This is a genomic window from Rothia sp. P13129 (genome assembly GCF_048512865.1).
Classification (GTDB): domain Bacteria; phylum Actinomycetota; class Actinomycetes; order Actinomycetales; family Micrococcaceae; genus Rothia.
The window spans coordinates 1-57,671 of record NZ_JBLXYA010000005.1 but is presented as its reverse complement, the minus strand read 5'-3'; the positions used below and the strand labels follow the sequence as shown (position 1 = coordinate 57,671).

Below are 57,671 nucleotides of genomic sequence, written 5' to 3'. Positions count from 1 at the left end.
GCTTTGTCAACAAGGTGCTGTGCTATTTTTTCAAATTCTTGGGCATAGCGGGTTTTGATGATTGCTTGTGCGTACACGCCGATCATGATGCTCCTTAGGTATATGGGTGTTTTGGTTCCTTGTGTGTGGGGTATCAACCTATCACCGCTTGAGGCTGATGACGAGGGGTGTATCAGCACGTGGGACATTCCATGATAGCTGTCTGAGGATGTTCTGTCTTTTTGCCCTTGGAGAGAAAAAGTGTTGATTCGTTCACATAGAAAAGATATAAAAGATATATATGGGATAACTGTTTTGAAAGAACGTTAGGGGTAGAAATATGGTTATATACTCTGTCGTATCTAAGGTACAAGTTGCTGCTCTAGATTTTCATAAGAGCAGTTTATGCGACGTTCTTTTCGCAGTTTTTTAGGTCTTCATCGTGCGTACGCGCCTGTTGTGAGTACACGCGCAGTGCTGAGGAAATAGCTGATAGACATGACGCAGCTAGGTGTAGATGGTAACAGCACATGACGATAGCGTGATGACTCAACCACCTGATGAGAAATCTCAATAGTGAGAGTGTATCTGCTGGTACCCACCTTAAATCTTGAGTAATTTTTCGGACACCTGCGTAGTGTTTTATCAGTAAAAGTCCAAGCAAGCGTCATCAGAACATGACGAAGAGGATCTAACGGGCCCTATTGATGGTATTAGGCCAGATATTTAATGATGGAACATTCCAATTTGAGGAGGTGGAGAAGATGAAAATATCGCCAGCACATATTAAAAAAACTACGCTTACATGGGAAGCACCAGACTATACATCCTCGTATCCAGAAGGGTTTATGGATATAGGGGTGGCTGTTATTGCGGTTTTGATGGAATCGGTACAGGAAAAAGGGCGATGTTATACGGGGCTATCATGTCTCATGTTTGTCTCCCGTGAGAACGGTGACCGCGAAATGATTGAGGTTGAGCCGATTACGGATTCTTGTTCTCATTCACTTCTAGAACCGTGCTCTGATGCGCATGTTCGTATGATTGGCCGAGTCATTCTTAAATGTTGGGAACATATTCCTGATTTATATAAGAACAATCTGGTGACGGTAACTGCTCACCCGTACTATGTGAAGCTTCTTTTTCAACAGTTTCCAACCTTGCGTACCATTATGCAGTATCGTCCTATTGATAAATTATTAAACCCTCAAGATCCATATTCTTTGGGGGAGTTGCATATCCGTTTGACCAGTGACGATGATCGAAAAATTGTGGATGAGCATCTTCAATGTGCTACTGAGTTAGCTCATGCAGAAAAAGAGAAAGATCAACAGAAACGTCCGGTAGAAGATTTGCCTGTGTATGAGGTTTTTACGGACTGTTCTTTTCGTTCAACGAATAACAAACAATATTCTCGTGGTGGGCGCATGGGTATTGGTGGTGTCAGTGAGGAAGGGTTTTATTTTCACTTGCACTATGATGCGATAAATATTATGACTGGTGAGCTGTCTGCTATGTTGGCGGCATTTAATATTTTCTATCACCCTGGACGACAGCTCGTTATTCACACTGATTCAGTGGGTGCGTTGACGTTTGTTCTGCGGCTTGCTCATAATCGTTGGTCTTTTGAGAATTGGGTTAACGAGGGTGTTCAAGACGCTTTAGTGGTTGCTGAGATGACAAAACTTACTGAGGCGATTCGTGATCGACGTGTTGTGGTGAGACATATTCCTGGGCATTCTGGTCATCGTTTTCAAGAGTCTTCGGATTCTGTATCAAAAATGCACCGCCATTTTCCGGGGCAGGTGGTTGCTAAGGGGAATGTGAACGCGTTCAATCAGCGGTGTGAGTCAATTATTGTGGCATTGACTGAGTGCGATAGGGCTGTGCGTTTGGAATGTCCTTCATGGGTTCAGATTCGCCCGTCTTTTATTCATGCGCGGAACCGTTTCTGGCGCTAATTGAAGGAAAAGAAAATAAATACCTTTGAGGGAATATTTTTTATCATCTATAAAAACGCTTGTGACTAGGATAAATTACTTTCGTAACAATTGCGTCATAAAAACTCGTCAATTTGACTGCTGAGGATATAGGCTAGTTCTCACAAAGATAACGCACGCCTACACCTCAGGAGAAAACATGGCAGGGTTTACCACACGAGCAATACATGCTGTACATGACCTTGAAAAAAACGCCATAGTTCCTCCTATCTATCTGGCCTCCACCTTCATACAGCCTAGTGACGGAACACCGGGAGAATACGAATATCAGCGCGGCTCAAACCCCACCAGAACCGCCGTAGAAACCACACTGGCACAGCTTGAAAACGCACAATACAGCTATGTCTACTCTTCCGGAATGGGAGCAAGCTCAGCGGCACTAGGACTCGTACGCAACGGCGAAACACTCCTCATGGGAATGCCCAGCTACGGCGGAAATTATCGCTTCGCCACTATAGAGCTTCCCAAACGCGGAGCACACGTCAAATTTATCGCAGACTTCTCCACCCTCTCTGACGCAGACTTCTCAGACAATGTCACCATGGTGTTCCTCGAAACACCTACCAACCCCACCCTCAAAGTCAGCGACATTGCACGCATTAGCGAGATTGCACACCGAAACAACGCCATCGTCGTCGTAGACAACACCTTTCTTACCCCCTACTTGCAACGCCCCCTCGAACTCGGTGCCGATATCACCGTACAATCAGCCACAAAATATCTTGCTGGGCACGCTGACCTCCTCGGTGGAGTCGCCTCGACCAATAACCCTGAGCTAGCTGAAGAACTTCACAAAGCGCAACTCATTCTTGGTGGAATACTTCCACCAACAGACTCATACCGTCTACTCCAAAACGTTAAAACTCTCGGACTACGCCTAGACCGCCAACAAGACAACGCCCAACGCCTGATTCAAGCAATAGAAAAACACCCCGCCGTAGAGCGCGTCCTCTACCCCGGCTCAGCAAGTGCAGAAGAAGCAAGTATTCAATCTCAACAAGCACAAGGTCAAGGCGCAGTGTTCTCCTTCATCCTTGCAGAAGGACACGATATACAAAAATTCATTGAAGCCCTCAATATCTTCAGCTTTGCTGTAAGCCTTGGCGGTATTGAATCTCTTGTATGTCTACCTGCAACAATGACTCAAGGCGCTTACACCCAAGAACACCTTGACATGTTTGGAGTGCACCCACGGCTTATCCGAGTAGCCGTAGGAATCGAAGATTACGAAGACCTGCTCGAAGACTTCACCACAGCACTCAACGCATCCTAAAATTTCTATCCCATATAAAAATCAACAACACCGTGAGGAATACCCCATGAAAACCACCTTGAACAGACGCTCTGCCATTGCCCTGACCGGAGCCCTCAGCCTAGCCGGACTACTCTCCGCATGCTCATCCTCCCAACCGGCACAAAAAACCAACCGTCTGGAACAGATTAAAGAACGAGGCACTATCCGCATCGGTATGGAAGGAACCTACCGCCCCTGGAATTACCACGATGAATCCGGAAACCTCGTCGGCATGGAAAAAGAAATCGGAGACCTCATCGCCCAAGACCTAGGTGTTAAAGCAGAATATGTTGAATCACTCTGGGACTCGCTCATCGCAGGAGTAGATGCAGACCGCTACGACATCGTCATCAACAATGTTTCCCCAACAGAAGAACGACAGAAAAAATACGACTTTTCTACCACCTATGTTCGTTCAGAAGGCAAAGTAGCTGTTCTTGACTCCTCAGAACTACGCAACATCTCTGACATTCCAGGGCATACCGCAGCCTCATCTGAGACCTCAAACTTCCGTACACTCCTAGAAGCTGCCGGAGCGCAAATCGTCACCGTTACCGGCTTTGATGAGGCTATCGAACAAGTCCTCTCCGGACGTGTAGATTGCTGCGGTAATGATGCTGTCACCTTCCAAATCTACAAACAACAGCACCCCGAAGCGCCTATTCGACTTCTTGACGGGCAACTCGGCGGAACCTCAGAAGCTGCAATTCTCATGCCTAAGGACCAGCCAGAACTCAAAAAAGCTATTGACGACTCCTTAGAACGTCACCTGACCAATGGCGACATCAAAGCCATCTACGAAAAATACGTGGGTATAGACCTTACCCCTAAAAACTCATAAATTATGGACCAATTTTTAAATCTCTGGACAGAATCCTTACCTCAACTACTCATCGCAACCATTCAAGTCACCATCCCATTAGCAGTTGTTTCCTTCATTCTTGCACTGCTTATTGGGTTGGTGGCAACCGCCCTAAGAACACATCGCTTCTTCCTTCTCCAATGGATGTCACGAGGATACGTATGGTTCTTTCGAGGGACACCGCTGCTTGTTCAGCTGTTCCTCATCTTCTATGGTCTACCTAAAATAGGAATCACTTTTGACCCGTGGACGGCAGCCATCGTCGCTTTAAGCCTAAATACTGGCGCCTATGTTGCAGAAACATTTAGAGCAGCGGTGGCATCTATTCCACGTGGGCAATTTGAAGCAGCACAAACGCTGAACTTCACACGTCAACAAACATTACGACATGTTGTTATTCCTCAAGCTACACGTATTGCTTTACCGCCATTAGGTAATGACCTCATTGACTTGGTGAAAGGTACTTCACTTGTTTCAACCATCTCTTTGATTGATCTTTTCCAAGCAGGAAAACAAGTAGCGGCGCGAACCTTTGAACCCTTAGCAATGTATGTTGAGGTTGCACTGATATACCTCATTATTTTTACCGCTCTTTCTGCGGTGCAAAGAGTCCTCGAAAAACGTAGTAGCCGGTACATTAGGAGTTCCCATGCTTAGTGTCAAAAACATCTCAAAAAGTTTCGGGGAACAGACCATCCTCAAAAACCTCTCTTTCGATGTGCATGATGGTGAAACTACCGTCATCCTAGGTCCTTCTGGTTCTGGTAAATCAACGTTGCTACGCTGTTTGAATCTTCTTGAAACACCAGAAGAAGGAACGCTAACAATCGGTTCTGATACGGTTAGCCTGAATGAAAACCTTGAGGTAGAAGATATCCGCCGGATTCGTTCACACTCTGCGATGGTCTTTCAACAATTCAACCTTTTTGCTCATTACACGGCACTCAAAAATGTGGCGTTAGCCCCCGTACTCAACGGCACGATGACCGCTGAAAAAGCTGAAGCTCTTGCCTATGAGCTATTGGAAAAAGTGGGGATGAAGCACCGTGCTGACGCTTACCCTGATCATCTCTCGGGAGGTCAACAACAACGTGTAGCTATTGCGCGTGCTTTAGCTGTCAGCCCGGATTATCTACTTTTTGATGAGCCAACAAGTGCCTTAGACCCTGAACTAGAAGCCGAAGTGATTAGAGTCCTGATTGCTTTGGCGCGAGAAAACCGCTCTCTGGTAGTGGTGACGCATAATATGGCGTTTGCACAGAAAGTTGCAGATCGTATTATCTTCTTAGACCAAGGAGAAATAGTGTATGAGGGCGCCCCGTCTGGGTTCTTCAACTCAAGCTCGGAGCGTATCCAAAAGTTCTTAAATATTTATGACACTGCCGACTACCACATCTAAAAGATGTGCCAGCGGGCGGTCATCATGTAACTTTTGATGATAAAAACTCAATAAAACGCAATATCAGCAATGTGCCGTCACGATGGTGCATTGCTGATGTGTATCAGCCAAGATAGGGGTACGTTTTGTGACGGGTTGACCCGTCAGTACTACATCATTTGAGGAGATACCGTGGCTGAACACATCTTTGGTTTTCGCACTCGCGCCCTCCACGCCGGAGCTACCCCTGACGCGATTCACGGGGCACGTGCCGTACCGATTTACCAGACAAGCTCTTTTGTTTTTGATGATGCACAAGATGCCGCCAACCTTTTTTCTCTCCAAAAATACGGCAATATCTATTCACGTCTTGGAAACCCTACTGTTGCTGCTTTAGAAGAACGTATCGCTTCGCTTGAGGGTGGTATTGGCGCTGTTGCAACAGCTTCTGGAATGGCAGCCGAGTTCATTACCTTTGCGGCTCTTTGCCAAAGCGGAGACCATATTGTTGCCTCATCCCAACTATATGGTGGGACGATTACTCAGCTTGATGTCTCTTTACGAAGATTCGGTATTGATACGACTTTTGTGTCAGGCACAGACCCCGAAGATTTTAAGAGGGCGATTCGTCCCGAGACGAAAGCTGTTTATACAGAAATTGTTGCTAATCCTTCTGGAGAAATAGCTGACCTTGAAGGCCTTGCTGATGTTGCACACTCTCATGACATTCCTTTAGTGGTGGATGCAACGTTATCGACGCCGTATCTGATTCGTCCACTAGAACATGGTGCCGATATTGTGATTCACTCAATGACGAAATTTCTTGGTGGCCACGGTACAACTTTGGGCGGTATTGTGGTGGAATCTGGCCGTTTCAATTGGGCTAATGGAAAATTTCCTACAATGACAGAACCCATTCCCTCTTATAACAACATCTCATGGTGGGGCAACTTCGGTGAATATGGATTCTTGACGAAACTACGCTCAGAACAATTACGCGATTTTGGTCCTTCTCTAAGTCCTCAATCAGCATTTAACTTGCTTCAAGGCGTTGAAACTTTAGCTCAGCGGATGGATGCGCACCTTGAGAATACTCAGGGTCTTGTTCAATGGCTTGATGAAGACGCCCGTATTCGCTATATCAATTATGCTGGCCTTCCTGAGCACCCTCATTATGAGAGGGCACAGAAACTTCTGCCTTTAGGGGTTGGGTCTGTGTTTTCCTTTGGTGTTGTTGCAGGCGTTGGAGAATCTGCTCGTGAAGTTGGTGCGCGCTTTATTGAGAATCTTCAGTTAGCTTCACATTTAGCGAATATTGGTGATGCAAAAACTCTTGTATTGCATCCTGCATCAACAACTCATCAGCAGCTCAGCGCGGAGCAACTTGACGCTGCTGGGGTAGGGGAGGATTTGATTCGTATTTCTGTGGGGTTAGAAGATCTTGACGACATTGTATGGGACTTAGATCAGGCGTTGAGCGCCGCAACGGGTAAAGACCATCATGGAGCAAAGATTCTGCAAGCCCAAGAATCATTATCACAGGGTAACTCTGCTCAGGAGGTGCGTTAATGTTGACGAAACGTACATGGCAAGCGCCATCTGCTGTGCAACGTTTAGGGATTCTTCGTCGTAGCCGTAGTATCGCGATTGTTGGTATGAGCGATAAAGTTTCACGCTCATCATATTTTGTGGCAACGTATTTGCAGTCTTCTGCCGATTACCAGCTCTTTTTTGTGAACCCCCTGTTGGCGCAGAAAGGGAAACAGGTGTTAGGGCAGAAAGTGTATGCTACTTTGGCGGATTTGCCTGAAGCTCCTGATATTGTTGATATTTTTCGCCGCCATGAGGATCTTCCTGATGTGGTGCGTGAAGCGATTGCGGTCGGCGCTCAAACCGTGTGGATGCAATTAGGTTTGTGGAATGAAGAAGCCGCCGAGATTGCCCAGCAGGCTGGATTGCATGTGGTGATGGACCGGTGTATCAAAATTGAGCATGCCCGTTTTCATGGGGGTCTGCATCTTGCCGGTTTTAATACTGGTGTGGTCAGTTCACGCCGTCACATAATGGCATAGTTTTCTTGAGATACATAAAAGACTCATGTTCCTTCTTGCGTTGAGGAGCATGAGTCTTTTATGCTTGTTGTTTCTTACGCGATGGAAGATGCTGACATGACCTTCCCCAAAGTACGTCAGCACCTTCCTGCGTAGATGTGAACTACCGATTCTCTTCCCCAAGAAAACCTCTGAGAATAATTCTTATCATGATTCTCATACGTGGTATGTCCACAGATGATTACCGCAAGAAGCGGTCGCAAATATTTAAATATTTGACGTTAGAGATTATACGGTAATTGTTCTCTAGAGTATCTCGACACGATGACGAATATCATTATTAATTGAACTTTAAATCAATGACGTCGCAGGTCAGCTCAAAAATAAAGATTTTTAAAATAGTGAAACTTTTTTGCAGAGTGTTGTCTGAAGTATCTACGATGTATTATCGTGATTTCAGTTTTGACAGCTTTCATGATGAACTCTAAAACTGAAAATTTTTCTTTGGAAACCATTGGTAAAATAAAAAAGTTTTGAGAATCAAAAACGTAACTCTGTGTTTTTCTCAAAAGAATCCTTACCGTAATCAGGGAAAAACCTGAACTAGAAAAACATCACGAGATAAAACTCATCAAGACCATTATCTGAGAGAATAATCTTTCCAGATACCGTATCTGGTAAAAACTAACTGACCACACTACCCTTATATCTAAGGGCCCTATAACCCCATATTTTAGAAAGTCTCCATGTCGATACCACAACATTCTCATGGCTTATCCCGTCGAACCGCACTCCGCTGGGTAGCCGGAGCCACCACAACACTCGGACTCAGCGCAGCCACAACAACAGCCTACGCAGAAGAACAGAACCACACCGCAGAAGAACAACCACAACCCACACTCGTTGAACAGTTCCTCTCACAAGAACAATTCGTCATAGCCCACCGTGGGGCAGGAGACGTCAACCCTGAACACAGCGCCTACGCCTATCAACAAGCCATCCTCAAAGGCGCTCAAGCTGTAGAAATATCAGTGCGTACCACCGCCGATGGAGAACTCGTCTGTATGCACGACAACGCACTACGCCGCACCACCACCGAAAAAACAGGGTACGTCAGCACCAGTACCCTCGCCGAAGTCAAACGCCCCCTCATCGATATGAGAGACTTCCTCGGACCTAACACACCCCTCGTGCACATCACCACCCTCGAAGAAGCCCTCGGTGTCATCCTCGCCACCGAAGCTGGTGGCCCCTACCAATCCGTAGGCGGCTCCGCTGTTCTCTTCATCGAAGCAAAAGACTCTGCCGGACAACCCAAGTTACTAGAACTCCTAACTGCCCGCGGGATGCAAGACCAAGTCGTCATTAAAATGTTTCGCAACGGCAAAGGCGGATTCGACGGCGACAACGGCTTCATTCGGTACGCAAAAGAAGCAGGGTTCACCACATGGTGCTACTTCGACGCACACGATTCTTTCGAAGACATCGCACAATTAGCATCATCAGATAACGTCGACATGCTGGGAGTGCCCTTCTTCGAAACCGTCATCGGACGTACCGAAGACTCCATGAGCGACGAAAAAATATCACAAATTATCAACCTCGGAAAACCCGTTATCGTCTGGGAAACTCACCGTCGTTGGGTACAAGAACATTTTGCGTCCCTAGGTGTTCGCGGATTCATGTCGCCAGACCCCTTCTGGCTCAGCGGAAGAACCACAAGCCCCAACCTTGCCCTAGAACAAGGCCGACGACTACACGGCATGCTACCGGCTGGACAACAAGACGTTGTGAACCTACCCTGCTGGGAAAACGGTGAACTCGTCCATCAACAAGCCTATGATGACTCTATCCTTCTAGGCCCATTAGCTCACCGCACATCCACCGCTGATAGTTACGTCATCAACTTCACAATGCAGTGGAAAGACGCACTCCCCACCACCACCTGGCAATACGGTTATCTTGCCTTCGGGCGAGAAGACGATTCAGCCTTTGGTATCGCCGCAAAATTCGACACCACCAACCCCCGTGGCGGCGGATACGTTCTAGCTATCCGCCCCGGTGCATCTGTCATGGACGAAAACGGCTCGTACCTCTCAGGAGACGTGGTTCAATTACTACGTGTTGACGCTGGATCATCAGACTTGACGCCACTGGTCACGCTACGCCCTCGTAAACCTTTTGTTGCCGGTGAAGATATTCGCGGCAAAATTATCGTCCGACCATCAAACATCATTATTGATGTTGCGGGGGCACGTTCTACACCCATCGCCGACACCTCCTACCGTGGGCCTTATGTTCATTTTGGGCGTTATCAAGATGCCGCACACGGCGGAGCGCTCGCTTTGAGTAACGTCGTCACCTACAAAATTTAGGGATATTGACGGCTAAAACCTCTTACCATCCACAACACCTCAACCCTATGTAGAACCCCGCAGACTAGCTGCGGGGTTCTACACGTATCACCGTTAAAAACAGGTATGTCATTACTTGTGTGATGTTCTTTTGACCTGACTCATCGGAATAACTTCTAAATTCTCGGTAAGAGGATTCCCCGGTGTCCAGCCTTCACCAGCAATCGTGTGAGTCTCAGGTTTTTTACGTCTGAAACGTGGTCGAGGAACAGAAAGTTTGACAGGCTCCGGCAACTGCCAACGCCTCGTGTGCGCAAGAAGACCAAACACTAGACACGAAATAATTGATATTCCCATCCCAATATTAGGAGAAGAAAAAAGTGTCGTACATAGAGCAGTCTCTGCCGCGCCAACAACCGCTACTGTCGCATAGAGAGAATTACCTCCCAAGATAGCTGGAACACGGTTGACCATCATATCTCGCAATACACCACCGCCCACCGCGGTCACCACACCGAGGGCAATAGCCGGAAGCCAATGAAGCCCAATGCCTAAAGATTTAATAGTTCCTGTAGCGGCCCAACAACCCATACCCAGAAAATCCACAACAACTAAAACACGGTTAGCCCAACGACTCCCCAAATCGATACAGTACGCCAACAATGCTGAGATGAGGGCACCAGCCCAATACGCAGAATCAGTCAATGCAACGGGTAACCCAGTATTAAGAAGAACATCACGGATTAGCCCTCCACCCATACCAGAGAGCACCGCTAAGAGGATAAAACCTACAACATCAAAACGGAATGCGCGAGCAACTGCGCCACCGAGCAAACCATTAGCAACAACTGCTGCTACATCGACCACTCTAAAGAGCACGCTTGGATCCCATACCTGCATACGCATGCCTCTTTCTGATGTTTCATATCGATAGAATGACTTCAATAAATACCGATACATGCTACAGCATGTACAGACCACCAGTACAGGTGGTATACGGCGAGAAGGCGACTCACCACGTATGGTAAGCCGCCCTCTTCTATCATCAAAATTATTGAGGATTATTCGCTACTCTTAGCAGAATCTTTGTCATGAGAAGTATGAGAGAAGAAATGATGGAATTTCTCTTTAACCTCTTCATGCTTCTCGTGAGCTTTCTGGCGGAACTCTTCACGCTTCTGCTCGTGAAGTTCTTTCTGAGCTTGTTTCTCAAGCTCTTTACGAGCCTTCTCCGCCTGCAAAATAGAGGCCTGAACTTCAGCAACACTATCTCGCTGAACATCTACCGCGCCAAGACCTTGCAGATATTTATCAAGAAGATCATCTGATTCTTGAGCCAGAAGAACAAGTACTGTTCCATCCACTGCTAGAGAACGAGTGACTTTATCAAATAGTCTTGCTTCCTTAACCGCACCAGTGGAATCAATCATGGAGCCTGCTAATGCTCCAGCACCACCGTAAAGGAGAAGCCCAATTGGGCCACCCCACATACCGATAGCGGCACCAATAATTCCGCCGAAAGCCCAGTTGCTTTGAACAGAAGAATCATAGTTAAAACCGTCTTTGGCTGTAACTTTTCCGTTCTCTACAACAACAACTCCACCCACTAAAACGCGGTACGTTGGGGCATTAGAACGAAGCTCAGATAGCGCCTTATACGCAATAGCATCATCTTCAAAGCGGATAGTAAGGATATTTTCCATGATAGTACCTTTCGTAGATGTCCTACTATGCAAGATTCTAACCATACGAATAATAAGGAAACAATAGTGTGATGTTATTGAGTGAATACGTACCCTAAAATAACCACGAATTTTTTACCCAGTCTTATGAGCACGCCAAAACCTGAGCGATATCCCGCAACACCTCATCATTTTGCAAAGACGACGTATCTCCTAGAGGTTTCCCCTCATACAACTGAGACAACAAACGACGAGTAATCTTCCCTGAACGAGTCTTAGGAATCTCAGCAACCGCCACCACATCTTTAGGCTTTGCAATAGGTCCAATCTCAGAACGAATATGCAACTCCAATACCTCACGTAGCTCAGAAGAAGACCACGCCTTACCCTCATCACTAAGCGTCACAAAAGCTACTGCTTGATGCCCCGTCAACTCATCCTCAATAGGACAAACACCAGCCTCAACCACAGCCTCATGACGCACTAAAGCTGACTCAATTTCAATTGTCGAAAGACGATGACCCGAAATATTAATAACATCATCAATCCTGCCCAGAATATAAATATCCCCGTCCTCATCTTGCTTTGCGCCATCTCCAGCTAAAAACCAGCCACGCTCCCCATAATGTCTCCAATAAGAATCAAGATAACGCTGAGGATTTTTCCACACAGTACGAGCCATCGAAGGGCCCACTTTATCAACCACAATGAACCCTTGAGCCCCCGTCTGAACCGGCTCACCGCGCTCATCAACAACACGCACAGAAACCCCCGGAATAGCACGAGTAGCAGAACCTGGTTTGACAGCTATACCTGGAGTACCCTGCTCAAAAGTTCCCTCAGGCGCAAACTGAGGATCATGCGGGCGAGGAGAACAGATCGTTGAACCCGTCTCAGACTGCCACCACGTATCAATAAAGGAAGCACGACCAGAACCAATATGCTCACGTAACCAATACCAAGCTTGTGGATTAATCGACTCACCCACAGAACCCAAAAGACGAACCGACGAAAAATCATACTTTCCCGACTCTGGGCCATGCGGGAAAGCCCCCATCAACGAACGAATCAACGTTGGTGCCGTGTAATAGTTTGTGACACCATAGCGTTCAATCACTTCAAAATGCCGTTCAAAAGTAGGAGTATCAGGTGTACCTTCAAAAATTACTTGACTCACGCCATTGACCAACGGCCCATATATCTCATAAGTATGAGCTGTCACCCACGCCAAATCGGCTGTGCACCAATGAACAGTATCCGCAACTTTTTGCCGATCATTACAAGTAGCTAACTCATCAGGACGAAGCACACCATCAGCATCAACAACATCAGGCAACAAATCATAAAGTAACGCATGAGAATACGCCGTCTGCGTCAAATACCCGCCCATAGTATGAACAAGACCCTTAGGTCGGCCCGTTGTCCCCGACGTATAAATAATAAATAACGGATCTTCAGCATCATGCAATGAATAATCATGCGTATCTGGAACACCCTCAATCAAATCGTGAAACCAAACATCTCGCCCCAAACACCACGGAACACGCTGTCTTTCCTGCTCGGTAGCTGAGGTACGGTTCACCACCACCACATGCTCAATATTATTCTCAGACGAACACGCCTCATCCGCTATCGACTTGACCGGAACAACCTTACCCCGACGATTCTGACCATCAGTTGTAATTAATACCTTGGCACCAGTATCCTCTACCCGAAACTTCAAAGCCTCCGCCGAAAAACCGCCAAAAACAAGAGAATGAATCGCCCCAATACGCGCACAGGCAAGAGCAAAAATAATAGTTTCAGGAATCACCGGCAAATAAACAACAACACGATCACCCTTAACCACACCCAAACGCTCTAAACCATGTGCCGCCTGAGCCACACGGCGTTGCAACTGAGCATAAGTGATAGCTTCACGATCACCAGGTTCACCCTCAAAGAAAAGCGCAACCTTATCGCCAAAACCTTGCTCTACATGCCTATCCACACAGTTATAGGCAACGTTGAGCTGACCACCCTCAAACCACTTAATCGTTGGAACAGAAAATTCTTGAACACCATCTTCACGAACGTCTACCAAACGAGGAGGAATAAACTCATGCGTTTTATCCTCATCCCATAGCTTCCCCCAACTAAGACGTTCTCGAGCCTGCCTTGCCCAAAAATCAATACGTTCTTGATCCGAAACATCTGCCGGATTCTGCACCTGATTTCGAGGGTCTGAATAAGAAAAAGACGAACAATACGACATAGATACTCCCATCGTTTCTGGCATTAGCACCACCGCATAAGCGAGGTTGCTGCGACGTCTTAGAGCCAGGTCTCTCAGTCGCTCTGGATGGTTTAGACGAGTTCTACCGTAATACCTTCCGTACACATTCATCTAGACGTTACTTTCCATTGCCAGCAGATGAACACATCACGTTGCATAGAGTCATATTCCTTAGCGAACGTCACCCACCGCAATAAACACTGAAGCTCTTGGGTGCCAAGAAGAACTTTTTATAAGCTAAACCCAGCGATCACGAGTTCCAACGTCAAGCTCTGGCTTGTTGGACGGCAACCCTCTTCCCGTAGCGGGGTGCCCCAGATGAAGATCCGGCTCAAAATAATCACAACGGCAAATACGGCGCCTATGCGTCGGGCATATCAACACCGAAAAATATGGTTCTCAATATGCCACGCCTCATAGAGGAGTGCCCTCTCCTCTAAGAACGCAAAGGAAAAACTTATGGCAACTCATACCGCCACGACAGAACAACCCACTACGACACCGTCTTCTTCTAAAAAACGTATCGTTGTCAACGCGTTTGATATGACCACAACAAGCCACCAAAGCTTCGGATTATGGCGTCATCCGCGCTCGCGAGCCGATGAATATAACACCATTAAATATTGGACAGATTTAGCTCAAGTATGCGAAAAAGGGCTTTTTGACGCGGTCTTTATCGCTGATGTGGTGGGCGTATACGACGTATATAAGGATTCTGTTGCACCCGTACTTCGTGATGGTGCACAGGTGCCGGTAGGTGATCCGTTCTTACAGATTTCGGCGATGGCAGCGGTCACGGAACATCTTGGTTTTGGAGTGACAGCTGCCGTGACCTATAACCAGCCTTATACTTTGGCTCGTTCTTATGCAACGTTAGATCATTTAACGGGTGGTCGTGTTGGTTTTAACGTGGTGACTTCTTATCTTCAATCTGCGGCAGAGAATCAGGGGCTTGCCGGTCAGATTGAGCATGATGAACGATACGAAATTGCTGACGAATTTCTCGACGTCTGTTATAAGTTATGGGAAGGCTCTTGGGAAGACGGAGCGGTGCTACGTGACCGTCAGCGCGGAATTTTTGCAGATCCTGAGAAAATTCATCCTATTTTGCATCAAGGCAAGTATTTTCAAGTTCCTGGAATTTCTTTGACCGAGCCGTCTGTTCAGCGTACTCCCGTAATTTTTCAGGCTGGTGCGTCTTCTCGCGGTCAGGCTTTTTCTGGAAAACATGCCGAAGCGATTTTCATTTCTGCTTTACGTCCAGATTTGACCAGGCATGTGACCTCTCGTATCCGTGATGAGGCTGAGCGTTCCGGACGCCGTCGTGATGACGTGAAGATTCTTGCCATGCTTTCGGTGGTAGTTGATGAAACTGACGAGAAGGCACAGCAGAAGTATCAGGATTATGTGAAATATGTGGATATAGAGTCTTCTCAAGGAATTGTTGGTGGCTGGTCTGGTGTTGATCTTTCACTATTTGATGAGGACGAGATTCTTGAGTATGTCAAGACGGAGTCCATCCAATCCTTTTTGACGCCTTTTACTTTGCAGTCTCAGACGAAGAAGTGGACTCGTGCTGATATTGCTCGTCATTGCGCTATTGGTGGTATGGGCGATGTGATTATTGGTTCTGCTCAGACTGTTGCTGATGAGTTGGAACGCTGGATTGATGAGGGTGATTTAGACGGTATTAACCTTGCGTACCATGTTTCGCCTGGTTCTTTTGAGGATTTTGTGGAGTTTGTTGTTCCTGAGCTTCAAAAGCGGGGCCGGTATCGTACGGAGTATGAGGGGCATACATTGCGTGAGAATCTTTTTGGTGTGGGGCATACACGTGTGAATGAGCGTCATCCTGCGGCAGCATATCGTGGCGCTTTTGCTGGTGGTCCTAACGCTGCTGACACTCCTGCCCGTCAGTTTTTGAGCTTGGCTCAGAATCAGGCAGAGCGTTTATAAGAGTTTTTCTTCTGCTCATGATTCGCCGTGTGAGGGTTCTCTTTGGTGTAAGGGGTATATCAGAGAGAACCCTCATCTTTTAAAGGAGCGATGACCAGAGCCTACAGATATTTTCTACGACCTTGATACGGTTGGGGCGGGCAACCCATTCGTCGTATCGGAGGGTTTTGCATTGAGAGATGTATTCTTCAGAGATACTTTCTAACTCTTTAACCATTCCTGTATCAACGATGAAGGTGGATACTTCGAGGTTGAGCGCAAATGAGCGCGGATCCATGTTGGATGAGCCGATGAACGTGAGGTGGTCGTCTACAAACATGTATTTTGAGTGCAATACGGTTGGCCCGGGGTATTGTTTGATGGTGACTCCGGCATGGAGAAGTTTCTCGTAGTAGGAGCGTTGAGCCATGTTGGGTAGGAACTGGTCTCCTTTTTCGCAGACGATGAGGGTGACATCAATTTTTGATAGTGCTGCGTTGGTGAGTGCTTGTAAGAGTGTTTCTTCTGGGACGAAGTAGGGGGAGCAGACGACGATGCGTCGTTCTGCATTGTAAATGAGGTAGTTGATGAGGCGTAGATTGTTTTCCGTTTCGAATCCGGGGCCCGATGGAACAATTTGTGCCAACATTCCGCTGTGCACACGGGGAATAGCTGTTTCGATTTCGTTCAGTGGTAGTTCTCGTGTTTCGGAGTACCAGTCTGAGATGAAGACGGCGTTAAGTTCTTCAACAACGGGTCCTGTGCATGAGAATGTAAGGTCTTGCCAGACGAGTCCTTTTTTGAGGTTGGCAGGTAGATTGTAGGAACGGTCGATAGCGTTTTGTGAGCCGGAGAATGCGATACGACCGTCAACAATGACGATTTTGCGGTGGTTACGCAGGTCTGGTCGTTGCCATTTACCTTGGAATGGTTTCAAGGGCAACATGAGCTGCCAGTTGATTCCGGAGTCATCAAGGAGTTTGCAGAGTTTTTTCCAATTGGGGTATTTTCGAGAGCCCCAATGGTCGATCATGATTTTGACCAGTACTCCGCGTTGGTGTGCTGCAAGAAGCGCATCCCATAGCGGTTTGGTGGTGTTGTCGTAGGCGGCAATATAAAACTCGAAGTGTACGTATCGTTCTGCCCGGTTGATTTCTTCTGTCATCTGTCGGATAGCTTGGTGGTTATCTTTGATGAGTGTGAAAGTGTTGCCACCGACGAGGGGGAGCGCTCCGAGCTTGTAGTTGAGGTTCGCTGCTACTCGTGCTGGTTCAGGGAGTTCTCCATGGGATCCGAGGACGGAACGGGATTCTTCATCAGCATTTTTGGATGCGAGTATCTCTTTCATCATGTCGTTGATGGTGCGTTGTCGGATTCTTCGGTGTCGTGGTAGTCGGGAAGATCCAAAGAGCAAGAAGGCAACAAACCCGATATATGGGACGAGGAATATTGCCATGAGCCAGCCGAGAGCAACCACGGGTTTGCGGTTATAGGGTAGCCAACAGATTGCGATAATACGCAAGGTGATATCGAGGATGAAGAGTGTTAACGCTAACCACGTAGGTAGATGGGCTAGTCCAAAGATGTTAAGAGGGTCCACGAGATTTATTTTATAGAAAGTTTTTCAGAGGAGAAGAGTGTATTTTCTTATATTTCTTCGAGGGTATGTGTGTTGGGTGGATGTATTTGTCGTAATTTGGGTGTTGATATTTTTATTCTGTGTGCTCTAGGACATAATCTAAGAAGAGTGCCTTAGGGCATGTTTAATGTTCTCGTGATATGGAAGATTTGATATGAAAATCCTTGCTCCTACTATTATTCCTTTGGACGCTCAGAAGCTTGGTCTTCAGGCAGAAGATACGCTAGTTTCTTATGACCCTACTGAGCTTTTACCTGCAGAGCACTATGATGCCGATGTCATGATTAGCTGGGGTAATACTAATGAACAGTTGCAAGATGCAGCGAAGAATTTATCTCAGGTGAAGTTGGTTCAGGCTCTTCTTGCTGGGCCTGACCAGGCTCGTGCAGCTGGTTTCCGTGATGAAGCGGTTATCTGTTCTGGTATTGGCTTGCATTCTTTGACCGTTGCTGAGCATGCGCTGGCTTTGACATTAAATTTTGTGCGTTTCTTGCCGTTGCTTTCTGAGGAGCAAGATAATTCTCGTTGGGCGGGGGAGTTAGGTGGTCCTCAGGAGCTTCATCCTGCGGATAAAGTCACAACTCTTTTGGGCGCTCGTGTTTTGATTTGGGGTTTTGGATCTATCGGTCAGAGCACAGCCCGCTTATTTCAGGCCTTTGGTGCTCAGGTGCAGGGTGTGGCGCGTTCTGCTGGTGAACGAGCTGGTTTCCCCGTGATTGCTGTTGATGATATTGAACAGTACTTGCCTCAGACTGATATTTTGGTGATGATTCTTCCGGCTGCTGCTGAGACGGAGAATGCGTTGAACGAACAGCGTTTGGCGTTGTTGCCTTCTCGTGCATTTGTGGTGAATGTTGGTCGCGGTGTCACTGTTGATGAGGATGCGTTGATTGCGGCGTTGGAGAGCGGTGCTATTGCTGGTGCTGCGGTTGATGTGGTGAAGCAAGAGCCTTTGCCTTCGGATTCTCCTCTATGGGGTACGAAGAATTTGGTGATTACTCCTCATTCGGCGGGTGGACGTCCGGTGAATCCTGAGGAGCTGATTGCGCATAATCTTTGTGCTGTGCGTGCTGAGGCTAGTGGCGAAACTGCTGATTATCGTAATAAGATGTAAGGTTTGCTGTATGAAGCCGGTGGGGTGTTTCCTCGCCGGCTTCTGTGTTTTAAGTGTCCACTATGTGTACACCACGCCTGTTTGTATGTTAATTCCATATTATTTTTTGGGCTTGGAGAGGGTGTTAAACGGCACTTAAAAAGAACATAAATCTTTTACGAAGAAAATAACTAATTATTGATGTAACCCATATAAAACCTAGTCAAGTGATATTTATTGGTTTGATTATTTAGGGTTAAAGAGGGTTGCTTGTGTTTGGTAATAAAAATTTTACCTTTATTTAGCTTTTTCTCATCATATGAATAAAGATTCGTTTTAGGGTATCTTCATGTACAACTGGTTAAGTTTTGTTTACAATGAAACTTACATGTGTTTCCAGTCACTTAGGTTGCCTGTCGTTCATCTACGATGAGCTCTGGTAGTCGCACACAACATCTCATATTGAAAAAGGAGAAGGAATGCGCATTTCACGTAGATCCTCCATCATCGGCTTTGCAGCCGTATCCGCTCTTGCACTATCCTCTTGTGCAAGCACCGGAAACAACGCAAGCTCATCTTCCGGGGATAAGGGTTCAAAATCTGTCTCAATGGCAATCGTGAACACCTTCAGCTCCCTCAATAGCAATTCTGCTGACGGTAACGTCGACACCAACGGCATGATTGCTAACATGACCACCTCCGGTTTCTACTCCATCAACAATAAGCTTGAGGTTGTACATAACGACTGGTTCGGAACCTATGAGGAATCCGATAAAGGCGACGGCATGGAAGTTAAGTACACCGTTAAAGACGACATGAAGTGGTCTGACGGTAACGAAATCGGTGAAGGCGACCTCCTCTTGGCATGGGCTGTTCTTTCCGGACACTTCGATGACTCCGAAAAAGACCTCACCTACTTCTCCTATGCTGGCGACACCGCTGGTCTAGGCAATGCTGGTGTTCCCGTTCTTTCTGACAACGGAAAGACCATTACCTTCACCTACCCACAGAAATTTGCTGACTGGGAGGTTGCATACGACATAGTCGCTACCCCCGCTCACGTTGTAGCTAAACTCGCAGGCATGGACGAAGATAAGCTCGTAGAGGTTATCAAGAACGCTAAGCCCGGTGAAGAGAACGCAGACCTACGTAAAATCGCAGACGCATGGAACACCGGCTTCAACACCACCACCATGCCAAGCGAAGACCTCATTGTATGCAACGGCCCATACAAGCTTGACGCTGTTGTCGAAAACCAGTCTGTTACCCTCGTAGCAAACGAAAACTACCAAGGTCCTAAGAAGCCTGCTATCTCCGAAATTACCCTCAAGATTCTTCCCGATGCTGCAGCTCAGATTCAGGCATTGAAGAACGGTGACGTGGACGTTATCACTCCGCAGGCATCTATTGATACTGTCTCTCAGGCTAAGGCTTTGGACAACGCAGAAACTCACGTTGCTCCAGACCTCTCCTACGATCACCTCGACTTGAACTTCCACTCTGATGTCTTCAAAGACGAGAACGTTCGTAAAGCATTCTTGCTCACCATCCCTCGTCAGGACGTTGTTGACAAGCTCATCAAGCCTATGCAGCCAGACGCAGTAGTTCTTAACTCCGAACTATTCGTTGTATCTCAGGGCAAAGCATACGAAGAAGCTGTTAAGCAGAACAACTCCAGCGAATACCCCACTACCGACCCTGAAGCAAACATTGCTAAGGCTAAAGAACTTCTCAACGGTGCAACACCTACCGTGAAGATTCTTTACAACAACAAGAACAGCAACCGCGAAAATACCTTCCAGATGATTAAAGAAGCAGCTGGTAAGGCAGGCTTCAAGGTTGAATCTCTTGGCTCTGAGCAGTGGGCTAGCGAACTTTCTAAGGGCCCAGAAGGCTACTACGACGCTTCTATCTTCGGTTGGGTTTCCCCTGGCGTAGGCCACGAATCCCTCGGACAGATCTTCGCAACCGACGGCGGATCTAACTTCACCGGTTACTCCAACGCAACCGTTGACGAAGACGCTAAGAAAGTGATGAGCACCGTCGATAACGCAGAGATCCAGAAGGTTCTCATCCAAGCTGACGGCGAGCTCTTCAAAGACGGCTACGGCCTACCTCTCTTCCAGAGCCCAAGCCTTGTTGCTTACAACAAGTCCATTTCAGGTATCGATCCTAAACCAGGTCAGTACCCTGCAACCTGGAACATCGTTGACTGGGATATCAAGTAATAAAAGCACAACTATCCCAGGTGCAGCGTTCCTTGTATAGCGCTCAGCACTGAGTGCTATACGCCAACGGCGGCGTGGATGCTCATCTTTTTGGGCATCCACGCCGTGCGTTTAAACTCTCCCCACATTGACTCACCCCTTCAGGAATCATCATGTTGACCTATACCGTGAGGAGACTAATAACAGCGGTCTTTATCCTACTTGCCGCTTCCTTTCTAGTCTTTACACTCACCGCTCTGTCTGGCGATCCTTTGGCAGAGCTACGTACCAGTAACAGCCCTAACAAAGACCTTCTTATCGCTCAGCGTACTGAAGCGCTGAACCTCGATAAGCCAATTCCTGTCCGTTACGTTCTATGGATTACTGGCGTCTCCAAGTGCCTTATCGGACAATGTGACTTCGGAACAAACCTCTCGGGTACGCCCGTTACACAGTTACTCTCAAACGCTATCTACCAAACACTAATTTTGGTTCTTGCTGCCACCGTCCTAGCAATTCTTATCGGTATCAGCCTAGGTATCGTTTCAGCATTACGCCAGTACTCAGGACTTGACTACACCATTACCTTTGCAAGCTTCCTGTTCTTCTCCTTGCCATCTTTCTGGATTGCAGTACTACTCAAAGAAATCCTCGCGATTGGCTTCAACGACTTCCTTGCCGACCCGCAAGTATCTTTGATGAGCAACCTGCTCATCTCTCTCGTTGCCGGACTCTTCTGGTACTCAGCCTCCTACGGAAAACTCAAAACACGTATCAGCCTCGGCGTCTTCGGTGCCGTGCTGACCTTCGGCATCATTTTCTTCGTCTCCGTAACCGACTGGTTCTTGCACCCCGGACTAGGCATTCCATTCCTAGCAGTACTTGGACTACTCTGCGCATACGTTATGACAATTCTTGTCTCCGGCATTAGAAACCGCCGTGCCCTCTATAGCGGTATTGCAGCAGTAGCACTAGGACTTATCGTTTACTTCCCGCTTCAGACACTTCTCAACCAAGCAACATTCTTGATGGTCTTCATCATCGCCGTGTGCTTTACCTTGCTCGGTGTCGGATTCGGCTTTGTCGCTGGCGGATACGACCGCGGACAAAATATGCGAGTAGGCGGACTAACCGCTTTCCTCATGGCACTGTTAATCTTCACAGACCGCTTCATGCAAGCATGGCCGGACTACATCAGTAACTCCCGTATCCGTGGACGCCCCATTCCCACCGCAAATGCGTCAACCGCAAACCTTACCGGTGACTTCTGGATTCTTAACCTTGACACCATGACGCACATCTTGCTTCCGACCGTTGCACTAACGCTCATCTCGTTAGCAAGCTACTCTCGCTACTCTCGTGCATCCATGCTCGAAATCATGAACCAAGACTACATCCGCACAGCACGTGCTAAAGGTGTCTCCGAACGTGGCGTTGTCATGAAGCACGCTTTCCGGAATGCGCTCATTCCTCTAGCAACCATCGTCGCCTTGGACTTCGGCTCTATTATCGGTGGCGCAGCAATTACCGAACGTATCTTCGCATTCAAAGGTATGGGAACACTATTCCTTGACGGTCTTGCTCAAGTCGACCCTAACCCCGTCATGGGCGTATTCATCGTGACCGCAATTATGGCGCTTGTCTTCAACCTCATTGCAGACCTCGTCTACTCAATCCTCGACCCGCGAGTAAGGGTGAAAGCATGACAACTAAAAACGTTGATTTTAATGCTGGTAAAGAACCGACAACCGAAACTGCAGCACTACGCGAAGTTGAGGCAAGCATCGACATCACCCAGCGCGAAACCTTGGGAAAAACTCAGGGACAAATTGTTCGTAAACGCTTCTTCGGTAACACCGGTGCTGTCGTTTCACTCATCATCATTATCGGTATCTTGCTCCTTTCTTGGTCTTCACTTGGAATCGGACCAATCCCCGGATGGTGGAATACCGGATACACCGACATGCACCCTATCGTCAATGGTGCAGCTCCTAGCTCCGAACATTGGTTCGGTCAGGACGCTACCGGCCGCGACCTTTTCGCAATGACGATGCGCGGCATCCAAAACACCTTCCTTGTTGTGATGATTATTAGCATCCTTGCTGGTGTTATCGGTGTAGTGCTTGGCGGACTCGCCGGTTACTATCGTGGTTGGGTTGAAGCCATTATCATGCGCTTTACCGACGTCATCATTATCATTCCGCTTCTGCTCATCAGCGCAGTGCTCGGTAAAATTGCAGGAACCCACTTCAATGGACGAACCGCAATCATCGCCTTAGGCGTGGTTGTCGGCTTCTTCTTCTGGAGCTCTCTTGCCCGTCTTGTCCGTGCAGAGTTTCTGTCCTTACGAGAACGTGAGTTCGTGGATGCTGCACGTCTAGCAGGTGCTTCTGATACTCGTATTATCTTCAAACACATCCTGCCTAACACCGTCGGCGTTATTACCGTAAACATCTCCTTGCTGATGTCCTCAGCAATTCTGACCGAAACCGCTTTGAGCTTCTTGGGCTTCGGCGTTAAAGCACCTGACTGGTCCCTAGGTAGCCTTATCTCCGAGAACCAAACTGCTTTTGCAACCCGCCCATGGCTCTTCTGGTTCCCCGGCTTGTTTATTCTCGCAATTTCTTTGTGCATCAACTTCATCGGCGACGGCCTACGCGATGCCTTTGACCCGCGTCAAAAGAAATTCAACCCACGCAAAGCTAAAGAGCGTGTAGCGCACTCAGCCGAAAACGGTTTGGGTATCGCTGGAGAATCCTTGCAAATGCAATCAGGCGGATTCCAAGGTTCTGGTCCTCTCTCAGACGACGAGACCCGTGAACACGACCAAGAAGTTATCCGTAAAGAAACACGAGATAACTAGACGCCTCGTGGTTAGCTCAGATAAAAACACCTGAGCTAACCACCAACGGCGTGAGAATTGATAATTACAGAGTGAACAGCTGAATAAGCGTGAGACCCCCAAGAACACACATGATGATGATTCCGCGGGTATCACGAACGCTAGAAGCTACAGGTTCTACCTGTTCGAGCGCACCATCTTCGACAAGCTCTTGCCAATACCCACGAATCATACGTGCAGTAGCGCCAGAGAGAGTCGAAGGTAAGTCACTAGGACGAATCGCCCCGTCTTGTTGGGGAGTAATGGCGGGCAATCCTTGTGACTCCGAACGATGAGCTTTGAAAGAATGAGCCATTCCAGAACCACTTACGGCAAAGGAAGAGTAACTTTTTTCAGCGGTGACGAGAGTCAACGCATAGCGTGTAGAAACATCGATAAGGCAAGAGTAGTTAACGCGGTGAGTCACAAAGGGATTAACTACCACAACATCTTCCACATCGATAACCACTTTGGGGTAGTACATCACATACCAGGTAGCATAGACAGCAAAGAACAGAGGCAGGATAGAACGAACTAAAAGGTCTGTTCGTCCAGTCATTGTCCAAGCAGCTAAGATGCTCAACGCACCAAAAATAGCAATAGCTAGATAAACGTACGACATCTTAGAACGAATAACTACCGGTGGTTGGTGCAAATATTGTGAAGCCATACAGGCTATCTTCTCATTCTTATTCAGCTTTCGTTCTGATCTTTTTGATCTGCCGCTTTAGAACACCATAAATTTTTTTTACAGTTGGGATAGTACCAATGACTACACAGCCAGCTACAACACGTCAAGGCAGTGAGCCTGTCCTCGTCGTCCGAGACCTCTCCGTAGACTTCGGTGTCGATAAACAATGGGTTCCTGCTGCCATGAACCTCAACTATGAGGTTCACCCCGGAGAAGTACTCGCCATCGTTGGTGAATCCGGATCCGGTAAATCTGTTTCCTCAATGGGCATGATTGGGCTACTCCCAAAAAATGCCAAAGTCACCGGTTCCGTTAAACTCAATGGTCGTGAACTCATTGGGCTGAGCAACGGTGAACTACTAAGCGTTCGCGGTAACGACATCGCCGTCATCTTCCAAGAACCGATGACCGCGATGAACCCTGTCATGACCGTCGGCGACCAAATCGTCGAAACTCTACGTCTTCACAAGGACATCTCTCCTGCTGAAGCAAAAGCTGAAGCACTCAAAATGCTTGAAATGGTAGAAATGCCAGACCCCGTCAAAGCATTTAACTCTTATCCTCACCAGATGTCTGGTGGTCAGCGTCAACGTGCCATGATTGCGCAATCACTCTCGACCGACCCTAAACTTCTGATTGCAGATGAGCCGACAACTGCTCTTGACGTAACAGTCCAAGCAGAAATTCTTCAGCTCATGCGCAACCTGCAGAAAAAACTTCACTCAGCAATTATCTTGATTACTCACGATATGGGTGTTGTCGCAGACCTCGCTGACCGTGTTGCTGTGATGCGTCGTGGTGTCATCGTTGAGTCAGGCGAAATCCATGAGGTGTTCAATAACCCTCAACATGAATACACTCAGGCACTTTTAGATGCTGTGCTACATCTTGGCGGTAACGAAATCGACGTCAATGAAGCTATCGACGACGCCGCCGAACAGATTCGCCCAGCAACAGAGGTACTCGAAAAAGTCGCTCCTCAACCTACCGGTGAAGTCATCCTCAGCCTTGAGAACGTCTCTTTGGAATACCCAAAACAAGGACGCGTTGGACCGTTCCGTGCAGTTTCTAACGCAAATCTTACCGTTCATGCTGGAGAAGTCGTCGGTCTTGTTGGTGAATCAGGCTCCGGCAAATCTACGATTGGTCGTGCAACCGTTGGATTCTTGGACGTTGCAGAAGGAAAACTTACCGTCAACGGTGAAGATATCACCAAACCAACCCGTGCTCAGCTTGCTAAGGTCCGTCGCGAAGTTGGTATGGTCTTCCAAGATCCTTCATCTTCTTTGAACCCACGTTTGCCCATTGGCGAATCCATCGGTGAACCCATGCAACTGGCAGGTGTTGCTAAAGGCGCTGAATTACAAAAACGTATTGAAGCGCTCCTCGACCGTGTTGAGTTGCCTCGTTCATACCGTAACCGTTACCCACACGAACTTTCTGGAGGTCAGAAACAGCGTGTTGGTATCGCGCGTGCACTCTCCTTGAAACCCAAACTGCTCATCGCAGATGAGCCGACTTCTGCTCTTGACGTTTCAGTTCAGGCACGCGTACTGGAGCTCTTCCAAGAACTTCAAGCAGAAATGGGCTTCGCCTGCCTATTCGTCACTCACGACCTTGCTGTCATTGACGCTCTTGCAGACCGTATTTGCGTTATGCGTCGTGGCGAAATCGTAGAGCAAGGTTCTCGTGAGCAGATTCTTCGTCACCCACGTGAAGCATACACTCAGCGTCTGCTGGCTGCCGTTCCTCTACCAGACCCTGACGCTCAAGCTCAACGTCGAGAGCTTCGTCAGCGTCTCTTAGAAGAAACTGGCGATACTATCTAACATTGCAGTGACACAAACGGGGGTGTGCATCTTTGATACGGTGCGCACCCCCGATTGCGTATTCTTTGAGCCATTACACACAATAGAGACTTAGGATAGTGTCTATGGTTGTGCGTAGTACAGAAAAAATCCTTATCGTTATCGGCTCCGGGTCACGTCATTCTGCTTCAGCGATGCTCGCAGAAAAAATACGTCAAGGCCTCACCACAGAACACGAGCATCATGCTCGCTCACGAGAGTTTCATGAACTATACCTAGGCCAATATGCCATGGACATGGCAGACTTCATCTCAGATGGATTCCCCTCAGATGACCTAGCAGAAGCGCTTGAAAGAGTCCGCTCAGCCTCGGCTATTATCGCTATTACGCCAGTCTTTAACGCCAGCTATTCTGGTCTTTTCAAAATGTTCTGGGATATGACCGAACTCGGTGACATTGCTCGAACCCCAACCATCGTTGCTGCGGTGGGAGGAAGCTGGAAACACTCACTCATGGTTGAGTACAGCCTCATACCGTTATTCAGATACCTTCAAGCTGACCTTGTACCTACCGGAATCTACACAACGAACACTTCGCTCAACCCCTCAGCGGAAGACTCGCACCGCACAAATAGCCGTATTGAACGAGCCACCGCAGAACTCTCTGAAAAACTACGGTTATTGAACTCAACCGCCACCTCATAGAACACGAATAGCACCAAGTTTTAGCTATAGAATCATAGTCACTGCCCCAACAACGCTGTGCGGCAGAGACCATCAACGACGATATATCTCAAGGAGATGAACAAACCTTATGACCATCAATAAAATCGACAGGATTACTGTTCTTGCCACCGGAGGAACCATTGACAAGGTGTATTCCCTCCAAGGCGAACTAGAGATCGGGGACCCTTCCGTCCCACAACTATTAGCGCCGGTACTGACCGACATCGAATTCACTCTTGAATCCGTACTCCGTCTTGACTCACTCGACATGGAAGACTCACATCGTGCAGTACTCGTGAACGCCCTTGAAAAAGTCACGGACGACCATATCATCATTACCCATGGCACCGACACCATGCCAGAGACCGCACGATACATCCACCAATACGCACAACGAGAAAACAAAGTTATTGTCCTATGCGGTGCCATGCAACCAGCTTCTATGCGCAGTTCTGATGCAGGCTTTAACTTCGGTATGGCAGTGGGCGCAATGAATCTACTGAGCCCCGGAGTCTACATCTGCATGAGTGGAAAAGTCTTCTCCGCAGAAGAAGTACACAAAGACCGCTCACGCGGAATCTTCGTCTCTGACCAGTAGAAATCCGGTACCTGAAAACTCATGAGTGCACACTGATACTAGCTGAGATAGTATGAGATAGGCACCATAAAACTCTGTGAAGGGTAAGACAACGATGACAGAAAATAACGGTTATACCCCTCGCACTGAGGGGAACTACCAAACACCTCAGTACACACCACAAGCCTCCCAACCCTATGCTGGGCAACAACCCACCCCATACTCTCAATACATGGGGTATACCGGCGGGCAAGAACGAACAAAACCAGTAGCACCACAAACCATCAAAATTGCGGCATCCGCTATTTACGTTCTGGTGGGGCTCTCTCTCATCTCCAATATCTACACTCTCTTCTTGACCTCAGCAGATACCGGAATTGGTGATGAAACCCTAGAATTTGCTGCCAAGCTCGTCAGCACCGTGTATAGTCTCGCAATGCTAGGTTTCTATATCCTGCTCGCTATTCTCATCACTAAGGGCGCTAACTGGGCGCGAATCGTCATGACGGTACTATCTGGTCTGAGTATTTTCGTATCTCTGGTTGGGCTCTTCTTCGTAAGTCTGATGCAACCATTCCTCTCAGAATTTTCTGACATAACAAGCACCGAACCTTTCGACACCGTCATTCAGGTCTTAGTATTTATTACTTCAATCGTCATTATCGTTGCACTATGGATGCCTAAATCTCATACCTTCTTCGCTGAAACAGCCATCTATAAGCGACAGCAAATGTTTGCTAGATAGCCTCTACAATAGGACAGACATGGATAAGACATGTCTGTCCTCTCTTTTGTCTTATAGGGTAACCTAAAAAGTAGCTAAAAATGCGGGCTCCCCAACTTATGCCTGCAGACAGCGCAACACACATGAACATACTCCTTATCACGCACCACTATGAGCCAGAACTTGGCGCACCTCAGCGTCGCTGGTCAGCCCTTATCCAACGCTGGATGCAAGACGGTCACAGCGTCACTGTGTGTTGCCCACCTCCGCATTATCCCGATAAAACAAGTACTCAAAGCCTCCGCAAAAACAGCAGTAAGGTCTTCCGCCGTGCCAGCGGAAGACACGGTGAAACCCTGATTCGTATGCCGTATCTTCTGCACGGATACCACTCAATACCACGAACCCTAGACCAAATAATTACCGCCGCAGGAACAGTAGGTTATTGTGCCGTGCAACGAGTGCAATACGTATTGCGTAGATGGCGAAACTCAGAAAACAGCATAGACCAACCCTTTGACGTTGTTATTTCGACCGTTCCTGGCATCCCGAGTCTTTTTGCAGGGGTTGTTGTGTCCAAACTATGGGGTGTTGAACATATTGCAGAGATGCGTGATGCTTGGCCAGACATCATTACCGGAGACATCACATCTCAGACCAGAAAACTTCCATGGTACCGTCACCTCATTAAACGCAGTATTCATGCCACCATCACATACTGCCAACGTCAAGCAGACGCTGTTGTCGTCACCACCGAACACTTTAGTGACGTGCTCAAAGAACGTGGAATACACCCAGTATTCGTTGTTCCGAACGGGGCCGAACCTCAAGAATTTGAGCAGGCTCAACCTCTCCAACTAACAGAACGGCACCGTCACGAACTCCGTATTCAATACCTCGGTACCGTGGGACGTAGCCAAGGTCTGAGCGTCGTCCTTGACGCGCTCAAAATACTCGAACACAAAAGACCAGAGCAACGTTTTATCTTACGTATCATCGGAGAAGGCGCCGAAATCCCTGCACTGAAACAACTTGCCACAACAGAAAACCTTAAGGTTCAGTTTATTCCCCCTATACCTCGAGAAGAACTAGGGGAAGCATACGCATGGGCAGATGTGCACCTCGTATCACTTCGTAAAACAAAACCATTCGCATGGACAATACCCTCAAAAATCTTTGAACTACTAGCAACTCGACGACGAATTATCGCCCTTGTCGACGGTAGCGCCGCAAAACTCCTCGAACAAAGCGGCGTTGCCACCGTGATACCACCACAAAACTCCTCAGCTTTAGCAGACGCTCTCGCCGACCTCAACGCACACCCAGAAGACCTTATCGTCGGAGAATCTGGAGTAAAACTTCTCAAAGAACGGTACAGCTACAACACCATGGCAAAGCTCTATCAAAAAGCCTTAGACTTTTGCCAACAACACCGTACCGGCTAAAACACCCCCATGAACCAGAACTCGCATAAGAAAATGACCTTACCGCCCCTACGAGACTTCGCGCGCAATACCTTGATGACCTGCCAAGTTATCGGCAGACACCTCAACGATGACCCCCTACTACTAGGGATTAACATTGCTCGTTTAGCGCCAGCACAACTTTCTGAACGCATCGGCAAACTCTTAACACAACTACCCGGAGCCGGAACACACGCCCTAGGAGCCTACCTCCTCGGAAAAGATTTTCCTGCCGAAGCACAAGAACTACTCACTACACACACCACCTCACGATGGCAAAAAACTCAGCAAAGAATCGCCGCAGAAACTGCCATCCACTACGGACTCATCCACTGGAAAGACCCAAAAATACCGGCAAAAACTCGTGCCCGCAGCGCATGGGATAACGGAGCAATCGATGAAGCTATTAACCTCGCACACACTGCAGGAGCACACTCATACGCTCACCGCCTAGAATCAGAAAAAAACCTGCTAGAGTCCAACTATCAGCTTCCACTAAATGGCAGCACACAACATGTGCCACAACGAACAATGCCCTCAGGCAACGGGCAAAAAATTAACGCACTACACCTCATTACCAACTCCCTGCCAGCAACACAATCTGGGTACACTCTACGCACTCAACGCCTACTCAACGCCCTCATTCATGCTGGAGTGACTATTCATGCGCTCACCCGCACCGGATACCCCGTCATGGTTGGAACATGGAACGCAACACCAACAGTGCATGTAGAGGAAGTGACCTACCAGCGTACGTTGCCCCTCAAACTGGCAAAAACCCACGCCCAGCGACTAACCCAATGGGCAAACTATGCCCGTCAGATTGTTCAACAAGAAAAAATTAACCTCATTCACACCACCACAAACTACCCCAACGCTATCGTTGCAAAAGCCCTCTCCCAAGAACTAAACATTCCGTGGGTCTATGAGGTACGAGGAATGATGGAACAAACGTGGGTCTCCCAAAAGAAAACCCCACAACAGCAAAAAGACGCCGAGCAGAGTCAACGTTTCACAAGCATCCAAGCACGAGAAACACAACTCATGCATGAAGCCCACCATATCGTGACACTCAGCAACGTGATGAAAAACCTCATCATCGAACGCGGTATTCCCGCTGAAAAAATTACCGTTATCCCTAACGCCGTCCGAGAAGAACTCTTTGAACAAAATCTCAGTTCAACACAAGCACGCAAGCTCTTAGGGCTTCCCCCCGAAGGCTTCTGGGTCGGTTCGGTAAGCTCCCTCGTCGACTATGAAGGCTTCGACGTTCTTCTTCGAGCAGTAGCTATTGCACGATCTCAAGGAGAAGACATCCGAGTGCTTCTTGCTGGAAGCGGAGCAGCGCAGCCCTCTCTGCGTTCTCTCGTGAAAGAACTCAACCTTCAAGAACACACCGTATTTCTCGGTAAAATAACACCCGATAAAGCGATGATTGCGCATCAAGGGTTAGACCTCTTCGTTGTTCCTCGAAAAAACACAAGAGTATGCCGTTCTGTCACACCACTCAAACCCATTGAGGCGATGGCGCTCAAACGCCCAGTACTATGTAGCGATATTCCACCGTTAGCAGAGCTTATCAACAACACAGTAACAGCGCCGACAGGTAAACTGTTTTTAGTAGAAAATTGCCAATCTTTGGCAGAAGCCATTATTGACCTCAAGAATAATCCGCCCCTAAGAGCAGAATTAGCACGTCAAGGCAGAGAATTCGCACGGACACGAACATGGAAGAGTAACGCTGAACGAATGACAGAGGTATACCACAAAATAGTAGGGGGTTCTCAACATGAGTAAACAAAAACCCCAATACACGCCGAGTTCACCGTTAAATCCATCCGTAGAAGAATACCGACGTTATATCGAGTCTGGAAAACTCTACCGAGTAGGTGTCCGTAAAAGTCCCATCGTCTACCTACGGCAAACCTGGGAACGTCGCGCCTACATGTGGAAAGACTCCCGCGCTAAAGTCCGAATGCAGAACCGCCAACACCGTCTTGGCTCTTGGTGGCTAGTGATTAAACCCGTCTTTGACGTCATCTTCTTCTGGGTTCTTTTTGGTCTTATCCTCAACACCTCACGCGGTATGCACAACTACAACGCATACATCATCATTGGGGTGCTGATGTTCCAATACTTCTCACGAGCACTCGTGACTAGTTCCACCGTTATGTCACAAAACCGCTCAATGATGAGGGCATTCTCTTTCCCTAGACTGACTGTGCCTATCTCCTTAGCGCTTCGTGAAGCGCTCTCGAGCATACCCGTTATCATCGTCATGATTATCGGTATCGTGCTCATCCCACCACACGTCATCCCGTCATGGACATGGTTACTCTTTATCCCCGCATTCTTACTCAACGTTCTTTTCAACCTTGGTTTGGGGCTCATCATTGCTCGTATCGCTTACGTCATCCCCGATATATCTCAAGTAATTAACGTCCTAACACGTTTCTTATTGTATGGTTCAGCAGTAATCTTCCCCATCGAACGGTTCATTCACCACCCCGTCATAACGCACATTATCCAATCAAACCCCATCTATATTTTCTTAGACCTATACCGCCATATCCTCATGGATCATTCTCTCGGAACCCTATATCACTGGGGATCTCTTGGCGCATGGAGCATCGGATTACTGCTCATTGGTTTCTTCACATTCTGGCATGCAGAGGAGGTGTACGGTCGTGAACTCAACAACTGATCTCAGCGAACTCGTCTTCGGCACAAAAACACCGAACGTACTTGTAAACAATGTCTCTCTAGACTACGTTGTCTCATCAGGTAGAAGCCGTATCACTCAACCTGCCCCTAAAAAGATTGTGCACGCACTGCAACCACTTTCCTTCGTCGCCCATGAAGGAGAGTTCATCGGTATCGTAGGGCGTAACGGCTCTGGAAAAAGCTCCCTCCTACGCCTCATCGCCGGACTAGAAACACCCACCAGCGGTGAAGTATACGCATCTTCTCCGCCCTCGCTCATCGGTGTTCACGGTGTGCTCAACAACGACCTCTCTGGCGAAGAAAATATTGAGCTAGGCTGTCTTGCGATGGGGCTTACCCCTGCCGAACTACCTGATGCAAAAACCCAAATCATGGAATTAGCAGGTATCGGAGAAGCTATTAACCGTCCGATGCGAACCTACTCTTCAGGTATGGCAGCCCGTCTCCGCTTCGCCATCATGTTAGCGAATCGTCCGCGCATCACTCTCATCGACGAGGCCCTCTCAACCGGTGACGCATCTTTTGCAGATCGTTCAGCTCAAGCGATGAAAGAACTCCTAGACCAAGCCGGCACCGTATTCCTCGTCAGCCATGCTGCTCAAACCATCGAAAATATGTGTACTCGCGCAATCTGGCTCGATTTTGGCGAACTCGTCATGGACGGTGACGCTCGAGAAGTAGCCAGAAAGTATCGTTGGTTCGCCCATAACATCGCCCAAGGTGACGAACGTAAAGCAGCCCGACTACTATACGATGCAAAAGAACTAGGACGAGAAGGATACGTCAAGAACTCAGAATAAGAAGAACATTCTTGAGTGACTAAGAGAAGAAAACCATGAAAAAAGTATCTGGCAAATATACCGTGATGGTCGTCTACGGTACCCGCCCCGAAGCAATCAAAGTTGCTCCGGTCATTCACCAGCTCAAAACCTCAGAACATTTTAATGTTCTCGTCGTTTCTACTGGGCAACATCGTCAAATGCTAGAACAAGTTAACACTGTCCTAGGGCTTGAACCAGACTATAGCCTAGATATCATGCAAGAGAACCAAGGTCTTAACGACACCGCTGTCAAAATCCTTGATCAAATCGGTAAACTCTGTGCCCAAGAAAAACCAGACATTCTACTGGTACAAGGAGACACCGGCACCGCCTTATACTCTGCTTTAGCTGCGTTCAACCACCAGATACCAGTCATCCACCTAGAAGCTGGCCTTCGCTCAGGAAATATCACATCACCTTTTCCTGAAGAAGGAAACCGTAAACTGATTAGCCAAATAGCTAGCTTGCACTTAGCACCAACTGAGGGCTCTAAAAATAACCTTCTTGCCGAAAACTTTAAACCTAACGATATTCTTGTAACGGGTAACTCGGTTATCGACGCTTTGCTCTCTCAAGAAGAAGCTCGTCCCGAAGAATTCTCACAAGAGATGCAAGGACTTCTCAACGACACCTCACCTATTGTGCTCATTACTGCTCACCGTCGAGAAAACCTTGGCGAACCGATGGAACGAATCGGGCAAGCCATCGCCTACTTAGCTCAAAAATATCCCGAGCATCGTTTCGTTTTCCCCGCACATATGAACCCTAAAATTCGGGGGAGCCTGCTACCGATATTTGCCGGTATCAAGAATATTATTGTTCTAGACGCTTTACCGTACCAAGAGTTTACGGCTTTACTGCGCGCCTCAACACTCGTACTCACAGACTCCGGCGGTCTACAAGAAGAAGCTCCTAGCATCGGCATTCCTGTACTCGTCCTTCGTGAGAACACTGAACGTCCTGAAGCTATTACTGCGGGCACTGTAAAACTTGTAGGTACACGCACCGACAATATTATTTCTGAAACTGCACGACTCCTAGACGACCCAGAAGCTTATCGGCAGATGTCAGTGGCGGTAAACCCCTACGGCGACGGTGCTGCAAGCAAACGTATTATCCACGCGCTAGAGAAGTTCTTCGGGCTACGCACAGACTGTGAAGAATTCACCATCAACTAATGCCCAGCACCTCGTAATCGCTATCTCCAAAATCCCTTAGTATCAATGACTTCTTTACCGGCAAGAGCACACGCAGGTACTAAAGAGAAAGCCTGATGATCCACTAATAACAGCACAATATTCGCATCCGCTAAAGCATCCTCTAAAGAAGCCAAATGTACTTGAGGATAGTCTCTTAACACAGATGGAAGCTCCGAAATATGGGGTTCGACCACAGTCAAAGAACTATGGGGAAGCTCTTGTGCTAACTGCTGAGCAATCTTTAACGCAGCAGATTCACGTAAATCATCAATATCAGCTTTAAAAGATAGCCCCAGCACCGCGATACGGGCAGAATCTACACGTGCCACAGCTGACTTCACCTGTTCAATAACCCATTGCGGTTTTCTATCGTTCACCTCACGAGCGGTACGAATCAGTGGCGAATTTTTGGGGTCAGAAGAGACAATAAACCATGGGTCTACCGCAATGCAATGACCACCAACACCTGGCCCAGGCTGCAAAATATTCACCCGCGGATGATGGTTAGCTAAATCAATAAGCTCCCAGACATCAACACCTAAGGACTCTGCAATCAGCGATAGCTCATTAGCAAACGCAATATTGACATCACGGAAAGAGTTTTCGGTAAGCTTAGCTAACTCCGCAGTAACATCGTCAGTCTCTAAGAGCTCTCCGGTGCAAAAAGTCCGGTAAAGCTCGCAGGCCTTTTCAATAGCACGAGGAGACTGTCCTCCGATAATACGGTCATTCGTTACTAATTCTTCTAGCGCACGCCCCGGCAAAATTCTTTCAGGACAGTGTGCAAAATATATGACAGGTAACCCCTGAGGATTAGGAGCCCCATCTGCGCATAAATCTGGGCGTAACGACAGAATATATTGCGCCAACTTCTGCGTTGTTTGAGGTGGGGACGTAGACTCTAAAATGATGAGTTCTCCACCGCGTAATAACGGAGCAATCTTTTCACCAGCACTAAAAATATACGAAAGATCGCCTTCCTTCGTCTCAGTACAAGGCGTCGGTACCGCAATCACAAAAGTATCGCTATGCCGAGGCTCTGTACTGGCACGGAAACAACCAGAGTCTAGTACCTGACGGAGTTTCTGCTTTAAACCTGGTTCAACAATAGTGAGCTCACCACTATTGATAGCATCAACAGCTTGTTCGTTAATATCGAAACCATGCACATCTAACCCATGGTTTGCCATAATCACCGCGGTAGGTAGACCAATATACCCCAAGCCGACAAAGGTGACTGAATGGTTAGACATGAGAACTCCCAAGGTGAGCTTGCGGGTTAAAGATCAACAGTGATATTCCAGTAATCGCTTTTTTCTACGGTATCTCCAGAATCTTTGTAAGCAGGAGATGCCATTGACAGATGGGGACGTTCCCATGCGATGTTACGTCGAATAATTTTTGCTGGAGAACCCGCGATAATACAGTTATTAGGAAAAGCCTTATTTACGATGGAACGTGCTCCAACGACGCAACCGTCGCTAATATCAGCACCTCCCATAATGTAGGATTCTATTCCCAGCCATACGTGGTTTTTGATAGTGATATCTTTTGCGGTGTTAATTCTTTGGTTGGTGCGTACATCAAAAATTGGATGTCCATCATCACCTCGTACTTTAACGCTACCAGCAATCATCACGTCGTTACCGATACGTACTGTTGTGCCTTCTACCGCAGAAATTTGTACGGGGGTTGTTGTTGATACGTTATCACCGATGAGGGCAGAAGAATCTTCTCCAATACGAATATTTGCGCTGAAAGGTGCTACTGAACCGTCGTTGGCACCAATTTCGCATCGACCGTTATTTTGGTCGAATTGGATGTTTACGAGACGGACTCGTGCCTTTTCGTGTACGACGAGAGTATTATTCTTGCCTCGAAAAGTGATAGATATTTTGTTATCAAGTGGTTTTTCACCGGAATAGATAATTCGGTTTCCATCTTGATCTGTGTATTCAGATATAGCTTTTAGAACGTGCATGTGTCGTCATTCCTATCGACGGCGCTTGCGGGCGAGTAGATTCCCCTTTTTCTTATGACTCGCAGAACCACGCGTTTTCTTATTTTTTGGGGTGGGGTTTTCTTGGGGTGTTTCAGCTTTTTGTGTGGGGGAGGACTCGACGTCTGGGGAGGATGTCGTATTGGTCTCCTGACGTGTAGCTGATGGTGGCTGTTCGTATGAAACTTTGTGAAGCACGCCAGAAGGCATTGTGTCTACGGGAGTGCTCTCAGGGAGAGTTTCTACAGTACTACTTTGAACGGTAGCCTTTGAAACAGTTTTCTTGGCTTTTTTCTTTGCGGTAGCTTGTGATGTGCTACTTGCTGAAACACTAATCTTGTCGGGCGTTATTGCTCGTCGTCGTGGAAGCACCGTCTTCTGATAAGGTGTCTCTGTCAATAGTGTGCGTTGACGTTGTGCACTACCTAATACATTGAGACGACGTTTTTTAATCCAGTTCGCAAATGGGCGACGATCAATATCAAGGTTCTCTACTGGGCGTACAACAACAACCTGAACCTTAATCCAGTCTGTTTTTACGAGGCTCTTAACAATTTCAGCATCTGCGTGAGCACTATGTAAGACTATTCGTAAACGTTCACAACCGGAAGTGATGACGGTGCGTAATGCAAAGAGCTGAACGAAAGTGAAGTCATCTAAGGACTCTACAACGGTAAGAGATTTCGTTGGAGTGGCCTCTTGGAAAGAAGACTCACGAACATAAGACGCACGGTTAATATCATCAACAATGTGAACCTCTGCAAGTACACCATCATGATTAATAATGTGTGCCCTATATTGGAAACGACCGAGGTTAGCGCCGTTGATAATCGTGTATTGTTCGATGTTTCCTTGTGTATCGATAGATAGTTTAGGAGCACCATTAAAGACAGGCTCTTGTATTTGGTCTTCTGCACGGGTAAGCCGCTCAGGAAATGTTCCTATATAGCGGGTTCCGTCGGTATTGAGACCTACTATCTTATCGAATTTTTCGATAGGGTCATAAGCTGCGTAGAGACGCTGAGCCGGCTTTGTGTACTTTACAAAGTCGTAGGAGTGGCTTGTGAGTAAGACACGAAGTCTTGTTCCTTCGTCATCAGCTTCAATAAACCAGTTTGTTTCAGTGTCTGAGCTAGCGCTTTCTGGAAGGCCAGACTCAATACGTAGCTGAGAGTAAAGGAACTGCTCGTCATGGAAGGTTCGGACATCTTCACATGCGATAGAACGTTCCGTGTTTGCGCCTAAGAACTCACGGATAACATTCAAAATGGATGGTAGCGCGATACGGGCAACTTCTCCATGTTTACCGTTGATACGGTACTTGGTGAGTTTAGGCACTCCTCGCACAAGTTCAATGAGGGAGTGGTTGCTCAGCTCATCCGAGGTGGTATAGAAATAGTGGATAGTGCGTTTTTGCTCAAGATAGGAGCGAAGTAGGTCTTCTGGCTGCTGTAACTTGCCAATATCTGGTGCCTGATCAAGATTTTCACGGAACGTACCATAAAGGTTATACCGGAAGAACGGCTTGTTCATATAGTAAGGCAGGTTCATCTGAGGAACTGCAAGCAAAAGCGTTGCCTGAGGGTATTCTTGAGCGTAGTGGATAGCAATAGAGCCACCTTTAGACGCCCCGAAGAACAGCATCTTGTCATCCTCGATACCGTATTTATCTTTGAAATTATCAAGGATTTTTTTGACCTTGGGGTACAGTGCCCTTCGGCTGCTATCGCACATCATGTATGTTCCTGAAACCATGTAGCGGTCTTGGAAACAAATCATCAGAGTATCGCTGAGATCTTGATCGCTGAGTGCTTTAAGGTAGCTCACCGCATAAGAAACACGGGTTGTAGAAGGACCAAACCCAGGGAACGTAATCAGAATTTTTGAAGGGTTTGTTGTATTTCCACGCAAAGAGTAGAAAACGTTATCGTGCTGCTCGACCCCATATTGTATATCGTATTTGACTTGTTGTTCTGTGGTGAAAGCACCTTCACTAATAGCAAGAGTGAACGGGGCATCAATACTGAGCGAGAAATTAGCAATATCGCGGGAGGTAACGATAATATTTCGGTACTCTAAGGGGAAGCCACGAGCTGGTGGCTCAATCTGATTACCGTAGACGACTTTACCGTTTTGGTAGAGTCTAAACTTTTGGTCTCGATACTCTTCCCAATTTTTGATGGTGAGTTTTGCAAAGTATTTTCCGGCTTCTAAACGTTCGGAACCGAGCCGTTCTAAACGGTCGTGTGCACCCTTTTCAAGGAGCAAATCAGCAATTTTTTCATTGCGTCGAGCATATTTATTGACAACTCGCGCAAAATCTCGGCTCTTCGGTGAGAAGGCTACTTTCTTGATGGCATTACGAGCACGTTTTTTGTTGAACGTTAAAGATACCTTTGTGACAGCATTCTGCGCACAATTTTTAACTTTTTGCGTGGCGGTCTTCTTCTCAACCTGTGCAGAACTACCTTGAGATATAGTTGCAAGTTCTTGAGATTTCTGCGGTTTAGGCTGAGTTTTTGGGGAATCTTGAGTTTCGAACTCAGGTTCTTGAGAGTTCTGAATTTCAGACTCAGGCTCTTGAGGTTGTTGAAGATCTTGTTGAGGAGCCATCTTAAAGTTCCAGCATCCTTTCAATAATTGTTGAGCTAATACGATCTACTGAGACTCCTTCAAAGAACACCGCACGGCGACGTTCATACTCTTCTGAAGGCTGAAGATATGTTTCGTTGAGAATATAGTTCAAAATATCTTCGGAATGTTTGAAGACCGGACCTAAGCCATCTTTCTCATAATCAAGACGTGACTCATAAGGCTGCTCTTCAAAGAAATCATCAAGATCCCACTGATAGTATGCGATAGGAATACCAACAAAAGCGGCGTCAAGAACGACGGAACTATAATCGGTAAAGACCATCTCTGCTGATGCGATAGCCTCGCTATAGCTCAAATCTGAGAGCACAACACGTTCAGAGAATTCAAAGCAATCTGCACGTCGTTCAGTGTTTGGGTGCAACTGAACGAGGAGTTTCTTATCGTGTTTTTCGAGATATTCAAGTAACTTCGGGTTTGTCATAATACCGTTAATTGACTTGAAATAGTCTGACTCGATGAAACTTTCGGTAGTGGCAGTTTGCAAATTAAAACGCCATGTTGGCATGAATAAAAGATGTTCGGGGTCTTTCATGTTCTGAGCTAATGTCTCTAGACGAGGAATGCCAGAATTGAGTGTTTCTACTGCTGCAAGCTTGCTCAGATAATCTGCTTCAATCTTTCCGGTAGCAACAAAAATGTCAAAGTGCTTGGACAAAATCCAGTCGGTCATGTCGTTGAGCTGAATACCGTGCTGTAGGTACACAAACCGTGAATTTTGTAGGGTTTTCCCGCGGTAGCTAATGTTATAAATCTGTGAAGCTACGACAAGATCTGAGATGAGGAATTTCTCATAGAACTCATCACTGAAGAAGGGGATAAGCTTGAATCCTTTTTCTTCGAGACGCTCCCAATCCGGAGACTTTTTATTCAGCGCAAAATATACGTTGTTATATTCTGGATAATTCTTGGTGAAATAATCGTAGAGGTGTTCGGCGTTATCGTCCGCTTGCATGGGGCGGTCATAGAAAATGATGGTCGAGTTAGGACGAATAGGGCGTGAGTAGAAGTCATAAGATCCGGGGCGTTCACGTCCAACACGCAACTCTTTGGAAAGGTAAGAACGCCCAATTTCTACAGTCTGTTCTGGGAACTCGATGGAGTACAAATGATAGTACGATTCATCTCGTTCTTCCTCTGAAGGGAACTCTAAATAAGCGTCTCGTTCAGTGAGCTGTTTGAAGAGGTAGCGAGAGTTATTCGGATCTGCAAACCAGTTGAACATTCCTAGTTCAAAGGGGTTTAACGCCTCTGCGAAACTTGAGAGTTCTTCAAGCCCAAAGAAGCGTATGAGTTCGCGGATATGTCCGATAGATAAGGTGCTCTTCTTGGATCCGCGAAGCCCACGAAGAGAAAGAATGAGTAGCCGCAGAATATAAAGACGTAGTTCTTGGCAGGTAGTAGAAATTAGTGGAACCATTCTGTCAATGGTTTGTTCGGGGACGATTCCGATAGCTACTTTTGTCACAGAAGATACGGAATATCCGGTATCGATGCGTGGTGCTGAATTAATGGACCAGTATAGGCGATAGGTGATGTATAGGCTGGAACGGTCTAAATCGGAGACTATTTCTAATAATTCGGCAAGGCGTTTTGTGTTGTAGGCAATACCAAAGACGTCGGTATCTCGGTTATAGAAATAGTTGTTATCTATTTTGGTGCGTGAGGTGAGCGCCGGCACTTCTCCCATGTAAATTTTTGGTTCGACGAGGTATTCGGTTTTCTCGTCGAGGGTCTCTAACAAGGTTGGCATGTATTCAAGAGAAATACGGTGTGTGTCTTTCATGAACACTATGTATTTGCTGTTGATTCTTGAGCAGAGAGCCTTAATGGTTGCAGTGTTGAGGAGGTCCTCAACAATTTCTATCGAATATCTGTCTTCCCAAAATAGGTGTGCTGAAACAAGCCGTCGATATAGTTCAGATTCTTTATCTAAACCATTGGGAGATTCGACAATAACGGTAAGAAGATTGGCGCCTGCCGGCATGGATACCTCGTAGAAACGTATATGGGGAAATGTTTATGCGTAAACACCAGTCTAAGTGATAAAAAAGGAATATCCTACCTTCCTTACAGTTCTGAAGAATTGATTTTATGAAGGAATTGAAAATTGAGCATAGTTATTAAGAATAGTTCTCAATAAAACTTTGCATGAATGTCTCTCCAAATTATTATGTGGGCCCCGATATAACTGATGTATTGAAAGCAATAACCTTGGAACTTCTCTTAGCCCATCAACAACAGGGCCCTGCTCTTGAGGAACGTTCTTCAACCGACGATGGGGTAGCGCTGCTTCGGTAGGTTCTAGTACTCGAATAACAGGAACACCCGCAAACCAACTGTCTTCAGCAATGGAGGAGCGATCTGTTATGACAGCACAAGAACGAGCAAGAAACTCATGAAATTGATGACCATAACAAGTCTCTACCGGAAAATCGATATGATACTTATTGATGGCAGACTCCATATTTGGATGCACAAAAAATACAGGATGAAGCTCCACACCGCGCTCGTCATAAAATTTTTGTGGCAACCAATCTGCTGTCCAGTGATTAACCCAATCTTGAAGATCTTGCCCACTACCATGAGCACATAAACTGCTATCCCATGTAGGGGAAATCAGCACAATATTCCGGTGAGTTTGCTGCTGAATAAGATGATTTAACCTATCAAAACGAGGCAACCCAGAAGCGATGACTTCAGGAGCGCTAATGGTGTAATGAGAACCTTCTGCCAGCAGAAGCTCATTTTCTTCAATCGTGCTGGTTACCATCAAATCAATACGACGAGGATTAAGCCAACGCCAAATCTGATGTCGAATAACACCATGCTGCAAGAACACTAAACACTGGTGCTGACCTAACTTTTGAATGGCAGATACAACTTGCCCATCGCTAATATCACTTAGAAATAAGAATTGTGCTTGTCGCACATACCGAACATACTCTTCACTTTCTACCGCAACAAGGTGATACCCTAGTTCCTCCAAACGCGCCCAATCAGGGGAAGAAGAACTCAACACAAAGACGTGCTGAACCTGCGGTGCATGATGCTGAGCATATTGGTAGAAAACTTCTGCATTATCTCCAGCGCGATGCGCCCTATCCATATAAAGCCACAACGGTATCTGGGTGGTATCTTCAAGAACAGAACCCTGATGAGTAATAGATTTTCTCAGATGCCAAAACTTCTGACGCAACTTATAAAGAGTTCTACGAAGCGACACCTTCTGAGAATCCGTTTTAGCATCTATAACAGCTGGTGCTGTCTCTTGCTTTTGAGCTAATCGAGGCAACTGCGGTAATCCCCTATAGGGAGATACCTCATAGACTTCATGATGAACTAGCGCTTGAGACACCAAATCAGAAAACCAAAGGATACGTTCTCGTACAAACTCCGTATCGTATAGCGTGTGACTAACCCATGTACTGTGTTCGGAAAAGAGTCGGAATCCATCGGACGTCAAAAATTCTTCCTGTCTCAGACTGCCCACAAAAAAATACGTATATTTGCGACTCTTCTGCCATGGGCGTTGCTGATAACGAATGACATAACCATTAAGTATGTTGCCAGTTTGAACGGACTCAGAACATGCTAACAACATCATTCTTCGGTCTAGGCTTAGCGGTGTTAGAGCATAATTTTCTATGGTTTGAACAGAAAGATAACGAGCGACCTGTCGAATATGCTTAGCACAGCTCTGACGTACTGTCGAGGTAAGCTCTAATGAAGGGTGAAAAACCTCTCTGTCAGCTTGAATATACCAACTTAGCTCATAGATGAGGACGTTCTGAAGCCAAATAGGTAACTGACCTGAGCATTGCTTAATCCACTGGTAATAGGCGTGAATAAACGGAAGATGATACTTCTCAGGCATACTCCAAGCACGAGTGCTGAGAGAACCTGAAGAACCGACCGAATAGAGGTATCGGGCGTGGGAACTAAAACCTACTAGCCCTTGTGCTTGTAGAAGATACCGAACAATAAAATCGGCGTCTTCAGAAAACCTAAGTTCAGGGTTGAACTGCATACTATAATCCCTAAGACCTTGTAGAGGGAAAACAGCGCACACTGCTGAAAGACCAATCATGTGAGGATCGTCTTCTAAAGAAACCAAACAATCACCAGAAGCAAAACGATACCGCAAGGGATGTGTATCCTCTACCTGCTGGTTAAGCACCCTTAACGGGCGAGTATGAATGATAGATGGCGGATGACTACTATAATCGAGAAAATCTTTGATTGCTTCAAAATAGTTACTATCGTATGCATCATCGGCGTCAAGAAAAGTCACCCATTCAGAACGAGCGTGCTCTAACCCAATATTGCGAGCAACACTTACCCCACGACAGGCTGGGCTATAGTCTTCTCCCGTATACAACACTTGGACACGATTTTGCTCTACTCCAAGACGACAAGCAACCTGTGCAGTTTGTTCACCGCCATCAACCACAATCAGTACCTGCCCGACGAGGTCACTGGCTAATGCCGAATCTACTGCACGAGAAAGAGTCTCATGGGCGTGAGAAGCTGGAATGATGACGTCAAAGAGCGGATTACTCACCAAGAAGCACCTTACGCCATAGGTGATTGGACTGAACATAGTCGAACCGTGCAGCATATGATGAGGCTTTATCACTTTGCTCTTGCCATGTTCCAGCTTGAACTGTGTGATAGATGAAAGACGCAATATCTTCAGGCTTCTCAAAGACCCAATGGGCACCAAAAATTTCGGTTACACCGGTACGCTGTAAAAAGAGAGGTACCGCACCCGAAGCCATGCCCTCAGCCGCGGCAAGATGGAACGTCTCACGTTCACTGAGGGACAAAATCCAACCAATTTTCGTAAACCACGATTCAACGTTAGCACCAGAAGGCTCAAAAACAATGTGCTCTCTAAGTAATGGATCATCCCCAATCAGACGATATAGCTGACGATAGCCATCGGCTTCTTGCGGGCTATTTTGCCAAATCCATGACTTATTCCACGGAGACTCCCCTCGAAAATGCAGAATAAAACGAGAATCCCATTCAAGAAGCTGACGTAAAATACGGACGGCAAGATGAGGGCGTTTCAACAATGGGGTGTACCCTAACATTCCAAGATGGAACTCAGCATGAGGATCTTTAACACGGTCAAAAGAATGGTAGCTAATACTGTTATTAATAACAGCAACCTGAGAAGGCAACCATCCTAACTCATTAATAAGAGATTCACGATAAAACTCAGATACTGTAAATACTTTATCTACTGCAGAAAGATTTAACTGCTCTATCCATTCAGAACGACTTTCAAAACCATGGAGACGAACAAAGAGTCGTTGTCCTTGACGTTTATGATGCGAATACCAGACCGCGTTACGTCCTGCCCACTCACACAGAATAGTATCTGCCCATTCTAAAGAATCTGCGCTCCTATCATCAACGGGAGGAGTCTCCGAACTCAACTGCCACTGTTGCCGACGTACTTCCACACCTGGAATACGCTGAAGCATATAGACCGCATCAGAAATAAAACGAAAATCATGACTACTGACTAAAATGCGGTGGTTGCTCTGAGAAGTACGAGTTTCCTTAAGCAACGAACGAATAGTGCGCACATCTGAACATAAACGTACCCGACCAGAAACGCCTGGAACAACATATTCCAAAAGAGAGCGTGACGTCTCGTCTGCAACGAAGAGAAGGTCCGAAACAGAGGCGATAGTCTCTAACTTATCAGTAGCATCATCGAAAAGAGCATTTGCTGTGCCAGGTATATCAGGCAGCGCACACATTAGAGGCACATCAAGAGAAGCATCTTGTGCTGCGTAAAAACACAACGTATACCCAACACAAATAACAGCCTGAGCTTGCTCCTGGATACTATGCTGTCGAATCCACTGCCCAATACCTTGAGTGCTTCCTTCATAACGCTGAATCTTATAAGAAATATGATGCCGTTCTAAAGCTGCGGCAAGATCACGAGACATCTGTGTCATCGTCTTCTGTGCAGAAGTGTTTCCTAAAACAATTAGAATATCCATAGCACACTACACCTCCTGCATAAGATACTGGTCAAGGCGAGATAAAAACCCAGATAAAGGTATCGCATAAGGATCGTTATTGGCCAAAGAATCTAATGAACCAGGGGTTGCTCTACGTAACCGTGACAAAGAACTAGCTAATGTAAAAGAGCGCGCTGGCCGAACATCAAGCTCTGCATTATCAATGAGGATAACGGTAATAAGTTTGCGCTGAGAGAGATTCGTCAACGTAGATATTTCATCAAAAAGATGCTCACTCCCAGGCGATAATGCACAAGCCCATAGGCCTGTTTCAAAGGCACGAGTTTCAATCACAAAAAAACTAGGAGAAAGAGCGTTCAACACCCCATAAGACCACCCTGGAGACAAGCTCACTAACTCTTCAGAAAAGGTTTCTTGTAATTCTCTACTGACAATACCGACAGCAGTAGCACCTTTCCACCACTCAGGAGCATGACGAAGATTCTGTCCAAAAATCATCTGAGTTAAAGAATCAGAATCACGTTTAATGTTTTCTTCGTTGGAACGATGAACTAGACGCCCTAACGGTACATAAGGTACCGGAAAGCCACGTTCTGATTGGTACTCATGCTCGTCAGTATCTTGGAAAGAGCCCCATAACCAAGACGAAAAACTGCGCCGTGTTTTAGGGGCGTTCACTCTTGGCTCCTCTTCTCAGGATGAGGCAAGAACCCTAGTTCTTGAAGCTGACGGATGATTTCCTGATAAACATCCAAAGTGTAATGAAATGGTGCCTTACCCCATTGGTGGAGGGGCTCTGCGCGCACAGGATAATCGCTCAAATCAACCATATGGAACCCTAACGACTCTAAGAAATCATAGTAACGGGCGTATAGGTTATTTGCTTCTTTAGCTGAAGTTCCCATACTTGATGGCGTTGACTCTCCAGAATCAAAATATTCAGCCCAAGGAACTTTAATGACAACGGTCTTGTCGAAAAGGCGGGCATTCTTAAGGCTTTTGACGAAGTAACCGACACAATACTTCCAGAAATTAAAGTGCCGGTCTGTACCAAAAACAAAGAGGAAAGCTTGCGACACATGCTCTGTCAATTCTGAACCTAACAAGTCACTGGAACGCGTCACCGTTGCACCATTATCAAAACGATATGCGCCATGGCGCTCATCAAAAATATCCCAGATGAGCAGGTCAATATTATCCTTATTGCTGGTGATCTCTTGCCAAGCGTTACCTTGCCAATCGCCTTCAACCATGCGTTGTTGAAACTTAGACGAGAACGACACACCAGAAGGGAAAAGCTCACTAGCATCTCGACTCATCGCAATAACAGATTGACGAGCAACATAATTGAGAATCTTATAATCTTGAGCAGGCACCAGTTCAAAGGTATCCCGCGAAACGCAAGAACCATAGATAAAAGTGCGAATCGGTGTACTGTTCAGCGTCTTGTTCCCTAACTTCTATGAAAAACTAGTACAAGCTACATTAGTAGCAGATTGTTATAAAGTGTAGAACCGTCACTAAGAGAAAACCAATGTCGTCCTCTTCCCACCTTATTGAAGCGATTAATTACGTTAGACGAGCTGCCTGGCATTTACGCACTGGCGGGCGCAAACAGCTTCGAGCTTTCACCACCAGACAACACGTTGTTAAAGGTGCTGACGCTCGACCCCATATTACTCGCTCCTCCCCGCTGAAAACACTCTTTTCAGGGAAGAATCAACACCTAAGACTCGACTTTCCAGAGTTTTCCAGTCCTATAGAACGCACTCCCACCTTCAACGAATATCGTGTAGCCGTCATCCTCGATGATTTTTCAGCTGCAGCATGGGGCTACGAATTTAATACCGTTGCGCTAGACCCCAGCACATGGGAAGAACAACTTAACACGGGAATAGATTTACTTTTTGTCGAATCAGCATGGGCAGGTAATAACGGCGCCTGGCAATACCAACTGACCGGAAAAAATGCTCCCTCAACAGCGTTAAAAGACATCATCAACTATTGCAAGGCGCATCATATTCCCACCATCTTTTGGAATAAAGAAGACCCCCCACACTTTGAAGATTTTCTTCCTACCGCACGATTATTTGATTATGTATTCACCTCAGATGAACGGAAAATTCCTGAATATCAAAAACGGCTAGGGCACCGTAACATCTCTGCGCTCGCCTTTGCCGCACAAAAAGCGATCCATAACCCTGCCCGACCTCCACACGGATTCCACGAACGAGATATTGCCTTCGCCGGAATGTATTTTGCTCATAAATACCCAGAACGACGTGAACAAATGGACATGCTCCTCGGCGCAGCACACACTGTTACACCGAGCATGGAACATGGGCTAGAAATTTTCTCACGATTCCTTGGAGACGACCCAAATTATCAATTTCCAGAACCCTTGAACCAGCACGTTGTCGGTTCTCTTCCCTACGCAAAAATGCTAACCGCGTACAAAGCGTACAAAGTCTTTTTAAACGTCAACTCTGTTACTGACTCACCAAGTATGTGCGCTCGTCGAGTCTTTGAAATTACAGCTTCTGGAACGCCCGTACTAACGACTCATTCAGAGGCTATACCGCGCTTCTTTACCGATGAAGAAGTACCTATCGCGACTACCCAAAAACAAGCAGAATATATGCTCAAAGCACTGGTAAACTCACCAGAGCTCAACGACCGTACCGTGCACCTTGCACAACGAAAAATATGGTCTGCACACACCTACACCCACCGTGCGATGCAAGTATTGCAAGCTGCTGGGAAAACACCTCAACAACACCCACACCAACTACCTGAAACAACCGTTATTGTTTCAACGAACAGACCCGGACATATCGACCACGTATTTAAAACTGTTGATAGCTTTTCGCCAGTTCCAGTACAACTTAACCTACTCACTCACGGGTTCGACGTACCAACACCACAGCTTCAAGCTAAAGCACGCGACTACGGAATAGAACTGCAAATACTACGAGCAGACTCAACGCTCTCTCTGGGAGAATGTTTAAACCAACTAGTGCGCAGCGCAGATGGAAAAATTATCACAAAAGTCGATGATGACGACCTCTACGGTGAACACTATCTTCAAGATATGCTTTTTGCTCTTGCTTATTCTGGTGCAGACATCGTCGGTAAACAGGCACACTATATGCATCTTCAGGCGCATAACGCGACGTTGCTACGCAACCCAGAACGCGAGCATAAATACACGAACTTCGTGATGGGGCCAACCATTACAGGCGCTCGCGAAGTATTTCTTGAACACCCATTTCCTGCCGGAAATCGGGGTGAAGATACGGGCTTCTTATCGTCTGTGCATCAAGATGGGGGAGTGATTTACTCTTCGGATAGGTTTAATTTCTTGCAAATGCGCAGTGGCGATGCCACCTCTCATGCGTGGAATGTTGAAGATCGCGAGTTATTGGCACAATCTCCGCTACGTTTTTATGGGAAAGGATTAGAACACCTGATGTTCTAATCCCTCAATATATGAGGATGGAAATATATGGAATATGTAGATGACCTTGACGCTATGAATCGTGAAGGAATATACCTTGTACAACAGCAAAGTTGTAAAGGTTTGCCAAACTTTCAAGAGGCCTATAAAGACTCGATTGTAGAAGTATTTGATTTTGGGAAAGTACTTTTTCAAAGGCTCACTGTCGTATCTAAAAAGAATAAGGTGTACGCACGATTCGGCGAACAGAAAAAACCAAAAATTATTGGGTGGACAGCGCTAAATAGCTATAAAAAAGGAAAACTTCCACAACCCAAAATACGTTGGAACTCTTGGGAAAAGTATTTTACTGAAGAGGAACATACGGGTGCAAAGACCGTCATACCTAAAGAATCGTTGAGTTTATCAGGTAAACATCTTATTCTTCAACAGAATATTAGTGCCCGTAAAGGAGGAAAGATAGGAACTGGTGGGAGAGCTGCTATTGCTCTTCGCTTTGACGATGGAGCTTTAGAGTTCAAAGAGATGGCACTATCTCTCCTCGAGAAATATGCTTTCCCTTTTACACGAGTTACTACCTCAAACCGAGTGGGTGAGAATTCTAAAGAAAAAGATACTTTTGAAAGTATCCAGAATTACGTTATTCACCATGGTGGAGAAGTCTGGAACCACGGAGTGACTCATACCGATGCCCCTCATGAGAAGCTACGCTACGAGATTCTTGGTGGCCGTAATAAACTGCGGAGACAAATGCCACGTATCCCCATAGACTGTTTTGCTCCTCCTGGTGGGGACAGCATAAAGTACGAAGGCCATATGCCTTCAGATTCCCCTGAAAAATGGGGGGATAGTTATGCTGGAAAACTTATCCTCGAAAATCATGGTTTAGCATCCGGGTATCTACGAAATAGTTATTTTCGCCCTCTTGATGGAATTATGCGAGATGGCCAGACACATTACTCCCTAGACTCCTATAATTTTTTGAGAGCACGAGACCTCATCAATAGAGCTGTTGAATGGAAGATGGGGGTGGTTTTAATGTGGCATATGAATTCTGTTGGACAAGAGAAAAAGATGTCTTTTACAGACTTCAAGAAGACACTCGAATATATTGCTCAGCTGCGTGATCAAGGCGCACTTATGGTTCTAACTGTTTCAGGATTAGGAGTCGCTGATCGTTCGATATGCTACCGTGATAACATTCTTCCAATTTCGTCTGGGAATCCCTTCAGAACGACCATTACCCATTCTAAGTATCGTCAAAACGTATCTGGTTCTACGCGTGAACTAAGCGCACAAGTAAATGCAACACCTGGAAGTAAAGTTATGTCTAGGATTGGGGAATCAAGGAAATACCATGAGGTTCCAGAATCCGGAACATTCTATCTCCGCCATGTAGCAACAATACCTCTAGACGAACAAAACATTGTCGTGGAAATTGATGCTGACGCAGAAGACGTTAAGCTTCTTGCCGTATAGAGAACATATAGCTGAGGGGTGCTCACCTCAAAAGACGTGAGCACCCCTCATCCTATATTTTTTAGGTAGCTAGTATCTAGCCTTGAGCTACCTCGCCAAAATACTGTGGCATGGTATTTTCCCAACGTTCACGTAGCTGATTGAGTGGAACAACAACCTGCTGAAAATCAAGATTTTCAGAAGCCGCATCAACGACGCCGATACGTGCAAAAGGATAATTTCGTGCCGTGCACATATCTTTGAAACGTACTTCTTCGGAGCGCGGAACAGACACAATAACACGTCCGGTAGATTCCGAGAACAGCATCGTAAACAAATCGACGCCATCCCGTTCAGCAACTTCACTAAGACCAATACGAGCGCCAACATTAAAACGTAAGCAGGCTTCAGCTACAGCAGCAGCAATACCACCAGAGGAGACATCGTGGGCAGCGTCAATCATGCCATCACGAGACATGTTCACCAGCATGTCACCTAAAAGTTTTTCTTGAGCTAGATTAACTTGAGGAGGCATGCCACCAAGGTGTCCGCAATACCGCGCCCACTCAGAACCATCTAATTCATCACGTGTGGTGCCAAGAAGATAGATTGCTTGCCCATCATGTTCTCGTTGCCACCCAGAAGGCACACGACGGGTTACATCGTCCATGACGCCCATCATGGCAATAACGGGGGTTGGTTTGATAGCTTGCCCAGAAGTCTGGTTGTAGAGGGAGACGTTTCCTCCGGTCACGGGGACGCCTAGTTCTTGACAACCATCGGCCAGTCCGCGGACTGATTCTACGAACTGCCACATAATATCAGGGTCTTCTGGGGATCCGAAGTTGAGGCAATCTGAAACAGCAACAGGGCGAGCGCCTACAGTGCATACGTTACGATATGCTTCTGCTAGAGCGATTTGTGCGCCTGTATAAGGGTCAAGATAGCTAAATCGTGGAGAAGAATCTGTTGCTAGGGCAACACCTGCACCGGTCTGCTCATCAACACGAATGACACCAGAATCATCAGGCTGCGATAACGCTGTATTACCCTGAACATACCGGTCGTATTGGTTTGTAATCCAACTCTTTGAACACATATTAGGGCTTGCCATGAAGTCAATAATGGCTTCGGCAAGGTTCTCTTGGGTGGGGCGTTGAGCGTCCTCCGCAGAGCCTGTAAAGTGTTGGGACTGTACTTCGTCTTGCCAATCAGGGCGGGCATAGGGGCGTTCATAGGTAGGCCCATCATGGGCAACAGTTTTAGGGTCTACATCGACAATGATTTCGCCGTCCCATTCAATGATGAGGCGACCAGTATCGGTTACCTCACCTAGAATTGAGTACTCAACGTCCCATTTGTGCATAATCTGCTCAAAACGTTCTAGATTTTCTGGGGTGACAACGGCCATCATGCGTTCTTGAGATTCTGACATGAGAATCTCTCCTGGGGTGAGGGTCGGATCACGTAATAGAACTTTTGTGAGGTCTACGTGCATGCCACCTTCACCATTGGATGCGAGTTCGCTTGTTGCACAAGAAATACCGGCTGCGCCAAGGTCTTGAATGCCTTCAACAACAGAGCCTTTGAAAAGTTCTAGGCAACATTCGATGAGTACTTTCTCGGCGAAAGGGTCTCCTACCTGAACTGCTGGTCGTTTTGAGGGTTTAGTGTCGTCAAAAGATTCTGAGGCGAGTACCGATGCCCCACCAATACCGTCACCACCGGTGCGTGCGCCGAAGAGAATCACTTTATTGCCTACACCAGAAGCATTAGCGAGGCGGATATCTTCATGGCGCATAATGCCAACAGCAAGAGCGTTGACTAGAGGGTTTGCTTGGTAACAGGAGTCGAATTCTACTTCGCCACCGATATTAGGTAGCCCCAAAGAGTTGCCGTATCCGCCGATACCTGAGACAACACCTGGTAGAACTCGTTGAGTGTCGGGGTGGTCAATAGCGCCAAAACGTAGTGGATCCATGACAGCTACAGGTCGGGCACCCATTGAAATAATGTCACGGACAATACCGCCAATACCGGTTGCTGCACCTTGATATGGTTCGACATAGGAAGGATGATTATGCGACTCAATTTTGAAGGTGACTGCCCAACCATTGCCGATGTTTGTCACACCGGCGTTTTCTCCCATACCAACCATGAGGTCTTGGGTCATTTCTTCGGTGACTTTTTGTCCGAATTGTTTAAGGTGAATCTTGGAAGATTTATAGGAACAATGTTCAGACCACATAACAGAATACATGGCTAATTCTGCTGCGGTGGGGCGTCGTCCAAGGAGTGCGACGATGTCGTTGAACTCGTTTTCTTTGAGACCAAGTTCAGCCCACGGCAGTTGTGTATTGGGGGTTGCCGCAGCATTTTCTACGGTGTCTAGGTTGAATTGCTTATCGCTCATGAGTAGGTAGATCCTTGTGGTAAACCATCGAAGAAGACTTCTCTGCGATGGGTAAGAAACTGAACTAAGGGTGTGTAACGAGTGTGCTCAAAACGGAGGAGAAGACCCCTAGCCCGTCAGCGCCACCACGTAGGGTGCGGCTTCCATCACCGGAGGAGGAAGGCCCAAAACCTGGTTCTACAGCGTGTTCGGGGTGTGGCATGAGTCCAACGACGTTACCTCGTTCGTTGCAGATACCAGCGATGTTGTTACGTGAACCGTTGGGGTTTACGTCAACATAGCGGAAGACGATACGTCCTTGGTGTTCTAGTTCTTCAAGAGTTTTAGGGTCTGCAACGTATTGACCATCTTGGTTTTTGAGTGGGACCACTATTTCTTGACCGGCCTCATAATGCCGTGTCCATGGGGTGGTGTTATTTTCGATTCGTAGTGTTTGGTCTCGGCAGATAAACTTTCGATGATCATTTTTAATCATGGACCCTGGTAGTAGGTGTGATTCGGTGAGAATCTGGAAGCCGTTGCAGATACCTAGCACGGGTAGTGCCTGTGTGGATTGTGCGGCGTCGATAACTTTTTCCATGACGGCGGCTTTCGCTGCGATGGCGCCAGCGCGCAGGTAGTCTCCATATGAAAAACCGCCGGGAACGATGACTGCGTCAACCTGATGTAGGTTGGCTTCATCGTGCCACAGCGGTACGGGTGTTCCACCGGCGAGTGTTACTGCTCGCATAGCGTCTCTGTCGTCAAGTGTTCCAGGAAATGTGATAACGCCTACGCGAACGTCTTTGAGTTGTTCTTCTGGTGCAGGTGTTGTGAAATCTCCGATGAGGGGTGTTTCGTGTGCGCTAAGAGACTCAACCATGTTTGTTTAGTCCTCCACTACCGAAACGTTGACAACATCTTCGATGACGGGGTTTGAAAGTAGCTCCTGAGCAGCTTGTTGAGCCTGTTGGAGGAGTTCTTCAGTAACTTCGCCGGAGACGGATAGTTCAAAGCGTTTCCCTTGGCGGACATCTGTGAATTGGGTGAGTCCGATACGGGGTAGTTCGTTGGCGATGGCTTTACCTTGAGGGTCAAGGATTTCTGGTTTGAGCATAACGTCGACGACAATACGGGCCATTGGGGTGAGCACTCCTTGAGTGTACGTAAATAAATATGTGAGCCGAGTATCATTTTAGCCTATTGATAGGACAATTGGACCCCACGTTATGAGAAATACTAAAGCACTCACACCCGAGTAGTATTCTCCCTAATGAGAAGGGAAAACGTCGGGTATGAGTGCTTTCGTAATATAAAAATATATTTTAGCGGTGAATTTGCTCGGTGAAATAGTCCAGCATGACTGGTCCTTCGAGCTGCCAGCCCTGATCCGTTCTAATCAGCGAGAAATTATAGTTCTCTTCGGGGTTAGACATATCGACAAAGCGTGCGTTAACGTCGTTAGCCTTGCTGGTGATGTTGCTGAGCGTGACTTTGTTATCGCCGTTGAAGTCTACTTCGGTGTTATCTGCAGCTTGGAAATCATAGTAGCGGTAGTTGCTGTCGTTGACGCCGTTGCTCACATCTGCCAAAAGCATGAAAAGTGCAAGCTGGTCAGCGGTATTCATGCCGGTGGTGTCTACACGAGATGCGTAGGGGGCAGTGTTCTTAACATCCTCAAGGATGGGGATAAGTTTCTCTTCAGGAGTGTGTTCTAGTAGCTCACGGTAAGGTGTTTTGGCGTTAGCGCGAGACTTGATGTCATTAGATAACGCTGTGGAGACTTTATCTGCAAGGTTTTTCTTTGCGGCTGCAGAGCCGGCAAGACCTTGCGAATACATATCTTCGATGATGGCGTTAATCGCTTGGAAACCGGCAGCTTCTGCATCTTTTTTAGCCTGTTCGTAAGCTAGCTCTTCAGGGGTTGGCCCTTCAGGTGTTTCTTCTTGAGCAGGTTCTGTTGTCTCAGGCTCGGCTGGCTTTTCTTCAACTACGGTAGGGGTTGGTGTTGGCTTTTCACTAGGTGTGGGGGTCACCGAAGGTGTTGCTGATGGTGTTGGGGTTGCCGTAGCTGATGGGGTCGCGCTGGGCGTGCTGCTAGGAGTCGAGCTAGAGGCCGCAGAGGAAGCCGTGCTATTTTGAGCGCCGCAAGCGCTGAGGGCAAGAAGTCCTGTGAGAGCTGCACAGGTAATAAATTTTTTGGACATAGTTCTCAATCGGTAGAAGTGGTACATGAAGTTAACAGTAGAAATGTGACTACGAAAAGACGCGTTGCACTTCTTAATATTTCAGTCTTTTTACATCATACTGGCGCGTGAGGACTCTTGGGGCTGTCGTAGCTGTGATTTCCCTGTCGTTTGGATAAGTTCTGAAATATATCGGTGATAACTTTAGCGTGCAGAGCAGGTCGAGGAAGAGCTCTCTACATGCATGGATAGACGGTATCGGTCTGCACGATATGTAGATACAGTATGTTCTATCGGAAACTTTATGTCATCAATGAGCGTATAGGAATACCGGTGAAAGATGAGTACCGGTTCGCGAGGTGATATCTCTAAAAGGTGAGCTAAATCTTCTGACGGTTTGCCTGCTTCAACCGTTTGTTGCGCTCCAACTACTGGGGTACCAGAACTCGAGAAGAGCTCATAGAGAGAAGACGTAAGGTCGCTATGAACAAAGGGTTGAGCAATATCTTCTGGAATCCAACTTTGATCAACAGAGACAGGAAGCCCATTTCCTAAGCGAAGACGTTTAAGGTGGAGCAAGCGTTGTGTTTGTGGGAAGAATTTTTGAAGATTCTCTGGTGGTTCTTCCCAATACGCGTCAATGACTTTGGTGCCAGGTGTCATCCCTGCGTTGCGTATGTCCTCGTGGAAAGATGCGAGGTGTAGATGTGATTGAACGCGTCCGTGCGAGACAAAAGTGCCTTTACCGTGAACTCTTACTAATAGCCCAGCTTGGACAAGTTCAGAGATAGCACGTCGAACGGTAATTCGAGAGACCCCAAACTTTTGCTCGAGAAAACGCTCTCCGGGGAGGCAATCTCCAGAACGATAGTTGGAGTGTATGAGCTCTTCTAACTGCGCACGGACGCGTTCATGTTTCAACATAAGAGTATTCTCGAAGAATAGTTCTAGGAAGACAACTGTAAAACGACGGTTTCTGTAGAGAGCGTAGAGTTTTCTACTGGAACCAGCGTGCATTGTGTAGGTTTAAGCGCGACGACTGGGCACATCAAAGATTTTGCTTCTTTGAGGGCGCTGGCATCAACCTTCATAAGTTTTTGCCCGCGTGTAACGCTGTCTTTTTCTTGAACAAAGTGTTCAAAGCCTTCACCTGCAAACTCTACGGTGTCAATACCGACGTGAACGAGTAACGCTTCCCCTGTTGAAGCTGCGATGACAAATGCGTGAGGCATGAGTTTGAGAATCGTGCCGTCAAACGGGGCCTTAACCTCGAAGGTTTCGTCGTCTTCAATTGTCGGTTCGATGGCGATGCCTTCGCCAACAATTTTTTGGGAAAATACCTCATCTGGTACGTCTGAGAGGCTTTTGAGTTCGCCAGCGCATGGCGCATAGACGTCGAGGAGCTGTGTCATGGTAAGTCTCCTTCTTCTGGAGGTTTATGTATATGGGGTTTAGAGAAGGTCTTGAATGTCTTCTGCCAAGGTGTCGGCTACTGGTCCTACAACAACCTGAACTGCTGATCCAAGAACGACGACTCCGTGAACTCCCATTGCTTTGAGGGCGTCTTGGTTTACGGCTTCGGCGTCGTCAACTTCTACGCGAAGGCGGGTGATGCAACCTTCAATTTCTTCGACGTTATCTGCTCCGCCGAGTGCTTCTAGAATTTTTTCTGCATCAAACATGATGTTTTCCTAACTGAGGTTGGAGTGGTTATGGGTGATCTAAGAACTTTATCCTCGATATTCTCTTGGCAGGTTCTTCATCATGAACTATAGTATCTTATATCACTGGTTATAAACAGTACCAGAGGTCATACACACATCAATAACTCCCTACCCCCTATCAAGGAGGACCCATGTCGACCCCGGCGACAACGGAACGAAAAAGTCTGAAAGACGGAAAATCCATGAAAGTCTTACAGCGTTTTGGGCGTTCTCTTATGCTTCCCATCGCAGCGCTTCCAGCAGCTGCCCTTCTTCTACGCCTCGGACAAAAAGACCTTCTCGGCGCACTTCCTGGTATGCAAGATGTAGCAAGCGTCATCGGCGCTGCAGGTGGAGCACTCTTCGAAAATTTGCCTCTCCTCTTTGCTATTGGCATTAGCTTCGGGTTTGCGAAAAAAGGTGACGGATCTACCGCGCTAGCAGCAGCTGTCGGATACGTCGTCCTTAACAACGTCTTCACCGCAATGTCTCCTATCATGCTTGGAGCAGCAGCTGAAGGCGCCGAACAAGAAAAAATTAACTACGGTGTTCTTGGCGGTATCGTTATTGGTATTACCGCAGCACTACTCTGGCAAAAATTCCACCGCACCAAACTCCCCGACTGGCTCGGATTCTTTGGCGGACGTCGACTTGTCCCAATCCTCACCTCCTTCGCCGCCATCGTCCTTGGTGTGCTTATGAGCCTCCTATACCCTGCTTTTGACGCAGTTCTTAAGAGCGTCGGTGAAGCCGTTTACGCAAACGCGATTATCGGCTCTGGTATTTACGGCTTCCTGAACCGTATGCTCATTCCCGTTGGTCTCCACCACATCCTTAACTCCATCGTCTGGTTCCTCATCGGCGATTACAACGGTGTACAAGGCGACCTTAACCGATTCTTCGCTGGTGACCCTACTGCTGGTGTCTTCATGACAGGATTCTTCCCCATCATGATGTTCGCACTACCAGCAGCAGCACTAGCCATCTGGCAAGAAGCAAAACCATCACAGAAGAAACTCATCGGAGGCGTTATGCTCTCCACCGGTATCACCGCACTCCTCACCGGTATTACCGAACCTCTTGAATTCTCCTTCATGTTCGTTGCTTGGCCACTCTACGTTATCCACGCAGTCTTTACCGGAACGGCCATGATGCTGACCAACGCATTAGGTATCCATGCCGGATTCGGATTCTCTGCAGGAGCCATCGACTACCTCCTCAACTTCGGTATTTCGCAAAACTCCATCTGGATTATCCCTATCGGTTTGTGCTACGCCGTTATCTACTACTTCACCTTCCGTTTCGTTATCCGTAAATGGAATCTACGAACCCCCGGTCGTGAAGAAGAAGCAGACGTAAACACTCCTAACGCATAAACGTCAAAACAACTAACGCTCCAAAAAAGGGGGGTGGGGGGGGGCCCAAAAAAAAATTGGCACCCCCCCCCGAAAAAA

46 protein-coding genes and 2 riboswitches (1 of these 48 running past the window's edge) are annotated in these 57,671 nt (G+C 47.0%); of the genes, 25 read left to right on the top strand and 21 right to left on the bottom strand.

The annotated features are described in order from the left end of the window. Positions 1 to 86, bottom strand: partial view of a putative quinol monooxygenase gene (locus tag ACN081_RS04895; protein ID WP_419107103.1) — the 5' end (the start) only. Its footprint begins 223 nt before the window's first position; only the first 86 of its 309 coding nucleotides appear in the window; the start codon lies at positions 84 to 86; the stop codon falls past the left edge of the window. Between the two features lie 657 nt (positions 87 to 743). Between ACN081_RS04895 and ACN081_RS04890 the strand changes: the two genes are divergently transcribed. From ACN081_RS04890 to ACN081_RS04855, 8 genes are all read left to right on the top strand, one after another. After that, positions 744 to 1,940 (top strand): RNase H family protein, encoded by a 1,197-nt coding sequence (locus ACN081_RS04890; RefSeq protein ID WP_419104001.1) that lies wholly within the window; start codon positions 744 to 746, stop codon positions 1,938 to 1,940. Between the two features lie 178 nt (positions 1,941 to 2,118). Continuing rightward, entirely contained in the window at positions 2,119 to 3,252 is a 1,134-nt protein-coding gene (locus ACN081_RS04885) for a trans-sulfuration enzyme family protein (RefSeq protein ID WP_419107102.1), read from the top strand. Positions 3,253 to 3,298: 46 nt separating this feature from the next. After that, positions 3,299 to 4,114 carry a transporter substrate-binding domain-containing protein gene (locus tag ACN081_RS04880; RefSeq protein WP_419104003.1) on the top strand — a complete coding sequence of 272 codons (816 nt, stop codon included), beginning with the start codon at positions 3,299 to 3,301 and terminating at the stop codon, positions 4,112 to 4,114. 3 nt (positions 4,115 to 4,117) lie between these two features. After that, positions 4,118 to 4,792, top strand: coding sequence for an amino acid ABC transporter permease (locus ACN081_RS04875; protein ID WP_419107101.1), 675 nt, complete (start codon positions 4,118 to 4,120; stop codon positions 4,790 to 4,792). Next, positions 4,785 to 5,534 (top strand): amino acid ABC transporter ATP-binding protein, encoded by a 750-nt coding sequence (locus ACN081_RS04870; protein WP_419104004.1) that lies wholly within the window; start codon positions 4,785 to 4,787, stop codon positions 5,532 to 5,534. The genes ACN081_RS04875 and ACN081_RS04870 overlap by 8 nt, the downstream gene beginning before the upstream one ends. Before the next feature lie 171 nt (positions 5,535 to 5,705). Then, a complete protein-coding gene (locus ACN081_RS04865; RefSeq protein ID WP_419107100.1) occupies positions 5,706 to 7,082 on the top strand; it encodes an O-acetylhomoserine aminocarboxypropyltransferase/cysteine synthase family protein in 1,377 nt (458 codons plus the stop codon). Beyond that, positions 7,082 to 7,585 carry a CoA-binding protein gene (locus ACN081_RS04860; protein ID WP_419107099.1) on the top strand — a complete coding sequence of 168 codons (504 nt, stop codon included), beginning with the start codon at positions 7,082 to 7,084 and terminating at the stop codon, positions 7,583 to 7,585. Before ACN081_RS04865 ends, ACN081_RS04860 begins: the two co-directional genes overlap by 1 nt. Positions 7,586 to 8,310: 725 nt before the next feature. Next, positions 8,311 to 9,939 (top strand): glycerophosphodiester phosphodiesterase, encoded by a 1,629-nt coding sequence (locus tag ACN081_RS04855; RefSeq protein WP_419107098.1) that lies wholly within the window; start codon positions 8,311 to 8,313, stop codon positions 9,937 to 9,939. A gap of 111 nt (positions 9,940 to 10,050) precedes the next feature. Here ACN081_RS04855 and ACN081_RS04850 read toward each other — a convergent pair whose 3' ends face one another. From ACN081_RS04850 to ACN081_RS04840, 3 genes are all read right to left on the bottom strand, one after another. After that, on the bottom strand, positions 10,051 to 10,818 hold the full coding sequence (locus tag ACN081_RS04850; RefSeq protein WP_419103866.1) for a trimeric intracellular cation channel family protein: 768 nt from the start codon (positions 10,816 to 10,818) through the stop codon (positions 10,051 to 10,053). Positions 10,819 to 10,979: 161 nt separating this feature from the next. Further along, positions 10,980 to 11,621: a hypothetical protein gene (locus ACN081_RS04845; RefSeq protein ID WP_419103865.1), complete on the bottom strand. Its 642-nt coding sequence runs from the start codon at positions 11,619 to 11,621 to the stop codon at positions 10,980 to 10,982. A gap of 124 nt (positions 11,622 to 11,745) precedes the next feature. Beyond that, a complete protein-coding gene (locus tag ACN081_RS04840; RefSeq protein ID WP_419107156.1) occupies positions 11,746 to 13,854 on the bottom strand; it encodes an AMP-binding protein in 2,109 nt (702 codons plus the stop codon). Positions 13,855 to 13,859: 5 nt separating this feature from the next. Further along, a riboswitch (SAM riboswitch) is annotated at positions 13,860 to 13,948 on the bottom strand. 175 nt (positions 13,949 to 14,123) lie between these two features. Next, a riboswitch (SAM riboswitch) is annotated at positions 14,124 to 14,236 on the top strand. Positions 14,237 to 14,334: 98 nt separating this feature from the next. Between ACN081_RS04840 and ACN081_RS04835 the strand changes: the two genes are divergently transcribed. After that, a complete protein-coding gene (locus tag ACN081_RS04835) occupies positions 14,335 to 15,831 on the top strand; it encodes an LLM class flavin-dependent oxidoreductase (RefSeq protein WP_419107097.1) in 1,497 nt (498 codons plus the stop codon). A 79-nt stretch (positions 15,832 to 15,910) separates the two neighbouring features. Here the strand turns inward: ACN081_RS04835 and cls are convergent, their stop codons facing one another. Continuing rightward, on the bottom strand, positions 15,911 to 17,410 hold the full coding sequence (cls, locus tag ACN081_RS04830) for a cardiolipin synthase (protein ID WP_419107096.1): 1,500 nt from the start codon (positions 17,408 to 17,410) through the stop codon (positions 15,911 to 15,913). Positions 17,411 to 17,603: 193 nt separating this feature from the next. On the opposite strand from cls, the gene ACN081_RS04825 reads away from it, so the two are divergent. The 4 genes from ACN081_RS04825 to ACN081_RS04810 all read left to right on the top strand — a co-directional run bounded on the left by ACN081_RS04825 (position 17,604) and on the right by ACN081_RS04810 (position 23,612). Continuing rightward, positions 17,604 to 18,563, top strand: a complete 960-nt coding sequence (locus ACN081_RS04825; RefSeq protein WP_419103862.1) for a phosphoglycerate dehydrogenase — start codon at positions 17,604 to 17,606, stop codon at positions 18,561 to 18,563. Between the two features lie 458 nt (positions 18,564 to 19,021). Then, entirely contained in the window at positions 19,022 to 20,770 is a 1,749-nt protein-coding gene (locus ACN081_RS04820; protein WP_419103861.1) for an ABC transporter family substrate-binding protein, read from the top strand. 152 nt (positions 20,771 to 20,922) lie between these two features. Continuing rightward, positions 20,923 to 22,455 carry an ABC transporter permease gene (locus ACN081_RS04815; protein WP_419103860.1) on the top strand — a complete coding sequence of 511 codons (1,533 nt, stop codon included), beginning with the start codon at positions 20,923 to 20,925 and terminating at the stop codon, positions 22,453 to 22,455. Then, positions 22,452 to 23,612, top strand: a complete 1,161-nt coding sequence (locus ACN081_RS04810; protein WP_419102310.1) for an ABC transporter permease — start codon at positions 22,452 to 22,454, stop codon at positions 23,610 to 23,612. Before ACN081_RS04815 ends, ACN081_RS04810 begins: the two co-directional genes overlap by 4 nt. 64 nt (positions 23,613 to 23,676) lie before the next feature. Here ACN081_RS04810 and ACN081_RS04805 read toward each other — a convergent pair whose 3' ends face one another. Next, complete coding sequence (locus tag ACN081_RS04805) at positions 23,677 to 24,300, bottom strand: hypothetical protein (RefSeq protein ID WP_419103859.1); 624 nt, start codon at positions 24,298 to 24,300, stop codon at positions 23,677 to 23,679. Positions 24,301 to 24,398: 98 nt separating this feature from the next. Here ACN081_RS04805 and ACN081_RS04800 point away from each other — a divergent pair, with 98 nt between their 5' ends. The 9 genes from ACN081_RS04800 (at position 24,399) to wecB (ending at position 34,341) form a co-directional block, all read left to right on the top strand. Next, a complete protein-coding gene (locus tag ACN081_RS04800) occupies positions 24,399 to 26,150 on the top strand; it encodes an ABC transporter ATP-binding protein (protein ID WP_419102312.1) in 1,752 nt (583 codons plus the stop codon). Positions 26,151 to 26,254: 104 nt separating this feature from the next. Beyond that, positions 26,255 to 26,833 carry an NAD(P)H-dependent oxidoreductase gene (locus ACN081_RS04795; protein ID WP_419107095.1) on the top strand — a complete coding sequence of 193 codons (579 nt, stop codon included), beginning with the start codon at positions 26,255 to 26,257 and terminating at the stop codon, positions 26,831 to 26,833. Between the two features lie 109 nt (positions 26,834 to 26,942). Further along, positions 26,943 to 27,452 carry an asparaginase domain-containing protein gene (locus ACN081_RS04790; protein ID WP_419103857.1) on the top strand — a complete coding sequence of 170 codons (510 nt, stop codon included), beginning with the start codon at positions 26,943 to 26,945 and terminating at the stop codon, positions 27,450 to 27,452. Between the two features lie 94 nt (positions 27,453 to 27,546). Next, positions 27,547 to 28,176, top strand: a complete 630-nt coding sequence (locus ACN081_RS04785; RefSeq protein ID WP_419107094.1) for a hypothetical protein — start codon at positions 27,547 to 27,549, stop codon at positions 28,174 to 28,176. Between the two features lie 122 nt (positions 28,177 to 28,298). Next, positions 28,299 to 29,600, top strand: a complete 1,302-nt coding sequence (locus ACN081_RS04780) for a glycosyltransferase family 4 protein (RefSeq protein ID WP_419103855.1) — start codon at positions 28,299 to 28,301, stop codon at positions 29,598 to 29,600. Between the two features lie 9 nt (positions 29,601 to 29,609). Next, the gene (locus ACN081_RS04775; protein WP_419107093.1) at positions 29,610 to 31,415 is read left to right on the top strand and encodes a glycosyltransferase family 4 protein; all 1,806 of its coding nucleotides are present in this window, start codon (positions 29,610 to 29,612) and stop codon (positions 31,413 to 31,415) included. Beyond that, positions 31,408 to 32,322: an ABC transporter permease gene (locus ACN081_RS04770; RefSeq protein WP_419102318.1), complete on the top strand. Its 915-nt coding sequence runs from the start codon at positions 31,408 to 31,410 to the stop codon at positions 32,320 to 32,322. Before ACN081_RS04775 ends, ACN081_RS04770 begins: the two co-directional genes overlap by 8 nt. Further along, positions 32,306 to 33,142 carry an ABC transporter ATP-binding protein gene (locus tag ACN081_RS04765; protein ID WP_419107092.1) on the top strand — a complete coding sequence of 279 codons (837 nt, stop codon included), beginning with the start codon at positions 32,306 to 32,308 and terminating at the stop codon, positions 33,140 to 33,142. Before ACN081_RS04770 ends, ACN081_RS04765 begins: the two co-directional genes overlap by 17 nt. Positions 33,143 to 33,177: 35 nt before the next feature. Continuing rightward, positions 33,178 to 34,341: a non-hydrolyzing UDP-N-acetylglucosamine 2-epimerase gene (wecB, locus tag ACN081_RS04760; RefSeq protein WP_419107091.1), complete on the top strand. Its 1,164-nt coding sequence runs from the start codon at positions 33,178 to 33,180 to the stop codon at positions 34,339 to 34,341. 20 nt (positions 34,342 to 34,361) lie between these two features. On the opposite strand, the gene wecC is transcribed toward wecB, so the two are convergent. The 8 genes from wecC to ACN081_RS04720 form a co-directional block, all read right to left on the bottom strand. Further along, entirely contained in the window at positions 34,362 to 35,615 is a 1,254-nt protein-coding gene (wecC, locus tag ACN081_RS04755) for a UDP-N-acetyl-D-mannosamine dehydrogenase (protein ID WP_419107090.1), read from the bottom strand. 26 nt (positions 35,616 to 35,641) lie between these two features. After that, positions 35,642 to 36,343, bottom strand: coding sequence for an acyltransferase (locus tag ACN081_RS04750; protein WP_419107089.1), 702 nt, complete (start codon positions 36,341 to 36,343; stop codon positions 35,642 to 35,644). Between the two features lie 12 nt (positions 36,344 to 36,355). After that, positions 36,356 to 38,974: a hypothetical protein gene (locus ACN081_RS04745; protein ID WP_419107088.1), complete on the bottom strand. Its 2,619-nt coding sequence runs from the start codon at positions 38,972 to 38,974 to the stop codon at positions 36,356 to 36,358. Between the two features lies 1 nt (position 38,975). Then, positions 38,976 to 41,000 carry a CDP-glycerol glycerophosphotransferase family protein gene (locus tag ACN081_RS04740; protein WP_419107087.1) on the bottom strand — a complete coding sequence of 675 codons (2,025 nt, stop codon included), beginning with the start codon at positions 40,998 to 41,000 and terminating at the stop codon, positions 38,976 to 38,978. A gap of 105 nt (positions 41,001 to 41,105) precedes the next feature. Then, positions 41,106 to 43,577, bottom strand: a complete 2,472-nt coding sequence (locus tag ACN081_RS04735) for a bifunctional glycosyltransferase/CDP-glycerol:glycerophosphate glycerophosphotransferase (RefSeq protein ID WP_419107086.1) — start codon at positions 43,575 to 43,577, stop codon at positions 41,106 to 41,108. Next, positions 43,570 to 45,039 carry a hypothetical protein gene (locus ACN081_RS04730; protein WP_419103847.1) on the bottom strand — a complete coding sequence of 490 codons (1,470 nt, stop codon included), beginning with the start codon at positions 45,037 to 45,039 and terminating at the stop codon, positions 43,570 to 43,572. Before ACN081_RS04730 ends, ACN081_RS04735 begins: the two co-directional genes overlap by 8 nt. Before the next feature lie 6 nt (positions 45,040 to 45,045). Then, on the bottom strand, positions 45,046 to 45,699 hold the full coding sequence (locus ACN081_RS04725; protein ID WP_419107085.1) for a hypothetical protein: 654 nt from the start codon (positions 45,697 to 45,699) through the stop codon (positions 45,046 to 45,048). Continuing rightward, positions 45,696 to 46,436, bottom strand: coding sequence for a DUF6270 domain-containing protein (locus ACN081_RS04720; protein WP_419103867.1), 741 nt, complete (start codon positions 46,434 to 46,436; stop codon positions 45,696 to 45,698). Before ACN081_RS04720 ends, ACN081_RS04725 begins: the two co-directional genes overlap by 4 nt. Before the next feature lie 119 nt (positions 46,437 to 46,555). On the opposite strand from ACN081_RS04720, the gene ACN081_RS04715 reads away from it, so the two are divergent. Together ACN081_RS04715 and ACN081_RS04710 are read left to right on the top strand one after the other, a co-directional pair. Continuing rightward, positions 46,556 to 48,499, top strand: coding sequence for a glycosyltransferase family protein (locus tag ACN081_RS04715; RefSeq protein WP_419103845.1), 1,944 nt, complete (start codon positions 46,556 to 46,558; stop codon positions 48,497 to 48,499). 27 nt (positions 48,500 to 48,526) lie between these two features. Further along, the gene (locus tag ACN081_RS04710; RefSeq protein WP_419107084.1) at positions 48,527 to 49,957 is read left to right on the top strand and encodes a polysaccharide deacetylase family protein; all 1,431 of its coding nucleotides are present in this window, start codon (positions 48,527 to 48,529) and stop codon (positions 49,955 to 49,957) included. Positions 49,958 to 50,033: 76 nt separating this feature from the next. Here ACN081_RS04710 and purL read toward each other — a convergent pair whose 3' ends face one another. From purL to ACN081_RS04675, 7 genes are all read right to left on the bottom strand, one after another. Beyond that, positions 50,034 to 52,349, bottom strand: coding sequence for a phosphoribosylformylglycinamidine synthase subunit PurL (gene purL, locus ACN081_RS04705; RefSeq protein WP_419107083.1), 2,316 nt, complete (start codon positions 52,347 to 52,349; stop codon positions 50,034 to 50,036). Positions 52,350 to 52,413: 64 nt separating this feature from the next. Continuing rightward, positions 52,414 to 53,211, bottom strand: a complete 798-nt coding sequence (purQ, locus tag ACN081_RS04700) for a phosphoribosylformylglycinamidine synthase subunit PurQ (RefSeq protein ID WP_419107082.1) — start codon at positions 53,209 to 53,211, stop codon at positions 52,414 to 52,416. Positions 53,212 to 53,217: 6 nt separating this feature from the next. Then, positions 53,218 to 53,469, bottom strand: coding sequence for a phosphoribosylformylglycinamidine synthase subunit PurS (purS, locus tag ACN081_RS04695; protein WP_419102331.1), 252 nt, complete (start codon positions 53,467 to 53,469; stop codon positions 53,218 to 53,220). A gap of 184 nt (positions 53,470 to 53,653) precedes the next feature. After that, complete coding sequence (locus tag ACN081_RS04690) at positions 53,654 to 54,535, bottom strand: hypothetical protein (RefSeq protein ID WP_419103843.1); 882 nt, start codon at positions 54,533 to 54,535, stop codon at positions 53,654 to 53,656. Positions 54,536 to 54,718: 183 nt separating this feature from the next. After that, entirely contained in the window at positions 54,719 to 55,438 is a 720-nt protein-coding gene (locus tag ACN081_RS04685) for a GntR family transcriptional regulator (RefSeq protein WP_419103842.1), read from the bottom strand. A gap of 23 nt (positions 55,439 to 55,461) precedes the next feature. Next, positions 55,462 to 55,926, bottom strand: a complete 465-nt coding sequence (locus ACN081_RS04680) for a PTS sugar transporter subunit IIA (protein WP_419107081.1) — start codon at positions 55,924 to 55,926, stop codon at positions 55,462 to 55,464. Between the two features lie 39 nt (positions 55,927 to 55,965). Next, on the bottom strand, positions 55,966 to 56,196 hold the full coding sequence (locus ACN081_RS04675) for a glucose PTS transporter subunit EIIB (RefSeq protein WP_419102335.1): 231 nt from the start codon (positions 56,194 to 56,196) through the stop codon (positions 55,966 to 55,968). 173 nt (positions 56,197 to 56,369) lie between these two features. On the opposite strand from ACN081_RS04675, the gene ACN081_RS04670 reads away from it, so the two are divergent. Next, positions 56,370 to 57,593: a PTS transporter subunit EIIC gene (locus ACN081_RS04670; RefSeq protein WP_419103840.1), complete on the top strand. Its 1,224-nt coding sequence runs from the start codon at positions 56,370 to 56,372 to the stop codon at positions 57,591 to 57,593. Positions 57,594 to 57,671: the final 78 nt, after the last annotated feature.

Bases quoted from the DNA above. Each gene is read 5' to 3' on its own strand.
- ACN081_RS04890 (WP_419104001.1), top strand. From the start codon at position 744: ATGAAAATATCGCCAGCACATATTAAAAAAACTACGCTTACATGGGAA.
- ACN081_RS04885 (WP_419107102.1), top strand. From the start codon at position 2,119: ATGGCAGGGTTTACCACACGAGCAATACATGCTGTACATGACCTTGAA.
- ACN081_RS04880 (WP_419104003.1), top strand. From the start codon at position 3,299: ATGAAAACCACCTTGAACAGACGCTCTGCCATTGCCCTGACCGGAGCC.
- ACN081_RS04875 (WP_419107101.1), top strand. From the start codon at position 4,118: ATGGACCAATTTTTAAATCTCTGGACAGAATCCTTACCTCAACTACTC.
- ACN081_RS04870 (WP_419104004.1), top strand. From the start codon at position 4,785: ATGCTTAGTGTCAAAAACATCTCAAAAAGTTTCGGGGAACAGACCATC.
- ACN081_RS04860 (WP_419107099.1), top strand. From the start codon at position 7,082: ATGTTGACGAAACGTACATGGCAAGCGCCATCTGCTGTGCAACGTTTA.
- ACN081_RS04855 (WP_419107098.1), top strand. From the start codon at position 8,311: ATGTCGATACCACAACATTCTCATGGCTTATCCCGTCGAACCGCACTC.
- ACN081_RS04850 (WP_419103866.1), bottom strand. From the start codon at position 10,818: ATGCAGGTATGGGATCCAAGCGTGCTCTTTAGAGTGGTCGATGTAGCA.
- ACN081_RS04845 (WP_419103865.1), bottom strand. From the start codon at position 11,621: ATGGAAAATATCCTTACTATCCGCTTTGAAGATGATGCTATTGCGTAT.
- ACN081_RS04840 (WP_419107156.1), bottom strand. From the start codon at position 13,854: ATGTCGTATTGTTCGTCTTTTTCTTATTCAGACCCTCGAAATCAGGTG.
- ACN081_RS04835 (WP_419107097.1), top strand. From the start codon at position 14,335: ATGGCAACTCATACCGCCACGACAGAACAACCCACTACGACACCGTCT.
- ACN081_RS04825 (WP_419103862.1), top strand. From the start codon at position 17,604: ATGAAAATCCTTGCTCCTACTATTATTCCTTTGGACGCTCAGAAGCTT.
- ACN081_RS04820 (WP_419103861.1), top strand. From the start codon at position 19,022: ATGCGCATTTCACGTAGATCCTCCATCATCGGCTTTGCAGCCGTATCC.
- ACN081_RS04815 (WP_419103860.1), top strand. From the start codon at position 20,923: ATGTTGACCTATACCGTGAGGAGACTAATAACAGCGGTCTTTATCCTA.
- ACN081_RS04810 (WP_419102310.1), top strand. From the start codon at position 22,452: ATGACAACTAAAAACGTTGATTTTAATGCTGGTAAAGAACCGACAACC.
- ACN081_RS04805 (WP_419103859.1), bottom strand. From the start codon at position 24,300: ATGGCTTCACAATATTTGCACCAACCACCGGTAGTTATTCGTTCTAAG.
- ACN081_RS04800 (WP_419102312.1), top strand. From the start codon at position 24,399: ATGACTACACAGCCAGCTACAACACGTCAAGGCAGTGAGCCTGTCCTC.
- ACN081_RS04795 (WP_419107095.1), top strand. From the start codon at position 26,255: ATGGTTGTGCGTAGTACAGAAAAAATCCTTATCGTTATCGGCTCCGGG.
- ACN081_RS04790 (WP_419103857.1), top strand. From the start codon at position 26,943: ATGACCATCAATAAAATCGACAGGATTACTGTTCTTGCCACCGGAGGA.
- ACN081_RS04785 (WP_419107094.1), top strand. From the start codon at position 27,547: ATGACAGAAAATAACGGTTATACCCCTCGCACTGAGGGGAACTACCAA.
- ACN081_RS04780 (WP_419103855.1), top strand. From the start codon at position 28,299: ATGAACATACTCCTTATCACGCACCACTATGAGCCAGAACTTGGCGCA.
- ACN081_RS04775 (WP_419107093.1), top strand. From the start codon at position 29,610: ATGAACCAGAACTCGCATAAGAAAATGACCTTACCGCCCCTACGAGAC.
- ACN081_RS04770 (WP_419102318.1), top strand. From the start codon at position 31,408: ATGAGTAAACAAAAACCCCAATACACGCCGAGTTCACCGTTAAATCCA.
- wecB (WP_419107091.1), top strand. From the start codon at position 33,178: ATGAAAAAAGTATCTGGCAAATATACCGTGATGGTCGTCTACGGTACC.
- wecC (WP_419107090.1), bottom strand. From the start codon at position 35,615: ATGTCTAACCATTCAGTCACCTTTGTCGGCTTGGGGTATATTGGTCTA.
- ACN081_RS04750 (WP_419107089.1), bottom strand. From the start codon at position 36,343: ATGCACGTTCTAAAAGCTATATCTGAATACACAGATCAAGATGGAAAC.
- ACN081_RS04745 (WP_419107088.1), bottom strand. From the start codon at position 38,974: ATGGCTCCTCAACAAGATCTTCAACAACCTCAAGAGCCTGAGTCTGAA.
- ACN081_RS04740 (WP_419107087.1), bottom strand. From the start codon at position 41,000: ATGCCGGCAGGCGCCAATCTTCTTACCGTTATTGTCGAATCTCCCAAT.
- ACN081_RS04730 (WP_419103847.1), bottom strand. From the start codon at position 45,039: ATGGATATTCTAATTGTTTTAGGAAACACTTCTGCACAGAAGACGATG.
- ACN081_RS04715 (WP_419103845.1), top strand. From the start codon at position 46,556: ATGTCGTCCTCTTCCCACCTTATTGAAGCGATTAATTACGTTAGACGA.
- ACN081_RS04710 (WP_419107084.1), top strand. From the start codon at position 48,527: ATGGAATATGTAGATGACCTTGACGCTATGAATCGTGAAGGAATATAC.
- purL (WP_419107083.1), bottom strand. From the start codon at position 52,349: ATGAGCGATAAGCAATTCAACCTAGACACCGTAGAAAATGCTGCGGCA.
- purQ (WP_419107082.1), bottom strand. From the start codon at position 53,211: ATGGTTGAGTCTCTTAGCGCACACGAAACACCCCTCATCGGAGATTTC.
- purS (WP_419102331.1), bottom strand. From the start codon at position 53,469: ATGGCCCGTATTGTCGTCGACGTTATGCTCAAACCAGAAATCCTTGAC.
- ACN081_RS04690 (WP_419103843.1), bottom strand. From the start codon at position 54,535: ATGTCCAAAAAATTTATTACCTGTGCAGCTCTCACAGGACTTCTTGCC.
- ACN081_RS04685 (WP_419103842.1), bottom strand. From the start codon at position 55,438: ATGTTGAAACATGAACGCGTCCGTGCGCAGTTAGAAGAGCTCATACAC.
- ACN081_RS04680 (WP_419107081.1), bottom strand. From the start codon at position 55,926: ATGACACAGCTCCTCGACGTCTATGCGCCATGCGCTGGCGAACTCAAA.
- ACN081_RS04675 (WP_419102335.1), bottom strand. From the start codon at position 56,196: ATGTTTGATGCAGAAAAAATTCTAGAAGCACTCGGCGGAGCAGATAAC.
- ACN081_RS04670 (WP_419103840.1), top strand. From the start codon at position 56,370: ATGTCGACCCCGGCGACAACGGAACGAAAAAGTCTGAAAGACGGAAAA.